Source organism: Lapillicoccus sp., assembly GCF_036559105.1.
In the GTDB taxonomy this organism is placed as follows: Bacteria; Actinomycetota; Actinomycetes; order Actinomycetales; family Dermatophilaceae; genus Lapillicoccus.
In genome coordinates this window covers 1-41,311 of the sequence record NZ_DATBTV010000084.1, presented here as the reverse complement: position 1 = coordinate 41,311, position 41,311 = coordinate 1, and the positions used below count along the sequence as shown (strand labels likewise).

Here is a 41,311-nt window from a genome sequence, read left to right as displayed (position 1 = left end):
GCGACGAACCCATAGATGACGAACACGGAGTAGAAGGCGTACAGGACCGCCGTGGGGATGTAGCCGGAGTGGACCAGCAGCGGCACGCCGACGATGTCCACAGCGATCCAGGCCAGCCAGAACTCGTTCCAGCCGCGGGCCATCGCGTAGGTCGCGACCATGGAGCCGACGAAGATCCATGCGTCGCACCAGAAGTACCAGCGAGGCGCGGGCCAGCTGGCGCCGATCGTCGCGAACACCTGCTGGACCACGAGGACGCCGACCAGCCAGAACACGCCGATGCTGACCCGCTCGCGCGTGGTGGCCCAGCGCGGCGTGATGGCCGGCTGGTCCGCACCGTGCTGGTTCAGCTTGCGGACCTCGTTCCAGCGCCACCAGCCGTAGATGCTGGTGATGATGAAGAAGATCTGGCGGCCGGACTGGCCGAACAGCGGGGCGCGTCCGTCGGCCTGGTCGAACGTCACCGTGATGTAGACGAAGAACAGCAGGACGTTCCCGATGATGCCGACCGGCCAGGCCCAGACCCGGCGACGGAGCCCACCGATCGCGGAACCGAGACCGAACAGGACCCCGATCAGCTCCAGCCAGTGCAGCTCGTAGCCGGCGATGGGGATGCTGGCCTCATACAGCCAACGCAACAGGTCCATGGTGGGTGACTCCTTGTCGTCGTCCGAGGTGGTCCCTCGTGCTCAAACCCTGTGGGCGGAGCTCCGGGACGACCTACGGCGCGACGTACCGCCGTCGAGACCGACGACGCCTCCAGCGCACCTGGCTGGGCGGGTCACCGATCTCGTACGTGCTGCCTACCATCCGGACTTTCACCGTCGGTCCCGGAGTTCCACCAGGTCCACCGGCCGCTGGCTGCGGTCGGGTCGCGGACTGTCACCGCCGGTTCGGAGTTACACCGACCCCGGAGCACGTCTGCTCGAAGTATGGCACGCGGCCCGCGACGTGGCGCGCGTGATCTACGGCACTCGGGTATGCCGGCTGTTGGCCGAGCCGGTGGTCACGACCGGCTGGTCACCGTCGACCGGGCGATCTTGAGGACCCCCCCGTCGTTGACCAGGCCGAACGTCGTGCGCTCGCGGATCACCGCACCGGCCTTGGTCGTGTAGGTGATGAGCGCGGTCGCCGTCGAGGGCGGCGACCCCGCCACCTCGGTCACGGTCACCTTCGAGAAGCCGTCCCAGAACCCTTGGTACGCCTGGCGTCCCCCGGCGACCCGGGTCTGGTAGTCGGTCGTCAACAGCCCGTACGCCTCGTCCAGGTTGCCGGGGATCAGGCCGTAGTAGTGCGAGATCGCGCCGGCCAGCTGGGCAGCGGTCGGGGTACCGGCGACGGCGGGCGATGCGCCCCCGCCGGCCGTGGGCGGCGCAGTGCCGCTGCCGGCCGCGGGTGCGGTCGGCGCCACGGACGCCGGCGGCGCCGCCGTCGATGGCGCCGCCGTCGGTGACGGCGCAGCGGCCGACGGGGAGGCGGCGGGGGTCTGCGCCGGGGCGGAGGCCGTCGCCGTCCCCGTGACCTCGGACGTGGTGGACGACGCGCTCGGACTGTCCTGCACCCCGGGCGGAGCCGCAGAGTCGTTTCCGGCACCGGGCCGCAGCAGCACGAACCCGGCGACGACCAGCGCCGCCAGGAGGAGGAGAGCGACGAGGCCGAGGACCCGGCGGCGGCGGCGCGACGTCGAGGAGGAGATGGGCGGACCGACGCGGACACCACCGGAGCTCCCGGTCGCGGAGTCGTCGACGACGACGCCATCCACGGCGGTCGTCTGCACCCCGGCCAGCAGCGGCGCCTCCGGGTCCGTGGACAACCGGTGGAGCCGGTCGGCCACCTCGGCCATGGTGGGCCGGGCCCCGATGTCGGTCGAGAGCATCTGCCTCAGCAGCGGCGTGAGCGCACCGGCGTGCTGAGGGGGCTCGACGTGTCCCTCGGCGACGCGGTGAAGCAGGCCGATCTGGTTCGCCGCCTGGCCGAACGGGGGCCGGCCCTCGAGCGTCGCATACAGCGTCGAGCCGAGGGAGAAGACGTCGGAGGCATACCCGGACTCCGCGCCCCGGGCCACTTCCGGCGCGAGGTAGGCCGGCGTGCCGGTCAGCATGCCGGTGGACGTCACCGTGCTGTCCCCGATGGCGTGGGCGATGCCGAAGTCGCTGATCCGCGCGGTGCCGTCGTCGGCCACGAGGATGTTGGCCGGCTTGACGTCGCGGTGGACGATGCCGGCCGCGTGGGCGGCGGCCAGCGCCGAGGCCACCTGCGCGCCGAGCGTGGCCGTCTCCTGCTCGTGCAGGGTGGTGAGCTCGCTGAGGATCTCCGACAGGGGCTGCGAGGGGACCAGCTCCAGGACGAGGCACGGCTGACCCTCGTGCTCGACGACGTCGTAGATCGTCACCGCGTGACGGTGGTGCAGCCGAGCAGCGAGCCGCGCCTCCCGCATGGCCCGTCGGGCCACCAGCTCGGGCGGTTCGGTGCCCGCACCCTGCGGGGCGTGGAGGATCTTCAGGGCGACCGGCCGTCGGAGCCGCTCGTCCCACCCCTCCCACACCGCGCCCATGCCGCCTCGTCCGATGAGTCGGACGAGCCGGTACCGGCCCGCAACGAGGCCGTTCGGCGCCTCCACTGGGCCCCCCTTCGTGTACGACGTTCCCCAAGGCTGGGGGACCCATGCCCCAGCGACGCCGGCCCCACACTCCCCGCGACCGGTTCGTGACCACCGGCCCCCGTCTCAGGGGTGGGCGTGGGCCGCCACGAGAGCGCGCAGCTCGGCGATCGCGGCGGGCACGTCGTCCTTGCCGTAGACCGCCGACCCCGCGACGAACACGTCGGCGCCCGCCTCGGCGCACTGCTCGACCGTCGCGGCGCTGACCCCACCGTCGACCTGGATCCACACCTCGCCGCCGAACCGTCGCACCGACTCGCGGACCGCCCGCACCTTCGGCATCTGGTCGGCCATGAACGACTGCCCACCGAAGCCTGGCTCGACGGTCATCACCAGCACCATGTCGAGGTCGGGCAGCAGGTCCTCGTAGGGCGCCCAGGGGGTGTTGGGCTTGATCGCCATACCCGCTCGCGCGCCGAGGCCACGCAGCGTCCGGGCCACGCCGCGCGGGTCCGCGGCCGCCTCGACGTGGAACGTCACCGACTCGGCGCCGGCCTCGACGTAGCCGGGGGCCCATCGGTCCGGGTCGTCGATCATGAGGTGGCAGTCGAGGGGTACCGGGCTGACCTTGGCGAGCGACTCGACGACGGGCAGCCCGAGGGTCAGGTTCGGCACGAAGTGATTGTCCATGACGTCGACGTGCGCCCAGTCGGCGCTGCGGATCGCGTCCAGCTCGGCCTGCAGGTTCGCGAAGTCGGCGGACAGGATGCTCGGCGAGATCTGCACGGACCCACCCTAGGAGCAGCGCTCGGGCGGCACTGGGTACGGTCGTCCGGTGCAGGCCCGGTATGCGACGACGTGCGGCGCGTGCGCCCGTCCGGTCCGTGTGGGAGACGTCATCGTCTCCACCGGCGGCAAGAGCGGTCCTTGGGTGCACGAGGCGTGCGCCCAGCCGGTCCAGGCCGGGCTGTTCGAGGGGGCGACGCCCGCGGCGGCACCGGTCGCGAAGCGGGCGGTCACCGTGTCGACGAGTGCGGCGAAGCCGCGTCGTGTGGATCCCCCGCTGCCGGAGGGCGCAACCGCCGTCTATACCGACGGTGCGTGCTCCGGGAACCCGGGACCGGGCGGCTGGGCGTGGGCCGTGGCCGACGGGCGCCAGGCCTCCGGCGGCCACCCGGCGACGACCAACCAGCGGATGGAGATCCAGGCGGCGCTCGAGGCGGTACGCGCCCTCGAGGACAGCCCGCTCGTCGTCGTCAGCGACTCGACCTACGTCGTCAACTGCTTCCGCGACGCTTGGTGGCGTGGTTGGCAGTCGCGCGGCTGGATGACGTCGCAGAAGAAGCCGGTCGTGAGCCGGGACCTCTGGGAGCCGCTGGTCGAGCTGGTCAACGACCGCGGCGACGTGACCTTCCGGTGGGTCAAGGGCCACTCCGGCGACACGATGAACGACATCGTCGACGGCCTGGCCGTGGCCCAGTCCCAGCTCTTCCGTGCCGGGTGACGGCCGCGGGGGTCAGCGGGTGGCGGCGACGAAGCCGGCGGTCAGGGTGGTCGGGTGCGTGATGGCGGTGCCGACGACGACGGCGTATGCGCCGAGGTCCAGGGCCGCTCGCACCTGGTCCGGCGTGGCGTAACGTCCCTCCGCCACGATGGGCACGTCGGGGAGGAGGGCGCACAGCTGCCCCACGAGCTCCAGGTCGGGGCCGTCGCCGTGGGACCGCTCACCGGTGTAGCCCGCCAGGGTCGTCCCGACCACGTCGACGCCGGCGTCCCGAGCGGCCAGCGCGTCGTCGGCCGAGCCGCAGTCCGCCATCACCAGCACCGGGCCCGACGCCGTGAGCCGGGCGACCGTCTCGGCGAGCGTGAGCCCGTCCGGACGCGTCCGACGGGTGCCGTCGAGCGCCACGACGTCGGCACCGGCATCCCTGACCGCCTGGGCATGACCCAACGTCGGGGTGATGAAGACGTCCGCATGGCCGTCCTTCCAGAGCCCGATGACGGGGGCGTCGACCCTCGCTCGGGTCGCGGCCACGTCGTCGAGGCCCTGGACCCGGATCCCGACCGCGCCACCGAGGACGCACGCCTCGGCGATGCGGGCCATCGTGTCAGGGTGTCGCATCGGCTCTTCCGAGTAGGCCTGGCACGAGACGACCAGGCCGCCACGGAGTCGCTCCAGTACCGAGGTCACGAGAGCACCGTGGTCATCGCGTCGAGAGACGGGGCGCCGCGGCCGAGGACCAGCGTGGCCACTCCGACCAGGGCCGCTTCCCGCCCGAGCACCGCCGGGACGACCGGGCAGCCACGGGTGGCCGCAACCAGCTCGCCGTCCACGGCGGCCCGCACCCGCTCCCACCACCGGGGTCCTGCCTCCGAGAGTCCTCCGGTGACGACGACCACCTCGGGGTCCAACGTGTTGACCCATCCCCCGATCGCGGCGCCGAGGGCGTCGGCCGAGAGGTCCAGCACCTCACGAGCCGTCGAGCTCCCCTGCTCCGCGAGTCGAACAACCGACCTCGCATCGGCGACGTCGCACCCTCGGGCCCGCGCCATGGCGACGACGCCGCCTCCCGATGCGACGCACTCGAGGTGGCCGGTAGCACCGCACGCGCAGCGGAGACCCGCCGCCTCGGCGCACGGGACGTGGCCGAGGTGACCGGACGCCCCTCGCGCCCCGGTCACGACCCGGCCGTCGAGGACGAACGCGCCGCCGAGCCCGGTGCCGGCCGCGACGAGCAGCACGCTCTCGCATCCGCGGCCCGCCCCGCCGACCAACTCGCCCACCGCGTGGGCGTGGACGTCGTTGACGACCGTGGTGGGCAGCCCCGTGGCTTCGGCGACCAGCGGGCCGAGAGGCGTACCGGCCCACTGGGCGATGTGGTCGGTGGCGGCGACGACCGAACCGCTGACCGTGTCGACGACGCCGGCGGAGCCGATGCCGATGCCGACCGGCCGCCGGCCGGAGCGGGCCGCCTCCTCGGCGGCCAGTGACCTCACCAGGCTGACGACCGCGGCGACGACCGCCGCCGAGCCCGCCGCGGCCGGTGTCGCCACGGTCGACGTCGACGCGACCCGGCCGCCCTCGTCGACGAGGGCGGCGCTGGTCTTGGTCCCCCCGATGTCGACCGCGACTGCGCTGGCGCCGCTCACGACGTCGGACCGACCTCCGCCAGGATCGCCTTGACCGCGTCGACGTCCGCGGCGGCCAGGCCCTCGAACGGCTGCGGAAGCTGGTTGCTGGCGATGACGCCGAGGAGCATCAGGGCGGTCTTGAACGCCCCGACCCCGGAGCCCCAGCCGGTCGTCTCGCGCGGGGCCAGGCAGATCTCCATGAGGCGGGCCAACCGGTCCTGCTCCGCCCGGACCGTCGCGACGTCGCCACCCAGGTGGGCGCGGTGCAGGCGCACGTAGCCCTCGGGGTCGACGTTGGCCAGCCCGGAGACCGCCCCGTGCGCGCCGGACAGGTAGGCGCCGTCGACGACGAACTCGTGGCCGGTGAACAGGACCAGCGGCTCGCCGGCGTCGGCGTTCTTCAGCGCCAGTCGACGGAAGCCGATGTCGTCGTTCGACGAGTCCTTGACCCCGGCGATCGCGCCGGACCGGCCCAGCGCAACCAGCATGTCGGCGTCGAGCTTGGTGTGGACGCACACCGGGATGTCGTAGGCGAAGACGGGGACCTCGGACTGCGCGCCGAGGATCTCGAAGTGCCGCGTCACCTGGGGGGTGTGGGTCACCGCGTAGAACGGCGCGGTCGCGACCACGGCGTCGGCGCCGGCGTCCTGGGCTCGCCGCACCTGGTCGAGGACGCGATCGGTCTGGGTGTCGATGACGCCGGCCAGCAGCGGGGCGCGGTCGCCGACGATGCGACGTGCCTCGCTGACCACCTGGCTCCGTAGCTCGTCGGTCGCGAAGGCGACCTCGCCGGTGGACCCGAGGACGAAGATCCCGTCCACGCCCGCGGCGAGCATCCGCTCGATGACGTTCTCGAACGATGCAACATCGAACCGGCGGTCCTCGGTGAGTGGGGTGACGACCGGCGGGACGACCCCGCCGCGGATGGTACGCATACTCGAGTCTCTTTCGGTAGGAAGGATATTCACGCGCTGACCCGCTGAGGGATGCGGTCGTGGGCGTCGGACTCCCAGAGGGCGTCCGGACGGAGCACCTTCTGCGCCAGCCGCGGCGCGTTGACCGCGAGGAGCACGATGACGACGGCCGTGAGGCCGAAGGACAGCACGGCCAGCGAGGTTCCGAGGGTCATCGATGCGGCCAGGCTGGCGCCGAGGATCGGGGCCACCGCCCCGCCGAGCGCGCCGACGTTGTAGGTGAAGCCGAGACCGGCGGCCCGCTTGTCGACGGCGAAGTAGCCGCCGATCCACTTCGGCAGCAGGCCGGAGATGCCCTGCCCGAAGATCTGCTGGAGGAACAACAGCAGGCCGAGGAGGAACAGGTTGCCGCCCCCGACGATGAAGACCGGGAAGATCAGGGCCTCGGAGACGAGCAGGCTCACCCAGTAGGCGCGCCGCGTACCGAACCGGTCGCCAGTGAACCCCGCGACGACGCAGCCCACCGCGGCACCGAAGCCCGCGAAGAACAGGACGTCGGCGACGGCGCCCGGGTCCAGGTGCAGGTCGGTCTTGAGGTAGGTCGGCAGCAGCGACTGGATCGGCCAGGAGTAGAGGAAGGCCGTGAAGACGGTGATCATCAGCATGATCCCGGTGGGCCAGCGCCGACGCTCGAACTGGACCATGAAGGCGGCGAAGACCGCGGCGCAGACGATGGCGAGCAGGGCGACCAGGGCTCCGTCCGAGACGGTCTTGGTGAAGATGAGCAGCAGGGCGGCGAAGGTGACGACCGAGAGGACGATGTTGAGGGCGGCGCGAGGGCCCTTGTAGAGGGTGGTGAACATGTCCACGCCGTGGGCCGCGCCTGCGGCCTTCTTGGCCGCGCGCTGCTCGTTCGCCTGGGTCCAGTCCTCGGACTCCGGCAGGGAGCGACGCAGCCACAGGGCGACGACGATGGGGACCAGCCCGACGGCGAACAGCGCCCGCCAGCCGAACGCCGGGACGACGAACCGGTAGGCCTGGGCCGACAGCACCGACCCGATCGAGAAGCCGCTGATGAGGAAGCCGGACGCCTTGTTGCGCAGGTGCTGGGGCCATGACTCGATGACGTAGGTCGAGCTCGAGCTGTACTCACCCGCCATGCCCAGCCCGATGATGATCCGGGCGGCGAAGAGCACCCAGTATGCGGGGGCCAGCGCACACAGCACGGACCCCGCCGAGAACAGCACGATGGACACGACCATCGCGTTGCGGCGCCCGAACCGGTCGGCGCAGGCCCCCAGGGCGAGACCGCCGAACCAGCGCGAGACGAAAGCGGCGGAGATCAGCGCGGCACCGGCGACCGCGCTGAGGTTGAACTCCTTGATGATCTCGGTGAGGACCAGCGTGATGATGACGAAGTCGAAGCCGTCGAGCAGGTAGCCCAGCCAGGCGGCGACGAACGCCTTCCACTGACGGGGCGAGATCTCGCGGTACCACGGCAGCCCGCTGGTCGGTCGGAGGGTCGAATCAGTCATGGTGGGTCCTCGTTGACTCTTGTCGGATGTCTGATGTCCTATGTCCGACGATCACGATAGACTGCCATCGGTCGAGGCGCAAGGCCTCGGCTGACGAGACGAGAGAGGCGGGCCTGATGACCACGTCCCCGGTCCCCCTGGTTCCCGGGTCCGACTCGGGGCCGTGGCGCGAGGCGTCGGTCGGCGACCGCATCAAGGAGTACATCGTCGCGAACCACCTCAGGCCCGGCGACCCGCTGCCCACGGAGCACGAGCTGAGCGACCGCCTGAAGGTGAGCCGATCACGGGTCCGCGAGGCGGTCAAGACGCTGTCGGCGCTCGACATCGTCGAGGTCCGCCACGGCTACGGCACCTACGTCGGACGGATGAGCCTCGACGCCCTGGTCCAGTCCCTCGCCTTCCGCAGCATGCTCCAGCCCGACGACGGCCAGCACGTCCTCGCCGACCTCATCGACATCCGCGAGCTGATCGAGACCAGCCTCTCTTCCCTGATCGTCGCGCGGCTCACGCCGGACGCGGCCGCCGCGATGCGGGACATCACCTCGGCGATGCGCGCGAAGGCGGTGCGCGGCGAGGAGTTCCAGCAGGAGGACCGCGACTTCCACCGGCTCCTCGTCGAGACCACCGGCAACGCCCTGGCGGTACAGCTGACGGGGGCGTTCTGGGACGTCCACTCGATGGCCGGTGAGCTGCTCGGCCCGCCGGTCGACCTCGTCGAGACGGCCGACGCCCACGTGGCGATTCTCGACGCCGTCGACGGCGGTGACCCGGCCCGGGTGGCCGAGGCGATCCGGGAGCACTACATCCCGGTGCGCCGGCGGATGCGCCACATGCTCGACGCGCACGCCCAGGCCGGCTGATCCCCGGGGCTTCCCGCTTCCAGACGCCCGCTGTTGCCAGTTTCGGAAGTCCGGCCGGCCCTAAACTGGGAACAGCGGGCGTCTGGAAGCGGTCAGCGACGGCAGAGCATGGCCACGAACATCCCGTCGGTGTCGTGCCGATGGGGCCAGAGCTGGACGAACGGCGCGTCCCCGGTGCCCTTGATCGGCTCGCCCTCCCGGTCGACGAACAGCTCGGCAGCGTCGACCAGCTCCACGTCGGGGCGGCGCTTGACGACGTCCGAGACGACGAACCGAGTCTCCCCGAGGTGCGGGCTGCAGGTCGCGTAGGCGACGACGCCGCCCGGCCGGGTCGCGTCGAGGGCGCTGGTGAGCAGCTCGCGCTGCAGGGTCGCGAGACCGGGCACGTCCGAGGGCTGGCGACGCCACCGCGCCTCGGGCCGGCGCCGCAGCGCCCCCAGACCGGTGCAGGGCGCGTCGACGAGCACCCGGTCGTACGCGTCGGGCTCGGCCGCACCCACGACCCGGCCGTCGCCGGTGCGGACGGTGACCTGACCCGGGCGGCCCCGGGCCATCACGGCGGCCAGCGTCCGGCGGACCAGGTCGGTTCGGTTCGGGTTCACCTCGTTGGCGACCAGGTCGGCGTCGCGCTCCAGGGCCAGGCCAGCCAGCAGTCCGGCCTTGCCGCCCGGGCCGGCACACAGGTCGAGCCAGCGCTCCCGGCCGGAGCCGCCCTCGACCGGCGCCGCGGCGAGGGCCAGGGCGACCAGCTGCGACCCCTCGTCCTGCACGGCGGCTCGTCCCTCGCGTACGGCCGGGATCGACCCCGGGTCGCCGTGGTCGAGGACCACCGCGGTCCGGGCCAGGGGGCCGAGCGTCGCGCCCTCCCCGAGCAGTTCGGCCACGTCGGCCAGGCCCGGGCGAGCCACCAGCGTCACCCGCGGCGGCGCGTTGTCCGCTGCGAGCAGCGCGTCGAGCTGCGCGTCCACGTCGTCGGCAGTGGCGCTGCCGTGTCCCAGCAGGGCCTGTCGCAGCGCTCGGACCACCCACTCGGGGTGGCTGGTCCGCACGGCCATCGCCGCCAGGGGCTCCGTCCCCGGTGGGGCCACCTCGTCCAGCCACGACTCCATGTCCCGCTCGGACACCCGACGCATCACCGCGTTGACGAACCCGGACGCGCCGATCCCGTTGACCTGTCGGGCCAGGGCCACGGTCTCGTCGACCGCGGCGTGGGTCGCGACCCGCATACCGAGCAGCTGGTGGACCCCCAGCCGGAGCGTGTCCAGGACCGCACTGTCGATCTCCGCGGCCGGTCGCTTCGCGGCGACCTCGACCACCCGGTCGTAGAACCCGCGCATCCGCGTGGCGCCGTAGACCAGCTCGGTCGCGAACGCCGCGTCGCGACCGTCGATCCGCCTCTCCCGCAACACCTTCGGCAGCTCGAGGTTCGCGTAGGCGCCGTCGTCGACCGCCCGCATCACCGTGTAGGCGGCGAGCCGCACCGGGTCGGACCGCCGGCCCCGCTCGGCCGGCCGTTGCGCCGACCGACGCCGCGGCGGTCGCCGGTCAGGCATCTCCGAACCGCTCACCGGGTTCGATCCTCAGGCCGCGCGCCCAGTCCGACGCCGGCATCGGCTTCTTTCCGTGACCCTGGACGACGCCGAGCCGGACGCTCCCGGACCCCGTCGTGATGTGAACGTCCCGCTTGGTCACCACCACGGTCCCCGCAGGGCCGTTCGCCGGGTTGTCGGCCGGCGTCACCGGCTCGACCTTGACCCGCTCGCCGCGGAACGTCGTCCACGCACCGGGGTTCGGCGTGCAGCCTCGGACCAGACGGTCGACGACGAAGCCCGGCCGGGACCAGTCGATGCGCGCGTCCTCGACGGTGATCTTCGGCGCGAGCGAAACCCCTTCCGCCGGCTGCGGTCTCGCGGACAAGGAGCCGTCCTCGAGACCGTCCATCGTGGCCACGAGGAGCCCGGCGCCCGCGACCGCGAGCCGGCCCAGCAGGTCGCCCGCCGTGTCCGTGGGCCGTACCGTCTCGGTCATCGTGCCGAGGACCGGACCGGTGTCGAGGCCTTCCTCGATGAGGAACGTCGACGCGCCGGTCACGTCGTCCCCGGCCATGACCGCACGCTGCACCGGCGCCGCACCGCGCCAGGCGGGCAGCAGCGAGAAGTGCAGGTTGACCCAGCCGTGGCGGGGGATGTCGAGGGCCGCGCGCGGGAGGAGGGCGCCGTACGCGACCACCGGGCAGGCGTCGGGAGTTAGGGCGCGCAGGTCGTCGTGGAACGCCGGGTCCTTGGCCGTCGACGGAGTGAGCACCCGCATACCGAGGGCCTCCGCGCGGACGCGAACCGGTGACGGGACGAGCGAACGTCCCCGTCCCGCAGGCGCATCCGGCCGCGTCACCACGGCGACGACGTCGTGTGTCGACCTCGCGAGCGCGTCGAGGCTGGGCACCGCCGCGTCAGGAGTACCGGCGAAGACCAGCCGCACTACATGCCCCGACCGAAGGTCGCGTGTGGGCTGAGCCGGACCGTGGGTACCGTCCCGCCGGCCCACTCCGCCTCCCGCACGGCCTTCATCGCGAGCTTGCGCGTGGCGGGGTCCATCCGGTCGACGAAGAGGATTCCGTCGAGGTGGTCGGTCTCGTGCTGGAGGCAGCGAGCGAGGATCTCGGTGCCCTCGACGGTCACCGGCTCGCCGTACATGTCGAACCCCGTGGCGACCGCGCGGGCGGCCCGGCGGACGTCCTGCTTCAACCCGGGAAAGGACAGGCAGCCCTCGGGGCCGTCCTGGCAGTCCTCGGACAGCTGCAGCACCGGGTTGACCAGGTGGCCGAGCTCGCCGTCGACGTGCCAGGTGAACACCCGCAGGCCGACACCGAGCTGGGGCGCCGCGAGTCCGGCACCCGGCGCGTCGACCATGGTGTCGGTCAGGTCGGCGACGAGCTGACGCAGCTCCCGGTCGAAGGTGACGACCTCGATCGCGGGAGTGGTCAGGACGGGGTCACCGAAGAGGCGGATGTCCTTGATCGACACGGCGGGTGTGGGTTCCTCACGGGTATGCGCTGGGCGGGGGCGACGCGGCGACCAAGTCTAGGCACGGTCGCGGACCACCTCGTTCTCCAGGTTCCGGACGGAGGCCGATAGCAACGTGCCGAGGGCCAGGACGGCGTACACGATGCCGCTGACGACGAGCACCGGCTCGGGGTCGAACCGGTCGGCGAGGAGGCCGAACAGCAATGATCCCAACGGCATCGCGACGAACGACCCGAGGGCGTCGTAGCTGGAGACCCGCGACAGGACCGCTTCCGGGATGTGCTCCTGCATCGCGGTCGCCCAGCCGACGCCGAACAGCTCCGTGCCCGACCCCGCGACGAACATGGCGAACACCAGGGGCCACGTGGACGGGGACAGGCCCAGCATGACGATCGGCACGGCGATCGCGGCGATGGCGATCATGCCGACCCGCAGCGGGTACCGCACCGAGATCCTCAGCATGAGCACGGTGGCGACGACGGTGCCGACCGCCTCGGCGCTGAGCGCGAGCCCCCACCCGCCGGCGCCCAGCGTGGGTGCCCGGCTCGAGACCAACGGGCCCAGCACCCCGAGGGCCCCGAACTGGATGGCGTTGAGCAGCCCGAAGACGACCACCACGACCCAGAGCCAGGTCCGGGACGAGAACTCCGACCAGCCGTCGCGCAGCTCGCCGAACATGGACGTGCGTTCGGGAGCCAGCGCCGGGTCACGTGGAGGCAGCCGGACCGGCCAGAGGCAGAGGATCGCCACCAGGTAGGTTCCCGCGTCGAAGGCCAGCGCCCACCCCGGTCCGACGGTGACGACCAGCAGACCCGCCACGGCCGGGCCGATCACGGTGAGGCCGCTGCGCGAGAACGCGAGCAGTGCGTTAGCGGGCTGGAGCCGGGTCCGGTCGACGATGAGCGGGACGATCCCGGCCATCGCCGGGAAGGTGAAGGCCGAGGCGGCGCCGTTGACCGCCTCGATGCCGGTGATCATCCAGAGGTCGGCGTGGCCACTGATGACCAGGGCGGCGGCCGTTCCCTGGGTTACCGCAGTCAGCGCGTGGGCCAGCTGCAGGACCGTGGTCCGCGACATCCGGTCGGAGACGACGCCGCCGACGAGGAGGAAGAGGACCATCGCGGCGGTCCGCGCCGTGAGCACCTGCGCCAGTGCGCCGGCCGAGTCGGTGAGGTGCAGCACCGCGAAGGCCAGGGCCACCGGCGCCATCGCGGTACCGGCCGTGGAGACGGTCCGGGCGGCGAAGTACCACGCGAACCGCCGCTCCCGCAGGACGCTGACAGCCTCGCCCCAGGTCACCGGTCCTCCTCGAGCCAGAACGCGAAGACCGAGAGGTTCGCGCGCAGCGTGCCCTCCGTCCGCGACGGGCGCGCCGACTCGTGCATCAACCGGGAGGCCTCGGTCAGCCGCTCGAGGACCTGGTCCCACACCTCAGGCTCCACCCAGAGCGCCGCGTCGGTGTAGTGGCCCGGCGTGCCCCGGCGGCGCTGGCCCAGCCGGGACGCGCCCACGTCGAACATGGCCCGTATCTCGGCCTCGGCGTCGGCGTCCGCGTGGTCCGGGTCGCGCGGCTGCTGCCGGTCCCAGAGCGCGCGGTACCGCTTGGCCGTGCCGCCGTTGACCTTCTCCTGGCCCGCCTCCTCGAGCAGGCCGGCGGTGCGCAGCAGGCGCAAGTGGTACGACGCGTTCGCCTGGGTGATGCCGAGCTCCCGGGCCACCTCGGCGGCGCTCAGCTCCGCACCGGTGAGCAGGGACAGCATCTCGAGCCGGACGGGATGCGCCGTCGCGCGCAGCCTGCGGACTCCGGATCGTTCATCCGCCAAAGACATGTTGGGGAGTATGCCGCGGCTCACCCGATCCGTCAAACATCTCTTGGGGAGGTGCCTTCACGTCCGCGGTCCGGCCACCTCCTCCTCCGCCGGCGCCCCAAACCGCGACAGCCCGAGCGCGCCGGCCAGGGCGAGCGCGAAGCCGGCGACCGCATACGCCTCGTCGCCGGGCATCGGCCGGTCGCCGCAGACCACCAGACCGAGGATGGCCGCCGCCACCGCCTCCGTGGCGACGGTCGCGGCGGTGGCCGTGACGACCGAGGCCCGCTGCAGCGCGGTGGCCGAGACGAGCAGGCCGAGGAGGCCGGCGAAGCCCATCGCCCACGCCGCGGGGTCGGCCAGCAGGGTGAGCGGCCCGTAGCCGCGCAGGATCCGCGCCCCGAGAACGAGGATGGCCAGGCTCAGGCCGGCGATCACCCCGAGGGCCACGCCGGACCGCATCCCCGGTGGCTGCCGCGCCACCAGGACCGCGACGAGACCGAGCACGGCCACCGCCGCCAGCATCCCGAACCGGACCGCGTTGCCGACCTCGGCGGCCTCCTGCGGCCCGGAGGTCAGGCCGAGCAGGACGATCCCCACGCCCACCGCGACGACCGCGGCGAGCTCCGACCAGAGCAGTCGCTGCTTGAGGACGAGGACCGACAGCAGCGCGGTCACCCCGAGGCTGGACGACCGCACGGCCTGCACCAGGTAGAGCGGCAGGCTGCGCAGCGAGAACATCGCCAACAGCAGGCCGACGACGAGCAGCCCGAGCGCGGCCAGGTAGGCCGAACGTCGCAGCAGGCGGAGCAGCAGCCCCGCGTCCAAGTGGTCGGCGGTCGGCAGCCGCCGGACGACACCGGCCTGGAGGATCGTCGCCGTGCCGGAGCACACCGCCGACAGCAGCACCGCTCCGAAGGCGAGCATCTGACCCTCCTGGTCGAGGTCCGTCGGGGTCCGTCGGGGTCATTGTCCAGGCCGGCGGGCGACGAGGGCGGGTTAGGTTGGCGTATGCCCGCCGCCTACGTGAAGGACCCCCGCGTCGACGCGTACATCGACGCGCTGCCGCCATGGCAGCAGGCGATCTGTCACGAGGTGCGAGACCTGGTGCACGAGGCGGACCCGGAGGTCGAGGAGACGGTCAAGCGCACGGTACAGCCGTACTTCGTGCTGCGGGGCAACATCTGCGCGCTGCTCGCGGCGAAGGACCACGTCAACGTGTTCCTCTATGACGGCGGGATCGTGCCCGACCCCGAGGGCATCATCACGGCCGGTCACGACAACCAGACGGCGCGGACGGTCGGGGTTCGCGAGGGTGAGGCCATCAACCGGGCCGCCCTGCTCGCGATGTTCCGGCAGATCGTCGCCGACAACCGGGCGGGCGGCTGGCGGAGGCTCAAGGCTCAGCCCTGACCGTCGGCCAGGTCCATCCGTACCGAGACCGACTCCGGCTCCTTGCGGGCCGAGCGTTCGGCGCGCATCGCGGCCAGGTGGTGCGCGAGGTCGAGGTGCTGGTCGCGGGGAACCCGGAGGAGCACCTGGACCAGGGCCGGGCCGGTCGTCGCCGCAGCCGCGGCTCGGAACGGGAGCGGACCGAGGCGCTCGACCGACTCGGGGAGCCCGGCCGCGTCGACCGCCGCCACGAGGGGCGTTCGTGGGCCGACGACCTGGGCCATCGTCACGGCAGGGGGCAGAGCCAGCTCGACGCGTTCGGCCAGCTCGCGCGAGGCGAGCCAGGCAGGGTCCCAGCGGACCAGGGCCTCGACCGCCGGGATCGTCGTATGCGTCGGGGTGCCGGCCAGGACGACGACCCCGCCACCCGGTGCAGGTCGGGTGAGAGCTGCCGCTCCGACCCACCGGCGGAGCGCCTCCACGGCAGCGTCGAGCCCGGAACGGTCGAGCAGGGCCCAGCCGTCGAGGAGGAGGGTCGCGGCATACCCGCCCTCGGCCACCGGCTCCGCACCTGGGGTGGCGATGACGAGGGCCGGTTCGGGACCCACCGAGGCGAGCACCTCGCCCGACCCCGAGGTCCGCACCGGGACGCCGGGGAACGCCCGGCCGAGCTCCTCGGCGGTGCGACGGGCGCCGACCACGGTCGAGCGCAGCTCGCGACCGTCGCACTCGGGGCACACGAAGCCCTGCGGCCCGTAGGTCGCCCCGCACCAGCGGCAGGTGGGCACCGAGCCGCCGGCCGACATCCCCATCGGCCCGTGGCACGTGGCACAGCGGGCCGGTTCGCGGCAGTGCTGGCAGGCGAGCGAGGGCAGGTAGCCGCGCCGTGGCACCTGCACGAGGACGGGACCCCGGTCGAGCGCCGCCTTGGCCGTCCGCCATGCGAGCGGAGGAAGCCGGGCCAGCGCGGCGGGACCGGCGCGGTCGAGGTCGTCGCCGGCCACGAGGACGCGAGGGGCCGCGGACCGCACCGCGTCGGGCGTCGGCTGCACCGCGACGAGCGCGCCCTCCTCGATCCGCTGCTGGACCGGGACGCTGCGGGCGAACCCACCGGCGACCAGGGCGGCCCCGGACTGCTCGGCGCGCAGCGTGAGGATGTCGCGGACGTGGGGGTACGGCGCGCGGGGCTCCTCGAGGAGGTCGTCCCCGTCGTCCCACCACGCGACCAGGCCGAGGTCGTGCAGCGGGGCGAAGGCGGCGGCGCGGGTCCCGACGACGCAGCGCACGTGTCCGCGCCGGACCTTGAGCCACGCGGTGTATCGGGCCTGCGGACCCTGGTCGGCGGTGAGCCTGACGTGCTGCCCCGGGCCCAGCCGCGCCGTGAGCTCGCGATCGACGCGGTCGACGTCGCGGTGGTCCGGGACGACGACCAGGGCTCCCCGGCCCGCGGCCACGGCGCTCACCGCGGCGACCGCCAGCGCGGCCGGCCAGTCCTCCTCGGCGGACCGGCCGGGCAGGGCCATCCAGGCGGCCGCCGGCGCCTCGCCCGCACCGATTCGGCGCAGCAGGGCCTCCCCGGCCGGGTAGCCGGACCAGGGTCCGGGCTCCGGCGCGGGAACCAGTGGACTCATGGCCCGGCCGGCCTTGTCGAGCGCGCGCTCGGCGGCGGCGTGGCGCTTGGGGACCGCCAGGCGCAGCACGTCACCGAGCACACCGGCGTTCCGGTCGGCGACGGCGCGGGCCAGGGTCAGGATCTCGGGCGTGAGCACCGGTTCGGGGCTGACCACGCGACGGATCTCGGCCAGTCGGCCGGGGTGGTCGGCGCGGGCCCGGCGCTCGATGACGAACCCGTCCAGGTCACGCCCGGCGAACCGGACCCGGACCCGGCTCCCCGGCTGGGCGTCTTCCGACAGCTCGGCCGGGACGCCGTACTCGAAGACCCGGTCCAGATGGGGCAGCCCGGTGTCGACGACGACCCCGGCGACCGGCAGCGCGACCGCGTGGACGTCGCCGCGGTCGTCGACATCATCGACACCGTCGCTCAGCTGGTCCGCGGTCACGCGCGCAGGTCTAGCAGACGTGGGCGACGCGGCCGGGACCCCTCCTCCCGCCCCTCACCCGGATGGAGAGGTAGGCGAGCGCTAGGGCGCTCGGCTATACCTCCACCGGGACGTGGACCTGGATGGGTCAGCCGCGGACGGCCGCCTGCAGGGCTTCGACCTTCGTGGTCTGCTCCCACGTGAACGGGTTCTCGATGCCGTCGGCCGACGTGCGCCCGAAATGACCGTAAGCGGCGGTCGGCTTGTAGATCGGGCGCAGCAGGTCGAGCTGGTCGACGATCGCCGCCGGGCGCAGGTCGAACACCGTGGTGATCGCGTCCTGGATCCGGTCGACCGGCGCGGTCTCGGTGCCGAACGTCTCGACGTAGAGCCCGACCGGCTTGGCCGTGCCGATGGCGTACGCGACCTGGATCTCGCACCGCTTGGCCAGACCGGCCGCTACGACGTTCTTGGCCACCCAGCGCATCGCGTAGGCCGCGGACCGGTCCACCTTCGACGGGTCCTTGCCGGAGAACGCGCCGCCGCCGTGCCGGGCCATGCCGCCGTACGTGTCGACGATGATCTTGCGTCCGGTGAGGCCGGCGTCGCCCATCGGGCCACCGATCTCGAACCGGCCGGTCGGGTTGATGAGGGACCGGTAGTCGGACGTGTCGAGCTCGGTTCCGGTCTCGGCCAGCTCGGCCAGCACCGGCGCGATGACGTGCTCCCGGATGTCGGGCTGGAGCAGCGCCTCGAGCGAGACGTCAGCCGCGTGCTGGGTCGACAGCACGACGGTGTCAAGCTTGACCGCCTTGTCGCCGTCGTACGCGATGGTGACCTGGGTCTTGCCGTCGGGCCGCAGGTAGGCGAGGTCGCCGCTCTTGCGGACGGCGGTGAGCCGCTCGGCCAGCCGGTGGGCCAGGTAGATCGGCAGCGGCATGTACTCCGCGGTGTCCTGGCAGGCATACCCGAACATGAGGCCCTGGTCGCCGGCGCCCTGCTTGTCCAGCGGGTCGACGGTGCCGGTCCGGCTCTCGTAGGCGGTGTCGACGCCCTGCGCGATGTCCGGTGACTGCTGCCCGATCGAGACCTCGACGCCGCACGACGCGCCGTCGAAGCCCTTGGTGGACGAGTCGTACCCGATGCCCAGCACCGTCTCGCGGACGATGGACGGGATCTCGACGTAGGCCTCGGTCGTCACCTCACCGGCGACGTGGACCAGCCCGGTGGTGACCATGGTCTCGACGGCGACGCGCGCGCCAGGGTCCTGCGACAGCATCGCGTCGAGGATCGCGTCGCTGACCTGGTCACAGATCTTGTCCGGGTGTCCCTCGGTGACGGACTCGGACGTGAAGAGGCGTGCGGACACTCAGATCTCCTGGCTGACGTTGCGAAAGGGGTGGGGATCCCCGAACCGCGGGCGAGTCTAACGGGGATCGAGCAGGGCCTGTACGCCGTCCCACACCACGGCCGCGATCTCCGCCTTGGGGGCCGGGCCGGCCGTGTGGTCGCGTGGTGACCCGGGCAGGCCGTCGCGGAACAGCAGGTGGACGGTGTTGGCGTCGGTCCCGAAGGCCTTGTCGACGCCGACCTCGTTGGCGACGAGCAGGTCGCAGCCCTTGCGGGCCAGCTTGGCCCGGGCCAGGTCGAGCACCGAGCCGGTCTCGTCGCCGGTCTCGGCGGCGAACCCGACGATCAGCGGCCGCTCTGCCGCACCGCGGTGCTCGACCAGCCCGGCGAGGATGTCGGGGTTGCGGACCAGCTCGATGGTCGGCGCGGACTCGTCCGGTCCGCCGTCGACCGTGGCGGCGTGGGTCTTCTTGATCTTGGCCGCCGCGTAGGCCTTGGGCCGGAAGTCGGCCACCGCCGCCGCCATGACGACAACGTCGGCGTCCTTGGCGGCCTGTGCGACGGCGTCCTGGAGCTCCAGCGCCGTGCCCACCGGGACGACGTCGACGCCGGTCGGCGCCGGTAGCGAGGTGTTGGCCGCGACCAGCGTCACGGTCGCGCCGCGGGCCGCGGCGACCTGTGCCAACGCATACCCCTGCTTGCCCGAGGACCGGTTGCCGAGGTAGCGCACCGGGTCGAGCGGCTCACGCGTACCGCCGGCGCTGACGACGACCCGCCGCCCCGCCAGCGGTCCTCCCGCCTCCGAACCCGACAGCAGACGTTGGCAGACGGCGAAGATCTCCTCGGCGTCGGGCAGCCGCCCGGGCCCGGTGTCCGCGCCGGTGAGCCGTCCGGAGGCCGGCGGGACGATGTGCGCACCGCGCGCGGTGAGCGTCGCGATGTTGGCCTGCGTGGCGGCGTGCTCCCACATCTCGGTGTGCATCGCCGGCGCGAACACGACCGGGCAGTGGGCCGTGAGCAGGGTGGTGGTCAGCAGGTCGTCGGCCAGCCCGGCGGCCGCGCGGGCCAGCAGGTCGGCGGTGGCCGGCGCCACGACGACGAGGTCGGCGTTCTTGCCGATCTGCACGTGCGGCACCCGCGACACGTCGGACCAGACCTCGGACGACACCGGCTTGCCGGACAGGGCCTCCCACGTGGGCGCGCCGACGAACCGCAGCGCCGCCGCAGTGGGGACGACGGTGACGTCGTGGCCCGACTCGGTCAGCAGCCGCAGCAGCAGGGCGGCCTTGTAGGCCGCGATCCCGCCGCCGACGCCGAGCACGACGTGGGGGATGACGTGGAGTGGCTCTCCGGACGGCCGGCCGATCCACCCCTGCGTCGTCACCGGGTCACTCCTCGGGAGCGGCCTCGGCGGTCACGAGACCCTGGTTGATCTCGCGCAGCGCGATCGACAGGGGCTTCTCGCTGATCTCGGTCTCCACGAGCGGGCCTACGTAGTCGAGCAGGCCCTCCTGGAGCTGGCTGTAGTACGCGTTGATCTGGCGGGCCCGCTTGGCTGAGTAGATGACCAGGGCGTACTTGCTGTCGGCGGCCTGGAGCAGGTCGTCGATGGGCGGGTTGGTGATCCCGATGGGGTTGGCCACGGTTCCGGACATGCGGTGTTCTCCTCGCAGAGGGGGTCGTCTCGACGTGCATCGCGCGCGGCTGCCGGTGGGCAGCGTCAGACGGCGCGCTGACGCGCTCGCATCCATGATACGAGTTCTTCGCTCGCTCGCCGAACATCGTCGTTGACGATGACCACGTCGAACTCCGACGCGGCGGCCAGCTCGTCCCTCGCGGTCTGCAGGCGCCGCTCCCGTTCCTCCTGGGTCTCGGTGCCCCGGCCGACCAGCCGACGGACCAGCTCCTCCCACGACGGGGGCATGAGGAAGGCGAACAGCGTCTCCGGGAGGCTCTCGCGGACCTGGCGAGCGCCCTGGAGGTCGATCTCGAGCATCGCCAGCTGCCCTTCGCTGAGGGCGCGCTCCACCGGGCCGCGCGGGGTGCCGTACTTGGCCCGTCCGTGCACGACCGCGTACTCGAGAAACTCCCCCGCCTCGACCAGCCGGTCGAACTCGGCGTCGTCGACGAAGTGGTAGTGCACGCCGTCGACCTCACCGGGTCGCGGGCGCCGCGTGGTCATCGAGACGGACAGCCAGACCTGCGGGAAGTGCGCGCGGACGTAGGCGGCCACGGTCCCCTTCCCGACCGCGGTCGGCCCGGCGAGGACGACGAGACGGGACGGCGGCGCCTCGGGGTCGGCCGGGGTCACACCCGGTCGAAGCGGGCGATGAGCGCGGCGGCCTGGTTCGAGCCGAGCCCGCGCACCCGCCGGGACTCCGAGATGCCCACCTCGTCCATGATCTGCCGGGCCCGCACGCGTCCGACGCCGGGCAGCGACTCCAACAGCGCCGACACCTTCATCTTGCCGATGATCTCGTTGTCCTTGCCCTCCTGGATCACGTCGGCCAGGGAGCCCTGCGAGTACTTGAGCCGGTTCTTGGCGGCAGCCCGCTCCCGACGGGCGACGCCGGCCTTCGCCAGAGCGGCCGCTCGTTGCTCCGGGGTCAGCGGCGGGAGGGCCACGGGGTGCTCCTTCGGCTCTGCGGACGGTCGGCTGCGCTCCCAGCGAACCTACCCATGGCCCGACTCCCCCCGCAACGACAGCGGCTGGGCGGACGGCAGACTGCTCGCATGAGCCACGCGACCGAGTCCGGGGCGGCCGGCGTCGAGGTCACCGACGACCGGTCCCGGGTCGACCTCGACGTCGTCTGGGGATTCCTCTCCACGGCCGCCTACTGGGGCCGGTGGCGCTCCCGGGACGACGTCGCGGAACAGGTCCGCGGTGCCTGGCGCGTGGTCGGCGCGTACGCGTCGGACGGCAGCATGGTCGGGTTCGCCCGGGCGTTCTCGGACGGCGTGTCCGGCGCCTACCTCGCGGACGTCTTCGTCCTGCCGGCGTGGCGGGGCGTTGGCGTGGCCCACCGGCTGGTCGAGGAGATGGTGGAGCGCGGGCCGGGACGCGAGTTCCGGTGGATGCTGCACACCGCGGACGCGCACGCGCTGTACGCCGACTTCGGGTTCGCACCGCCGAACGCCAGCTACCTGGAACGGCCCGCCCCGCCGGAGCGCGCCCGCCTCGTGTGGGGGACGTCATGACGGAGCGCCTCACCGCGCGGGTATGCGTCGCCGGCGGCGGTCCCGCCGGGGTGATGCTCGGACTGCTGTTGGCCCGGGCGGGGATCGATGTCGTCGTGCTCGAGAAGCACACCGACTTCTTCCGCGACTTCCGCGGCGACACGGTCCACCCGTCGACCCTCGACCTGGTCGACCAGCTCGGGTTCCGCGACGCGTTCGAAGCCGTGCCGCACACGCGGTTACGCACCCTCGACGTCGTCGTGGGCTCGATGCGGCTGCACCCGATCGACTTCGGTCGGCTGCGGGGCCGGAATCACGAGATCGCCCTGATGCCGCAGTGGGACCTGCTCACCCTCCTGGCGTCCGAGGGCCGCCGGTATCCGGGCTTCCGGCTGGTGATGGGGGCCGAGGTGACCGACGTGGTCCGGGCCGCGGGCCGCGTGACGGGTGTGCTCGCGCAGACCGCGGACGGTGAGCTGCGCGTCGACGCCACCTTCACGGTCGCCGCCGACGGCCGGAGCTCGACGGTGCGCGACCGGCTCCGGCTCACCGCCGAGGAGACCGGGGTGCCCATCGATGTGCTCTGGCTGCGGTTGCCGCGACCGACCGTCCCGCTCCCCGACACGCTCGCCTACGTCGGTGCGTCGACGATGGTCGTCACCATCCCGCGTCCGGACTACCTCCAGTGCGGCGTGCTGATCCCGAAGGGCACCGTCGAGGACATCAAGACCGCCGGGCTGCCGGCGTTTCGAGAGCGGATCGTCCGCTCCGCCCCACCGCTGACGGAGGTCATCGACGACCTGGACGACTGGGACGCGGTGAAGCTGTTGAGCGTCCAGATCGACCTGCTGCGGCGGTGGTCCGTGCCCGGAGCGCTGTGCATCGGCGACGCGGCCCACGCCATGTCGCCGGCGTTCGGCGTGGGGATCAACTACGCGGTGCAGGACGCCGTGGCGACGGCGAACCTGCTCGGGCCGGTCCTGCGAGCCACACCGTCCGACGGCGCGGCCATCGACGCGGCGGCCCGGCGCGTGCAGCGGCGTCGGCGCCCCCCGACCGCGATGATGCAGCGCCTTCAGGTGGCCGCACACCGCGCGATCGGCAGCGGTCGCGAGCTGGTCCACGACCCGCCGAACCGGTTCGCGCGCACCGTTCCGGGCGCCGTGCTCACCGCACTGAGGCCCATCACCGCCCGCGTGATCGGCTACGGGTTCCGACCCGAGCGCCTCAGCGACGAGGTGCTAAACGGGAAGGGGTGAAACCGGTCGGAGTTCCGACCGTTCTCACGCCTTCTCGCGGTCTACGCCAGCGCGGCGTAGAGGCGAGCGGCCGTGACTGTCGCGGCGGTCCCGATTTGACGAAGGTGCCTGCGGCGGGACCGGGTCGGAACGGTTGGTATTCCGACCGATCTCGCCCGGACCCGCGACGCGATGCCATACGGAACTCAGATGTTTGCCGCCATCTCGGCCGAAGGCCGGGTCACAACAAGCGTTTGAGTTCACTCAGGATCGCGACGCGTCCTGGAGGCGCGCGGCGGCTCAACGACGGTGAAGGTGCCTGCTTACGAGACTGGGTCAGAACGGTTGGTATTCCGACCGATCTCGCCCGGACCCGCGACGATGTGCTGAACGGAAAGGGGTGAAACCGGTCGGAATTCCGACCGCTCCCGCCCCGTCCCGCCAATTTGGTCAGGAATGCAAAGCGTCCTGGAGGCGGCCGGCGGTGCCCGCGGCGGCGGCTCGGAGGGCGGCCACGTCCGGGCCGGCCCCCAGCACCTCACGGCTGGAGCTGGCCAGCACCTGAGCCAGCGCGCCGGCAAAGGTGCGCCGGAGCGCCTCGACCGTCCCACCCTGGGCGCCGAACCCCGGCGCCAGGATCGGCGTGTCGGCCGCCACCAGGTCGATCCCCAGGTCGTGGACCGCGTCGCCGACGGTGGCGCCGATGACCAGCCCGACACTGCCGAGCTCGCCCCGGGCCGCGGCGCCCACGTTGTCGGTCGCGGCGCCCGCGACGACGGACGCCGCCACCGACCGTTCGTCCCGGACCGCGTGCTGCACCTCGAACCCCTCGGGGTTGGAGGTCAGGGCCAGCACGAACACCCCGCGACCGGTCTCCTCGGCCAGGTCCAACGTCGGCCGCAGCGAGCCGTACCCGAGGAACGGGCTGACCGTCACCGCGTCGGCGCGCAGCTCACTGTCCTTGCCGAGGTAGGCCTCCGCGTACGCCTGCATCGTCGAGCCGATGTCGCCGCGCTTCACGTCGAGCAGCGTGAGGGTGCCCGCGTCGCGCAGGTCGCCGAGGACCCGCTCCAGAACGCGGATCCCACCGGACCCGAACACCTCGAAGAACGCCGACTGCGGCTTCACCACGGCCACGGTCCCGGCGTAGGCCTCGACGCAGGTCAGCGCGAACCGCTCCAGCCCGGCGAGGGAGTACTCCAGCCCCCACTGCTCGACCAGCCCGCGGTGCGGGTCCAGACCGGCACAGAACGGCCCGTATGCGTCCATCGCAGCCCGGAGCCGCGCGCCGAACGGTGTGGTCACCGGTAGACCTCCTGACGTCGGTGGGCGGCCCCCACCGCCTGCGTGAACGTGTCGAAACCCTTGTCCGCCAACAGGTTCTCCAGCTCCCGGAGGACGCGCACCGGTGCGGTGGGGTCGTTGAAGGTGGCGGTGCCGACCTGGATGGCGCTGGCCCCCGCGGCGACCAGCTCGAGCGCGTCGCGGCCGGTGCGGACTCCCCCGACCCCGATGATCGGCACCGTCCGGAACCGGCCCTCGGCCATCGCCGCGCGGACCTGCCAGATCGCCCGCACCGCAACCGGCCGGATCCCCGGACCGCTGAGCCCACCGGTCAGGCCGCCGAGCTGGGGCCGCATCCGGTCGGTGTCGATGACCATGCCCAGCAGCGTGTTGATCATGGTCAGCCCGGACGCGCCGGCCTTGACGCAGGCCGAGGCGATCGACGCGATGTCGGTGACGTCAGGGCTGAGCTTGGCGAACACCGGGATGTCGCGGGGCAGCTGCTCGCGGACGAGGGCGACGACCTTGGCCGAGGCCAGCGGGTCGATGGCGAAGACCAGCCCGCGGTTGGCGACGTTGGGGCAGGAGATGTTGACCTCGACGCCGACGACGCAGTCGAAGGCCGGGCTCTGGCGCAGTACGGCGGCGACGTCGGCGAACTCGCCGCTCGACCCCCCGGCGATCGACACGAGCACGCGGGCGCCGACCGACTTCAGCCACGCGAGGTCGTTCTCGACGAAGGCGTGGATCCCCGGACCCTGCAACCCGATCGAGTTGAGCATCCCGCTCGGGGTCTCCGCCATCCGCGGTGTGCCGCGCCCCGACCGCGGAGCGGCCATCACCGACTTCGTGACGAAGGCGCCCAGGCTCGAGACGTCGAAGAACCGGTGCAGCTCCTTGCCGTTCGCGGCACATCCGGACGCCGTCATCAGGGGGTTCGGCAGCTCGACGTCGGCGAGCGTGACGCTCATGTCCACGGGCGCGTCGGCCATCAGTGCCCGGCCTCCGTCGGGGCGCCCACGGCGTCGGCCGGCACGAGTCCGTAGCCGTTCTCGAAAGCGTCCCACCGCACCCGGTCGCCGCGGAACACCGGCCCCTCGACGCACGACCGCGCCATCCGGGTCCTCCCGTCCGGTCCGGTCACCGGCATCACGCACGTCATGCAGACCCCGATACCGCAGGCCATCGACTCCTCGACCGCGACCTGCGCCACGACGCCCTGCGCGGCGGCGACCTCGGTGATCGAGCGGAGCATGCCCATCGGGCCGCAACCGTAGACGACGCCGGCCTGGCTCAGCCGGATCACCTGTGGCAGCACGTCGCTCACCCAGCCTCGGGTGCCGGCCGACCCGTCGTCGGTGGTCACCGTGAGCCCGTCGGCCGCGCGGCGCGCCTCGACGACGCCGAACAGCCGGTCCTCGCTCGCCGCGCCGAGCACCATCTCGACGTGGCACCCCTTGGCGGCGAGCTGCTCGGCCAGCCAGAACAGCGGGGCACTCCCGTAGCCGCCCCCGACCAGCACGCACGGCACCGGCTCGTTCGGCAGCGGGAACGGCTTGCCGAGCGGGCCGACGAGGTCGACCTCGTCGTGCAGCGCGAGCCGGGTGATCCACGTCGTGCCGGGCCCGTGGGCCGCGACGACGATGTCGACGGTGCCGCCGTAGGTCCCCGACGGGCTGACCTTGTGGATCGAGAAGCAGCGGCGCAGGAGGTTCGCTGAGGTGTCGCCGCCGACGACGAGCGCGACGAACTGGCCCGGTCGGGCCAGCTCGGCGACGCCGGGAGCGACGAAGGTCAGGTGCTGGTACGCGCCGACCCGCCGGGTCGCGATGAGCTCACCGGTGACCTGGACGACGCCGCCGCGCGGGCCGGGCGGGGCCGAGCCGTTGACGGTCGCTCGCTCGGTCACGAGACCTCCTCACCGGCGACGGCGTGCCGGCGGAAGAGGTCGAGGTCGCGGGCGTGGTCCTGCAGCGACTTGACCCGGATTTCTCCGCTGCGCCGGGCCTCGATGCCCTGTACCGCGGCGGCGAGCTCCTGCACCGTCGTGATGATCGGTTTGTCGGCACCGGTCGTGGCGGCACGGATCTCGTACCCGTCGGCCCGCGCGGACTTCCCGGTCGGCGTGTTGACCACCATCGCCACCTCGCCGTCGTTGATGAGGTCGACGATCGTCGGCTCGCCCGACTCCGAGGGCTCGCGCTCCCGGATCTTGCGGACCACCTTCGACTGGATCCCGTTGCGCCGCAGTACCTCCGCGGTACCGCTGGTCGCGATGATGGTGAAGCCGAGGTCGGCCAGCCGCTTGACCGGGAAGATCATCGCCCGCTTGTCGCGGTTGGCGATCGACACGAACACCGACCCGCTGTCCGGCAGGCCACCGCTGCTCATCTGGCTCTTGGCGAACGCCGACCCGAAGTCGACGTCGATGCCCATGACCTCACCGGTCGAGCGCATCTCCGGGCCGAGCAACGAGTCGACGACCTTGCCCTCGCGGGTGCGGAACCGCTTGAACGGCAGGATCGCCTCCTTGACCGCCATCGGCGCGTGGTCCGGCAGCCGGCCGCCGTCGCCCTGCGGCGGGAGAATCCCCTCCTCGCGCAGCTCCTTGATCGTCGCGCCGAGCATGACGCGGGCCGCTGCCTTCGAGATCTGGACCCCGGTGGCCTTGGCCACGAACGGGACCGTGCGAGACGCCCGCGGGTTGGCCTCGAGGACGTAGAGGATGTCCTGGGCCAGTGCGTACTGCACGTTCATCAGCCCGCGGACGCCGATCCCCTCGGCCAGCTTGAGCGTCGACTCGCGGACCCGTTCCAGCTCGGTCCGGCCGAGCGTCACCGGCGGCAGCGTGCACGAGCTGTCGCCGGAGTGGATGCCGGCCTCCTCGATGTGCTCCATGATCCCGCCGAGGTACATCTCCTCGCCGTCGTAGAGCGCGTCCACGTCGATCTCGATGGCGTCGTCGAGGAACCGGTCGACGAGGACCGGGTGCTCGGGACTGGCGATGGTCGCGCGGGTGACGTAGGTGGCCAGCGTCTCGTCGTCGTAGACGATCTCCATGCCGCGGCCGCCGAGCACGTAGGACGGGCGGACGAGGACCGGGTAGCCGATCTCCTTGGCGACCTCGACGGCCTCCTCGGCGCTGTAGGCCGTGCCGTGCTTCGGGGCGGGCAGGTCCGCCTCCGCGAGGACGCGGCCAAACGCGCCGCGGTCCTCGGCGAGGTTGATGGCCTCAGGACTGGTGCCGACGATGGGGACGCCCTCGTTCTTGAGCGCCTGCGCGAGGCCGAGCGGGGTCTGCCCGCCGAGCTGCACGATGACGCCGGCGATCGGCCCGGCCTGCCGCTCGACGTGGACCACCTCGAGGACGTCCTCGAGGGTGAGGGGTTCGAAGTAGAGCCGGCTGCTGGTGTCGTAGTCGGTGGACACAGTCTCGGGGTTGCAGTTGATCATCACCGTGTCGAAACCCTTGTCGCGCAACGCGAACGACGCGTGGACGCAGGAGTAGTCGAACTCGACACCCTGGCCGATCCGATTGGGCCCGGAGCCGAGGATGATCACCGCGGGCCGCTCCCTCGGGGCGACCTCGTTCTCCTCGTCGTAGGTCGAGTAGTGGTACGGCGTGAGCGCCGCGAACTCGGCCGCGCAGGTGTCGACGGTCTTGTAGACCGGACGGACCCCGAGCGCGTGACGGACCCCGCGGACCACCGCCTCCGGCATACCGGTCAGCGAGGCGATCTGGGCGTCGGAGAACCCGTGCCGCTTGGCCAGCCGCAGAAGCGCCGGGCTGAGCTGCTGCGCGCCCGCGACACGGTCGGCCACCGCATTGATGAGCGCGATCTGGTCGAGGAACCACGGGTCGATGCCCGTGGTGGTGTGCACCTGCTCGACCGACGCGCCGGCGCGCAGCGCCTGCTGCACGGTGACGATCCGGCCGTCGGTCGGGATCGCTGCCTGCTCGAGGAGCTCGGCCAGCCGCGCGGGTTCGTCCGGCGTCGGGCCGTCCCAGTGGAACGACGAACCGGAGCGTTCCAGCGACCTCAGCGCCTTCTGCAGCGCCTCGGTGAAGTTGCGGCCGATCGACATCGCCTCGCCGACCGACTTCATGGTCGTCGTCAGCGTCGGGTCGGCGGCAGGGAACTTCTCGAACGCGAACCGCGGCACCTTGACGACGACGTAGTCGAGGGTCGGCTCGAACGACGCCGGCGTCTTGCGGGTGATGTCGTTGGGCACCTCGTCGAGGGTGTAGCCAATGGCCATCTTCGCGGCGATCTTGGCGATCGGGAACCCGGTCGCCTTGGAGGCCAGCGCGCTCGACCGGGACACGCGAGGGTTCATCTCGATGACGATGACCCGGCCGTCCTCGGGGTTGACGGCGAACTGGATGTTGCAGCCGCCGGTGTCCACCCCGACCTCGCGGATGATGGCGATGCCGATGTCGCGCAGCCGCTGGTACTCGCGGTCGGTGAGCGTCAGGGCCGGCGCCACGGTGATCGAGTCGCCGGTGTGGACGCCCATCGGGTCGAGGTTCTCGATGGAGCAGACGACGACGACGTTGTCGGCGTGGTCGCGCATGACCTCGAGCTCGTACTCCTTCCAGCCGGTGATCGACTCCTCGAGGAGCACCTCGGTGATCGGGCTGTCCTTGAGGCCCTGCCCGGCCATCCGGCGCAGCTCGGTCTCGTCGTGGGCGAAGCCCGACCCGAGCCCGCCCATGGTGAAGGACGGTCGGACGACGAGCGGGTAGCCGAGCTCGTCGGCAGCGACCAGCACCTCGTCGATCGAGTGGGCGATGAACGACCGGGCCGACTCGGCACCGCACCGGGCCACGACCCCCTTGAACTTCTCGCGGTCCTCGCCGAGCTGGATGGCCTCGACGTTCGCCCCGATGAGCGGGCAGTCGTACTTCTCGAGAACTCCGTTCTCGTGCAACGCGATCGCCGTGTTGAGCGCCGTCTGACCACCCAGGGTCGCGAGCACCGCGTCAGGGCGCTCCTTGGCAATGATCGCCTCCACCACCTCGGGCGTGATCGGTTCGACGTAGGTCGCGTCGGCGAACTCCGGGTCGGTCATGATCGTCGCCGGGTTGCTGTTGACGAGGATCACCCGGATGCCCTCGTCGCGCAGCACGCGGCAGGCCTGGGTGCCGGAGTAGTCGAACTCGCAGGCCTGGCCGATCACGATCGGCCCTGACCCGATGACCAGCACACTGCTGATGTCGTCGCGCTTCGGCATCAGTTCACCCCACGAAGTTCTTCGCTCGTGCCGCCCACGCAGAGCGTGGGACCCTGCTGCGATACGTCGCGGGGACCCCGAGCCGTGGCTGGCTTCACTTCTGCGCTCCTTGCATGAGCTCGACGAACCGGTCGAACAGGTATGCGGCGTCATGCGGTCCAGCCGCGGCCTCCGGGTGGTACTGCACGGAGTACGCCGGGATGTCGAGGCACTCGATCCCCTCGACCACCTCGTCGTTGAGGCAGACGTGCGAGACGCGGGCCCGCCCGTAGGGGGTGTCGCTGTCGCGGTCGATGGGCGCGTCGACCGCGAACCCGTGGTTGTGGGCGGTCACCTCGACCTTGCCAGTCGTGCGGTCCATGACCGGCTGGTTGATCCCCCGGTGGCCGTACTTGAGCTTGTAGGTGCCGAACCCGAGCGCGCGGCCGAGCAGCTGGTTGCCGAAGCAGATGCCGAAGAACGGGATCCCGGCGTCGAGCACCTGTCGAAGCAGGGCGACCTCTGACTCCGCGGTCGCCGGGTCGCCCGGACCGTTGGAGAAGAACACCCCGTCCGGCTCCAGCGCGGCGACCTCGTCGAACGTCGCCCACTGCGGGAGGACGTGCACCTCGATGCCGTGCTGGGCCATCAGCTGCGGGGTCATCGCCTTGATCCCGAGGTCGATCGCCGCCACCCGGAACCGCCTCTCTCCCACTGCTTCCACCACGTAGGGCTCGGTGGTCGAGACCTCACTCGCCAGGGCGGCGCCGGCCATCGACGGTGCCGTGCGCACCCGGTCGGCGAGGACGGTCGGCGACGCGTCCGCATACTCGTCACCGCTGAAGATGCCGACCCGCATGGCGCCGCGCTCGCGCAGGTGGCGGGTCAGGGCGCGGGTGTCGATGCCGCTGATCCCCACAACGCCCTGGTCGCGCAGCTCGTCCTCCAGCGGCTTGGTCGACCTCCAGTTGGACGGGCGCAGCGCCGGGTCGCGGACGACGTAGCCGGAGACCCAGAACCGCGTCGACTCGGGGTCCTCGGTGTTGATGCCGGTGTTGCCGACGTGCGGCGCGGTCATGACGACGACCTGGCGGTGGTAGCTGGGGTCGGTCAGCGTCTCCTGGTAGCCGGTCATCCCGGTGGAGAACACCGCCTCGCCGACGGTCTCGCCGACCGCGCCATAGGCGTCACCGCGGAAGGTGCGGCCGTCCTCGAGGACGAGCACCGCGGGGTCGCGGTCGATGAGCAGCTGGGTCACAGAGGGCCTCCGACGAGCTCGGGGATGAGGGCGCGGCCGTCGCGCGCACTGCACGCCCCGCGGATGAAGGTCGCCACGACGCGGCCGGTGAGGGTCCGGCCGTGCCAGGGGTTGTTGCTCGACAGCGAGTGCGAGACGCTGCGGTCGACGGTCCAGGACGCCGTGGGGTCGACCAGCGTGAGGTTGGCGGGCGACCCAGCCGTCAACGGCTGGCCGTGGTCCTCGAGCCGCGCGATCCGGGCCGGGTTGAGCGACATGACGCGAGCGACGCCGGCCCAGTCGAGCAGCCCGCTGCGGACCATGACCTCGCTCACCACGGCGAGCGACGTCTCCAGCCCGAGCATCCCGGGGGACGCGTCGACGAAGGCGTGCTCCTTGTCGTGCCGGGCGTGCGGCGCGTGGTCGGTGGCGACCGCGTCGATCGTCCCGTCGGCGAGCCCCTCGCGCAGGGCGCGGACGTCCTCCTCGGGCCGCAGCGGCGGGTTGACCTTCCAGACCGGGTCGTAGGACGACAGCAGGTCGTGGGTCAGCAGCAGGTGGTGCGGCGTCACCTCGGCGGTGACATCGACCCCCTGCGCCTTGGCCCAGCGGAGCACCTCGACCGAGCCCGCGGTTGAGACGTGCGCGATGTGGACCCGGCTGCCGGTGTGCCGGGCGAGCATGACGTCACGCGCGACGATCGACTCCTCGGCGATGCCGGGCCAGCCGGGCAGCCCGAGCCGGCCGGAGAGCTCGCTCTCGTGGGCGCAGGCGTCGGGGCCGGCGAGGCGCGGGTCCTGGGCGTGCTGGCTGATGACGCCGCCGAACGCCTTGACGTACTCGAGCGCCCGGCGCATGACCCGGCCGTCGGCGACGCAGTGCCCGTCGTCGGAGAACACCCGGACCCGGGCCCGGGAGCGCGCCATGAGGCCCAGCTCGGCCAGCTCCTCGCCGGCGAGCCCCTTGGTGACGGCGCCGACCGGCTGGACGTCGACGAGGCGCGTGGCCCGGCCGAGGTCGTAGACGTGGTTCGCGGCCTCGGCGGTGTCGGTGACGGGGGTGGTGTTGGCCATCGCGAGGATCGCGGTGAAACCGCCGGCGGCGGCCGCCTCGGCTCCGGTGGCGACGGTCTCGGCGTCCTCACGGCCCGGTTCGCGCAGGTGGACGTGGAGGTCGACGAGACCGGGCAGCGCGACGAGTCCGTCGGCGTCGACGACGCCGGTGTCGCGGTCGGGCTTGAGCGACCCGACCTCGACGATCCGGTCGCCGTCGAGAAGGAGGTCGGCGGCCCGGTCGCCGAGGAGCCGCGCTCCCGTGACGAGCGTCTTCACGCGGCCTCCCCGTTCTCGCCGCTGAGCAGGTGGTAGAGCACGGCCATCCGCACCGCGACGCCGGCCGAGACCTGATCCAGAACAACGGCGTTCGGCGAGTCGGCGACGTCGGCGGCGATCTCCAGGCCGCGGTTCATCGGACCCGGGTGAAGGATCGCGACGTCCGGGTTGGCGGCGGTGAGCCGACGCATACGGTCGCGGGTGAGGCCGTAGGTGACGGTGTACTCGCGGGCCGTGGGGAAGTACCCCCCGCTCATCCGCTCGCGTTGAACCCGCAGCATCATCACCGCGTCGACCGGCCCGTGGGTGCCGCCGCCCTCGAGGACCTCGTCGAGGTCCCAGGACGCGGCGAACCCGTCGGTCTTCGACCAGTCCGCGATGCCGCTCGGCATGAGGGTCGGCGGCGCGACGACGGTGACGTGGGCGCCGAGCCGGCCGAGGGTGATGACGTTGGAGCGGAACACCCGCGAGTGGGTCAGGTCGCCGACGATGGCGACGTGGCGGCCGTCGAGGTCGCCGATCCGCTTGCGGAGGGCGTACGCGTCGAGCAGGGCCTGGGTCGGGTGCTCGTGGGTGCCGTCCCCGGCGTTGATGACGCTGGCGTCGACCCACTGCGCGACCTGGTGGCAGGCGCCGGACGCGTGGTGGCGGATGACCAGAGCGTCGACCGACATGGCGTCGATGGTCCGGACCGTGTCGCGCAGCGACTCGCCCTTGCTCGCGGACGAGCCCTTCCCGGTGATGTTGATGGTGTCGGCGGACATCCACTTGCCGGCGATCTCGAACGAGCTGCGGGTGCGGGTGGAGTCCTCGAAGAACAGGTTGATGATGGTCCGGCCGCGCAGGGTCGGGATCTTCTTGACGTCGCGCTTCTGCACGTCGTGCATCGACTCGGCGGTAGCGAGGATGGTCTCGACGTCGTCGCGGCTCAGGTCCGCGGACGACAGCAGGTGGCGGTTCATCGGTCCCCTCCCTCGATGGTGACCGAGTCTTCGCCGTCGAGCTCCGTCAGGTGCACGCGGACGCGTTCCGACGAGGACGTGGGCAGGTTCTTGCCGACGTGGTCCGCGCGGATGGGCAGCTCGCGGTGGCCACGGTCGACGAGCACCGCGAGCCGCACGGTCCGCGGCCGGCCGAGCTCGGCGAGCGCCTCCAGGGCGGCGCGGATGGTGCGGCCGTGGAAGAGGACGTCATCCACGAGCACGACGACCTTGTCGTCGATGCCGCCCGGCGGGATGTCGGTGCGCGCCAGCGGCCGGACCGGCTGGTGGCGCAGGTCGTCTCGGTGCATCGTCACGTCGAGGCTGCCGACGGGCACGTGCGCGCCCTCGACCTCCCTCATCGCGGCCCCGAGACGCTGGGCGAGCGGAACCCCGCGGGACGGGATGCCGAGCAGGACCAGGTCGTCGGCACCCTTGTTGCGCTCGAGGATCTCGTGCGCGATGCGGCGCAGGGCCCGGGAGACGTCGCCGGAGGTGAGCACCTCACGCGCGGTCGCGACGGTCACGTCGCGGTCGGGTTCTACGGGCTTTACTGGTTCTACGGTCTGAGCTGGCTGGACAGCGGCCACCACCGGACCTCCTTCCCCGCCTCACAGGACGGTGGTTAAAGGATGTCGTCGGGGCGTCACTCTACCCGGACGCCGGCCCCCCTTCGGACCCGGCCACGCCGACCCGAGCAGGTTCCGCTCAGCTTGACGCAGCGTCGTGCGACTCGACGCGGGGTGCACGGTGCGTCGAGTCCCATGACGCTGCGTCAAGCCGAGCGGGGGCCTGGACGTGTCGGTGGTTCACGAGAACGGCGCCTTGAGGTACCGCGTCAGGGCGCCCAGGTCCGCCGCGTCCCCGCGGTAGCCGACGTAGCCGTCCGGTCGCACCACGAAGACCTGGCCCTCCACCGCGTGGTAGGCCGCGGCGAACTGCCCGTCGCCGTCGTGCAGCAGCACCGGCACCGGGGTCCAGCCGGTGCCGACGCCGGGTGCGGCGATGAGGTAGGCGTCCATCTCGCCGTGCGCGCCCTCGACTGCTGCCGCCGCGGCGGCCGTGAGGTCCGCCACCGCGCTGACGCCTTGCCCGGCATACCCGATCATCGTGTGCCGGTCGCGGCCGAGCACGCTGAACAGCCGTCGACGTGGACGATCTGGCCGTCGAACTCGACCGCCTCGTCGAGCACCTGCCGCAGGACCCCCATGCCTTCGAAGATCTCCAGGGTCCGGGGCTGACTCCGACAGCTTTGGCGTACTGCGGCGGCTCGAGCAGCTGGTCGACGACGGGGCACGAGATCCCGCGGCGTCGCAGCCCGACGGCGGCGGTGAGCCCGACCGGACCTGCTCCCGCCACCAGGACTGCGGTGTCACCCATGAACGTTCCTCTCGCCGACGAAGGCGGACATTCTTGTGGGGGCGGTGGGGCGTTTGTGGCGGGTTGGCGAGGTGGGGCGGGCGGCTCGAGCGACGCCTAGGCTCGTCGCGTGCCGAACGAGGTGGACCGCCAGATCATCGTCGTCACCGGCGGCGCCGGCCGGATCGGCGGCTTCCTGCGCACCGGGCTCGCGCGGCCCGGCCGGATGCTGCGGCTCCTCGACACGGCGTCGCCGGCGGACCTCACCGGCGGCGAGGAGGCGTACGTCGGGCCGGTGGCGGACGGCGACCTCGTGCGGCGCGCCGTGGCCGGGGCCGACGCGGTGGTGCACCTGGCCGGCATACCGACCGAGGGTCCGTGGGCGGACATCCTCGACGTCAACGTGACCGGCTCGCAGACCGTCCTGCACGCGGCCGCGGAGGCGGGGGTTCGGACCGTCGTCGTCGCGTCGAGCAACCACGCGGCCGGGTTCTGGGAGCGGCCGGCGGACGGCTCGCTGCTGCCCGACGACGTCGCCCCCAGACCGGACTCGTACTACGGCTGGAGCAAGGCGGCGGTCGAGAGCCTCGGCCGGCTGTACCACGAGCGGTACGGCCTGACCGTGGTCAACCTGAGGATCGGCTGGTGCTCGCGGCACCCGTACGACCGGCGGGGCGCGGAGATCTGGCTCTCCCCCGACGACGCGGGACGGCTGGTCGAGGCAGCGCTCACGCCGACGGTGACCGGGTTCCACACCGTGTGGGGCGTGTCGGCCAACACCAGCTCGTGGTGGTCGCCGGTCGGTGGCGAGGCGATCGGCTACCGGCCACGGGACGACTCGGAGGCGTACGCGTCCGAGTTCGCCGACTCGGAGGACGTCCACCCCGCGGCATTGGGCGGCGAGTTCGTCAGCAACCCGTTGGGGCAGCCGCTCTGAAGATCGGTTCGTGGTGGATGAAGCCGGAGTTCCGTGCGGTTCAGAGCACGAACCGCATGTGGTGCGCGCAGTTTCCGGACCACACGCGCAGGGTGCAACGTGGGCGTGGCGTCACCAACCTGCGCGCGGGCACCCGACCGCTCCGGTCAGACCCGAACAGGCGTCCACGTCATCGACTCGTGGTGGCTCGAGCGGAGTTCGGTGCGGTTCAGAACACGAACCGGGATCAGACGAGGGTGGGCTTGACCTCGGCCAGCCTCGCGAGGAGGCCGTTGACGAACCCTGGGGAGTCGTCGGTCGAGAGGGACCGGGCCAGCTCGACGGCCTCGGAGATGGCCACGCCGTCGGGGACGTGGTCGTTCCAGACGACCTCCCACGCGCCGAGGCGCAGGATGGCGCGGTCGACGCCGGGCATCCGCGGCAGCGTCCAGCCATGGGAGTACGTCGTGAGCAGCTCGTCGATCTCGGCCCAGTGCGCGACAACGCCCTCGACGAGCTCGACCGCATACGGGTTCAGCGGCGGCTGGTCGCCGGGGTCCGCCTGCCGGTCGGCGAGCAGGGTCGTGACGTTGAGGCCGCGCTGGTCGGCCTCGAAGAGCAGGTCCAGCGCGCGCTTACGGGCTTTCGATCGAGCGGCCACCGGTCAGTTGACGCGACCCAGGTACGAGCCGTCGCGGGTGTCGACCTTCACCTTGGTCCCAGTCTCGAGGAACAGCGGGACCGCGATCTGCGCGCCGGTCTCCAGCGTCGCGGGCTTGGTGCCGCCGGTCGACCGGTCGCCCTGCAGGCCGGGCTCGGTATGCGTGATCTCGAGGACCACGGACGCCGGCAGCTCGACATAGAGCGGCGCGCCGTCGTGGGTCGCGACGATGGCGTTCTGGTTCTCCAGCATGTAGTCGGCGACCGAGCCGACGACGTTCGACCCGACGTAGACCTGGTCGTAGGTGTCGGTGTCCATGAAGACGTAGTCCGACCCGTCCTTGTAGAGGTACTGCATCGTCCGCTTGTCGACGTTGGCGGACTCGACCTTGGTGCCCGCGTTGAAGGTCTTGTCGACCACCTTGCCGGACAGCACGGCCTTGAGCTTCGTCCGCACGAAGGCCGGGCCCTTGCCGGGCTTGACGTGCTGGAACTCGACGACGGACCACAGCTGCCCGTCGATGTTGAGCACCATGCCGTTCTTGAGGTCGTTCGTGCTGGCCATGAGGAGTGAGGGTTCGCTTTCGGTCGTGATGCTGGTCGTACGCCAGCCGTCGAGTCTACCGGGGCAGATGAGTCCCGAAGAACGCGTCGATCCGCTGCCAGGCGTCGGCCGCGGACTCGGGCTCCGGACCGACGTGTGCGACCCGGAACACCGGCGCCAGCCACCACGGGCCGATGTCGTCGTCGTTGAGGAACGAGTGCCCGGCGTTCGGGTACTGCTTCACGTCGTGCTCCACCCCGAGCCGGGTGAGGTGGTACTCCAGCTTGGCCGGGACCTTCTCGTTGCCGCGGTCGCGGGCGCCGTAGCTCGCGACGATCGGGCAGGCGCCCTCGAGCACCTCGGGCGAACTGGGCAACATGCCGTAGTTGTCGGCGGCGACCCGGAAACCGTGCTTCGGCGCTGCGCACATCAGGGCGAACCCGCCGCCCATGCAGAAGCCGATGATCCCGATGTCCTCGCTGGTGTCGTCGCGGTCCAGGAGCCACTGACGGCCGGCCGCGATGTCCTGGTAGGCGCGCCCGTGCCCGCGCTGCAACGCCTGGAAGGTGGCCTTGAGGCACTTGCGGGGCCCACCCTCGCTGAACAGGTCCGGCATGACGACGGAGTAGCCGAGCGCGGCCATCCGGTCGGCCGACCGCTTGTTGACGTCGTCCGGCCCGAAGATCTCGTGGACGACGACGACCCCGGGGAGCTTCTCGTCACCCGGCGGTCGCACCGCATACCCCTGCAGGTGCGGCGAGCCACCGGTCGACGCGCTGAACGCGGTGAGGTCGACCATGGTCCCGATCGGTGCGTGCGTCATGAGGCGACCCAACCACAGGGACCCGGCGGTCACACCCCGACGGTCAGCGCCGAGGTGTACCCGGACGAGGTGTCGCCGGACATCGTCGCGATCTGGTGGATGCCCGCGTCGTTGCCGAAGACGTTGTCGCGCTGCAGCGATACCTGCGAGAGGTTGCCGACACTCGCCGAGTAGCCGTCCGTCGCGTAGACGGCGTCACAGGCCTCCTGGGGCAGCGCGATCTGGGAGGTCTTCACGATCGGCCCGGACGAGGTGGCGTCGGCGACGCTGGAGTAGACCTCGAAGTGGATGTGCGGCCAGCGTCCCGAGTAGCAGGCCGGGAAGATCGAGGTGAAGGTGACCGTCCCGTTCGCGTCCGTCTCCTGGACGCCGCGCAGGTAGTTCTCGGAGGTGATGGCGCTGGAGTAGAGCGAGTACTGGCCGTCGCGGTCGCAGTGCCAGAGGTAGACCGCGGCGCCGGTCTTGGCCGCGCCGGTCGAGGTGTCGCGGACGGTCAGCTTGATGGTCAGCGGGACGCCGGCCGCGGTCGTCGTCGACGAGCCGAAGCTCGACCGGATGTCGGCGCGGACGATGCCCGAGTCGTCCAGGACGTTGACGCCGTTGGACCCGTCGGCGGGGTACGGGCCGCTCGTCTCGTCCGGCACCTCCGTGAGGGTGCCGTCGGCGCTGGCAGAGGTGGTCGACGAGCCGCTCGAGCTGCCCGAGGCGCCCGTGGCCGCGGAGCCGGTGCCGGTGCCGCAGGCGGCCAGGGCCGCGAGCGCCCCGACCCCGCCGAGGACACCGAGCGCGCGGCGCCGGTTCATGGTCCCCAGGTCGTAGAGCAGGCCGCGGTCGTGGTCGTGGATCTCATGACCGTCGGCGTCGACCCAGTCGGACTCGCGTCGGGTGACGGCGTCGGTGAGTGCCGCGTGGCGGTCGTTACGTCTCGTCGTCATGCAAGGAGCCTCGGTGGGGCGCCCATAGGCCTCCTGGGCGGTTCCTGTGCGGCTCTGGTGAGACGGTCAGCCGCTGACGAGGTCGTACGCATCGCGCAGCATCGCGTCCGGTGGCCCCTCCAGCCGCACCGGCATCGCGATGTCGTCGAGGACGACGAACCGCAGGCGCGACCCGCGGGCCTTCTTGTCGCGACGCATGGCGGTGACGAGCTCGTCCCAGCGGTCCGGCGCGTAGGTCACCGGCAGGCCGAGGCTGGTGAGGATCGCCCGGTGCCGGTCGACCAGGGACGGCGCGAGGTGACCGGACAGCCGACCGAGCTCGGCCGCATACGTCATCCCGACGCTGACCGCCTCGCCGTGACGCCAGCGGTACCCCTCGACCTGCTCGACGGCGTGGCCGAAGGTGTGCCCGTAGTTGAGGATCTCCCGCAGGGCCGCTTCGCGCAGGTCGGCGGTGACCACCTCGGCCTTGACCCGGATGGCCCGCTCGACGAGCTGGCGCAGGAACGGTCCCTCGACGTCGACCGCGGCCACCGGGTCGGCCTCGACCAGCTCGAGAATGCGCGGGTCGGCGATGAACCCGCACTTGACGACCTCGGCCATCCCGGCCACGAGGTCGGGTCGCGGCAGGGTGGCGAGCGCGTCGAGGTCGCAGAGGACACCCGCCGCGGGGTGGAACGAGCCGACGAGGTTCTTGCCCTCGGGGGTGTTGATCCCCGTCTTCCCGCCGACGGCGGCGTCGACCATCGCGAGCAGCGTGGTCGGGACCTGGACGACCCGGACCCCGCGCAGCCACGTCGCCGCGACGAAGCCCGCGAGGTCGGTGACGGTGCCGCCTCCGACGCCGACGACCGCGTCGGTCCGGGTGAAGCCGGCCTGGCCGAGCGCGCCCCATAGCTCGGCGGCGACGGCAGCGCTCTTGGCCTCCTCCGCGTCCGGAACCACGGCGAGGTATGCGTCGAGGCCGGCCTCGCGGGCGGCGTCGGCGACCCGCTGGGCCCAGACCGCGAGCGTCGGCGGGTGGACGACGAGAACGCGCTCGACGGCGTCGCCCAGCAGCGGCACGACCGCGTCGACGACCCCGTGACCGACGACCACCTCGTACGCGTCGGCCCCGGTCCCGACCGGGATGCTGGTCTGCGGGCCGGTCACGGGGCGGCCCCCGGACCGGTTCCGCTGACGGCGAGGGTCCCCGCTACCTCCGCTGCGACGTCCTCCGGGGTCCGGCCGGCGGTGTCGGCCCGGAGGGTGGCCACCGCCTCGTAGGTCGCGCGACGCACGTTCATCATCGCCACCCAGGACGCGCGCGGGTTGATGGCGAGCAGCGGGCGCGACTGGTCGAAGCCGATCCGCCTCGACGCGTCCGCGATCCCCACGTCGAGGAAGACCACCGTGTGGCCCTGGAGCAGCTCGGCGGCTCCGGGCTGCACCGGCGCCCCGCCGCCGAGGGCGACGACGCCACGCTCCTCGGCGAGCGCCCGGGTCACCTCGACGCGCTCCAGCTCCCGGAACGCCGCCTCGCCGTCCTCGACGAACAGGTCCGCGATGCTCCGACCGACGGAGCGGACGATCGCCTCGTCGGTGTCGTGGAACGGAACGCCGAGCAGGTCGGCGAGCGCCCGCCCGGTCACCGTCTTGCCCGACCCGGGGGGCCCGACGATGACCGCGACCGGACGGTCTCCGGCGGTCACCACGACCGCAGTCGGTCGGGGATCGCGGCCAGGTAGCCGTCGTGGTTGCGGGCGGTCTCGGCGACGCTGTCGCCGCCGAACTTCTCCACGCAGGCCTGGGCCAGCACCAGCGCCACCATGGCCTCCGCGACCACGCCGGCAGCGGGGACGGCGCACACGTCGGAGCGCTGGTGGATCGCCTTGGCCGGCTCGTCGCCGGCGATGTCGACGGTGTCGAGCGAGCGCGGGACGGTCGAGATCGGCTTCATGGCGGCCCGCACGCGGAGCACCTCGCCGGTCGACATGCCGCCCTCGGTCCCGCCGGCCCTCCCAGAGCGGCGCCGTATGACACCTCGGTGATCCCTCCACATCTCGTCGTGGGCCTGCGAACCCCGACGGCGGGCGGTGGTGAACCCGTCGCCGACCTCGACGCCCTTGATCGCCTGGATCCCCATCAAGCCCGCCGCGAGCTGCGCGTCGAGCCGCCGGTCCCAGTGCACGTGCGAGCCGAGGCCCGGCGGGACGCCGTAGGCGACGACCTCGACGACGCCGCCCAGGGTGTCGCCGTCCTTCTTGGCAGCCTCGACCTCGGCCACCATGGCGGCCGACCCGGCGGCGTCGAGCGTCCGCACCGGGTCGGCGTCCAGCCGGTCGACGTCGTCGGGAGTCGGCAGCTCGGCGTCCTCACCGACCCCGGCGGTCCCGATCGCCACGGTGTGCGACACCAGGCGGATGCCGTAGGCCTGTTCGAGGAACGCCGCCGCCACCGCGCCGAGCGCCACCCGGGCGGCGGTCTCGCGAGCGGACGCGCGCTCGAGGATCGGGCGGGCGTCCTCGAACCCGTACTTCTGCATCCCGACCAGGTCCGCGTGGCCGGGCCGGGGCCGGGTGAGCGGCCGGTTCCGGGCGACCTCCTTCTCCGCGTTGACGTCGTCGGCGGCCGCCAGCGCCGCCTCGTCGACCGGGTCAGGGCTCATCACCGTCTCCCACTTCGGCCACTCGGTGTTGCCGATCCGGATCGCGAGCGGCGACCCGAGCGTGAGCCCGTGCCGCAGGCCGCCGAGGAACTCGACGGCGTCCTGCTCGAAGGCCATCCGCGCGCCCCGTCCGAACCCCAGCCGCCGACGCGCCAGCGCGGCGGCGACGTCCCGGGTGGTCACCTCGACCCCGGCGGGGAGGCCCTCGATCACGGCGACGAGCGCCGGGCCGTGGGACTCACCGGCGGTCAACCAACGCAGCATGCGGCGATCTTGCCACGCACCACACGCTCGCCTCGTCGCCCGTCCGCGAG

Annotated in this window: 41 protein-coding genes, 1 pseudogene and 1 riboswitch; of the genes and pseudogenes, 6 read left to right on the top strand and 36 right to left on the bottom strand. The window is 72.2% G+C overall.

The window, feature by feature from the left end:
- From pnuC to rpe, 3 genes are all read right to left on the bottom strand, one after another.
- The coding region (gene pnuC / locus VIG79_RS10955) for a nicotinamide riboside transporter PnuC (RefSeq protein ID WP_331885481.1) at positions 1-647 on the bottom strand (647 nt) is incomplete at its 3' end.
- 145 nt (positions 648-792) lie between these two features.
- Positions 793-923, bottom strand: a riboswitch (FMN riboswitch).
- A gap of 83 nt (positions 924-1,006) precedes the next feature.
- Entirely contained in the window at positions 1,007-2,620 is a 1,614-nt protein-coding gene (locus VIG79_RS10950) for a serine/threonine-protein kinase (RefSeq protein ID WP_331885480.1), read from the bottom strand.
- Positions 2,621-2,725: 105 nt separating this feature from the next.
- Positions 2,726-3,385: a ribulose-phosphate 3-epimerase gene (gene rpe / locus VIG79_RS10945; RefSeq protein ID WP_331885478.1), complete on the bottom strand. Its 660-nt coding sequence runs from the start codon at positions 3,383-3,385 to the stop codon at positions 2,726-2,728.
- 49 nt (positions 3,386-3,434) lie between these two features.
- Here rpe and VIG79_RS10940 point away from each other — a divergent pair, with 49 nt between their 5' ends.
- Entirely contained in the window at positions 3,435-4,103 is a 669-nt protein-coding gene (locus VIG79_RS10940; protein ID WP_331885476.1) for a ribonuclease H, read from the top strand.
- Positions 4,104-4,115: 12 nt separating this feature from the next.
- Here VIG79_RS10940 and VIG79_RS10935 read toward each other — a convergent pair whose 3' ends face one another.
- Genes VIG79_RS10935 through VIG79_RS10920 form a run of 4 tightly spaced genes read right to left on the bottom strand, consistent with a single transcriptional unit; the run spans position 4,116 to position 8,180 of the window.
- A complete protein-coding gene (locus VIG79_RS10935) occupies positions 4,116-4,790 on the bottom strand; it encodes an N-acetylmannosamine-6-phosphate 2-epimerase (RefSeq protein ID WP_331885474.1) in 675 nt (224 codons plus the stop codon).
- On the bottom strand, positions 4,787-5,749 hold the full coding sequence (locus tag VIG79_RS10930; protein WP_331885472.1) for an ROK family protein: 963 nt from the start codon (positions 5,747-5,749) through the stop codon (positions 4,787-4,789). The genes VIG79_RS10935 and VIG79_RS10930 overlap by 4 nt, the downstream gene beginning before the upstream one ends.
- Positions 5,746-6,666, bottom strand: coding sequence for a dihydrodipicolinate synthase family protein (locus VIG79_RS10925; protein WP_331885470.1), 921 nt, complete (start codon positions 6,664-6,666; stop codon positions 5,746-5,748). Before VIG79_RS10925 ends, VIG79_RS10930 begins: the two co-directional genes overlap by 4 nt.
- Before the next feature lie 29 nt (positions 6,667-6,695).
- On the bottom strand, positions 6,696-8,180 hold the full coding sequence (locus VIG79_RS10920; RefSeq protein ID WP_331885468.1) for an MFS transporter: 1,485 nt from the start codon (positions 8,178-8,180) through the stop codon (positions 6,696-6,698).
- A 116-nt stretch (positions 8,181-8,296) separates the two neighbouring features.
- On the opposite strand from VIG79_RS10920, the gene VIG79_RS10915 reads away from it, so the two are divergent.
- On the top strand, positions 8,297-9,040 hold the full coding sequence (locus VIG79_RS10915; protein ID WP_331885466.1) for a FadR/GntR family transcriptional regulator: 744 nt from the start codon (positions 8,297-8,299) through the stop codon (positions 9,038-9,040).
- 92 nt (positions 9,041-9,132) lie between these two features.
- Here the strand turns inward: VIG79_RS10915 and VIG79_RS10910 are convergent, their stop codons facing one another.
- From VIG79_RS10910 to VIG79_RS10885, 6 genes are read right to left on the bottom strand one after another with little or no spacing between them, the layout of a single operon-like run.
- Positions 9,133-10,593, bottom strand: coding sequence for an RsmB/NOP family class I SAM-dependent RNA methyltransferase (locus VIG79_RS10910; RefSeq protein ID WP_331885484.1), 1,461 nt, complete (start codon positions 10,591-10,593; stop codon positions 9,133-9,135).
- Positions 10,586-11,518 (bottom strand): methionyl-tRNA formyltransferase, encoded by a 933-nt coding sequence (fmt, locus tag VIG79_RS10905; RefSeq protein ID WP_331885464.1) that lies wholly within the window; start codon positions 11,516-11,518, stop codon positions 10,586-10,588. The genes VIG79_RS10910 and fmt overlap by 8 nt, the downstream gene beginning before the upstream one ends.
- Positions 11,518-12,063 carry a peptide deformylase gene (gene def, locus VIG79_RS10900; RefSeq protein WP_331885462.1) on the bottom strand — a complete coding sequence of 182 codons (546 nt, stop codon included), beginning with the start codon at positions 12,061-12,063 and terminating at the stop codon, positions 11,518-11,520. Before def ends, fmt begins: the two co-directional genes overlap by 1 nt.
- Positions 12,064-12,120: 57 nt before the next feature.
- Entirely contained in the window at positions 12,121-13,362 is a 1,242-nt protein-coding gene (locus VIG79_RS10895) for an MFS transporter (RefSeq protein WP_331885460.1), read from the bottom strand.
- On the bottom strand, positions 13,359-13,892 hold the full coding sequence (locus VIG79_RS10890; RefSeq protein WP_331885458.1) for a metalloregulator ArsR/SmtB family transcription factor: 534 nt from the start codon (positions 13,890-13,892) through the stop codon (positions 13,359-13,361). The genes VIG79_RS10895 and VIG79_RS10890 overlap by 4 nt, the downstream gene beginning before the upstream one ends.
- Positions 13,893-13,949: 57 nt before the next feature.
- The gene (locus VIG79_RS10885) at positions 13,950-14,798 is read right to left on the bottom strand and encodes a hypothetical protein (RefSeq protein ID WP_331885456.1); all 849 of its coding nucleotides are present in this window, start codon (positions 14,796-14,798) and stop codon (positions 13,950-13,952) included.
- An 84-nt stretch (positions 14,799-14,882) separates the two neighbouring features.
- Between VIG79_RS10885 and VIG79_RS10880 the strand changes: the two genes are divergently transcribed.
- On the top strand, positions 14,883-15,284 hold the full coding sequence (locus tag VIG79_RS10880; protein WP_331885454.1) for a DUF1801 domain-containing protein: 402 nt from the start codon (positions 14,883-14,885) through the stop codon (positions 15,282-15,284).
- On the opposite strand, the gene VIG79_RS10875 is transcribed toward VIG79_RS10880, so the two are convergent.
- From VIG79_RS10875 to mihF, 6 genes are all read right to left on the bottom strand, one after another.
- A complete protein-coding gene (locus tag VIG79_RS10875) occupies positions 15,275-17,323 on the bottom strand; it encodes a primosomal protein N' (RefSeq protein WP_331885451.1) in 2,049 nt (682 codons plus the stop codon). The genes VIG79_RS10880 and VIG79_RS10875 overlap by 10 nt on opposite strands.
- Positions 17,324-17,450: 127 nt before the next feature.
- Entirely contained in the window at positions 17,451-18,671 is a 1,221-nt protein-coding gene (gene metK, locus VIG79_RS10870) for a methionine adenosyltransferase (protein ID WP_331885449.1), read from the bottom strand.
- Between the two features lie 57 nt (positions 18,672-18,728).
- On the bottom strand, positions 18,729-20,036 hold the full coding sequence (gene coaBC / locus VIG79_RS10865) for a bifunctional phosphopantothenoylcysteine decarboxylase/phosphopantothenate--cysteine ligase CoaBC (protein ID WP_331885447.1): 1,308 nt from the start codon (positions 20,034-20,036) through the stop codon (positions 18,729-18,731).
- Between the two features lie 4 nt (positions 20,037-20,040).
- Positions 20,041-20,307, bottom strand: coding sequence for a DNA-directed RNA polymerase subunit omega (rpoZ, locus tag VIG79_RS10860; protein ID WP_331885445.1), 267 nt, complete (start codon positions 20,305-20,307; stop codon positions 20,041-20,043).
- Between the two features lie 65 nt (positions 20,308-20,372).
- Entirely contained in the window at positions 20,373-20,963 is a 591-nt protein-coding gene (gmk, locus tag VIG79_RS10855) for a guanylate kinase (protein ID WP_331885443.1), read from the bottom strand.
- On the bottom strand, positions 20,960-21,277 hold the full coding sequence (mihF, locus tag VIG79_RS10850) for an integration host factor, actinobacterial type (RefSeq protein ID WP_331885441.1): 318 nt from the start codon (positions 21,275-21,277) through the stop codon (positions 20,960-20,962). The genes gmk and mihF overlap by 4 nt, the downstream gene beginning before the upstream one ends.
- A gap of 108 nt (positions 21,278-21,385) precedes the next feature.
- Here mihF and VIG79_RS10845 point away from each other — a divergent pair, with 108 nt between their 5' ends.
- Both VIG79_RS10845 and VIG79_RS10840 read left to right on the top strand, forming a co-directional pair.
- The gene (locus tag VIG79_RS10845) at positions 21,386-21,850 is read left to right on the top strand and encodes a GNAT family N-acetyltransferase (protein WP_331885439.1); all 465 of its coding nucleotides are present in this window, start codon (positions 21,386-21,388) and stop codon (positions 21,848-21,850) included.
- Positions 21,847-23,088 carry an FAD-dependent oxidoreductase gene (locus tag VIG79_RS10840; RefSeq protein ID WP_331885437.1) on the top strand — a complete coding sequence of 414 codons (1,242 nt, stop codon included), beginning with the start codon at positions 21,847-21,849 and terminating at the stop codon, positions 23,086-23,088. Before VIG79_RS10845 ends, VIG79_RS10840 begins: the two co-directional genes overlap by 4 nt.
- A gap of 429 nt (positions 23,089-23,517) precedes the next feature.
- Here VIG79_RS10840 and pyrF read toward each other — a convergent pair whose 3' ends face one another.
- The 10 genes and pseudogenes from pyrF to VIG79_RS19815 form a co-directional block, all read right to left on the bottom strand.
- The gene (gene pyrF / locus VIG79_RS10835; RefSeq protein ID WP_331885435.1) at positions 23,518-24,372 is read right to left on the bottom strand and encodes an orotidine-5'-phosphate decarboxylase; all 855 of its coding nucleotides are present in this window, start codon (positions 24,370-24,372) and stop codon (positions 23,518-23,520) included.
- Positions 24,369-25,343, bottom strand: a complete 975-nt coding sequence (locus VIG79_RS10830) for a dihydroorotate dehydrogenase (protein ID WP_331885433.1) — start codon at positions 25,341-25,343, stop codon at positions 24,369-24,371. The genes pyrF and VIG79_RS10830 overlap by 4 nt, the downstream gene beginning before the upstream one ends.
- Complete coding sequence (locus tag VIG79_RS10825) at positions 25,343-26,260, bottom strand: dihydroorotate dehydrogenase electron transfer subunit (RefSeq protein ID WP_331885431.1); 918 nt, start codon at positions 26,258-26,260, stop codon at positions 25,343-25,345. Before VIG79_RS10825 ends, VIG79_RS10830 begins: the two co-directional genes overlap by 1 nt.
- Positions 26,257-29,586, bottom strand: a complete 3,330-nt coding sequence (carB, locus tag VIG79_RS10820) for a carbamoyl-phosphate synthase large subunit (protein WP_331885429.1) — start codon at positions 29,584-29,586, stop codon at positions 26,257-26,259. The genes VIG79_RS10825 and carB overlap by 4 nt, the downstream gene beginning before the upstream one ends.
- 94 nt (positions 29,587-29,680) lie before the next feature.
- Positions 29,681-30,814, bottom strand: a complete 1,134-nt coding sequence (gene carA / locus VIG79_RS10815; protein WP_331885482.1) for a glutamine-hydrolyzing carbamoyl-phosphate synthase small subunit — start codon at positions 30,812-30,814, stop codon at positions 29,681-29,683.
- A gap of 5 nt (positions 30,815-30,819) precedes the next feature.
- Positions 30,820-32,133: a dihydroorotase gene (locus tag VIG79_RS10810; RefSeq protein ID WP_331885427.1), complete on the bottom strand. Its 1,314-nt coding sequence runs from the start codon at positions 32,131-32,133 to the stop codon at positions 30,820-30,822.
- Positions 32,130-33,095, bottom strand: a complete 966-nt coding sequence (locus VIG79_RS10805) for an aspartate carbamoyltransferase catalytic subunit (protein ID WP_331885425.1) — start codon at positions 33,093-33,095, stop codon at positions 32,130-32,132. Before VIG79_RS10805 ends, VIG79_RS10810 begins: the two co-directional genes overlap by 4 nt.
- Positions 33,092-33,640 (bottom strand): bifunctional pyr operon transcriptional regulator/uracil phosphoribosyltransferase PyrR, encoded by a 549-nt coding sequence (pyrR, locus tag VIG79_RS10800; protein WP_331885423.1) that lies wholly within the window; start codon positions 33,638-33,640, stop codon positions 33,092-33,094. The genes VIG79_RS10805 and pyrR overlap by 4 nt, the downstream gene beginning before the upstream one ends.
- Before the next feature lie 282 nt (positions 33,641-33,922).
- Positions 33,923-34,189 carry a hypothetical protein gene (locus tag VIG79_RS10795; RefSeq protein ID WP_331885421.1) on the bottom strand — a complete coding sequence of 89 codons (267 nt, stop codon included), beginning with the start codon at positions 34,187-34,189 and terminating at the stop codon, positions 33,923-33,925.
- Between the two features lie 184 nt (positions 34,190-34,373).
- Positions 34,374-34,493: pseudogene (locus VIG79_RS19815) on the bottom strand (FAD-dependent monooxygenase); the annotation flags it as partial.
- A 109-nt stretch (positions 34,494-34,602) separates the two neighbouring features.
- On the opposite strand from VIG79_RS19815, the gene VIG79_RS10790 reads away from it, so the two are divergent.
- The gene (locus VIG79_RS10790; protein ID WP_331885419.1) at positions 34,603-35,409 is read left to right on the top strand and encodes an NAD(P)-dependent oxidoreductase; all 807 of its coding nucleotides are present in this window, start codon (positions 34,603-34,605) and stop codon (positions 35,407-35,409) included.
- Between the two features lie 226 nt (positions 35,410-35,635).
- On the opposite strand, the gene nusB is transcribed toward VIG79_RS10790, so the two are convergent.
- From nusB to aroC, 7 genes are all read right to left on the bottom strand, one after another.
- Positions 35,636-36,049 (bottom strand): transcription antitermination factor NusB, encoded by a 414-nt coding sequence (nusB, locus tag VIG79_RS10785; RefSeq protein ID WP_331885417.1) that lies wholly within the window; start codon positions 36,047-36,049, stop codon positions 35,636-35,638.
- 3 nt (positions 36,050-36,052) lie between these two features.
- Positions 36,053-36,613, bottom strand: a complete 561-nt coding sequence (efp, locus tag VIG79_RS10780) for an elongation factor P (protein ID WP_331885415.1) — start codon at positions 36,611-36,613, stop codon at positions 36,053-36,055.
- 55 nt (positions 36,614-36,668) lie between these two features.
- Positions 36,669-37,415, bottom strand: a complete 747-nt coding sequence (locus tag VIG79_RS10775; protein WP_331885413.1) for a dienelactone hydrolase family protein — start codon at positions 37,413-37,415, stop codon at positions 36,669-36,671.
- A 29-nt stretch (positions 37,416-37,444) separates the two neighbouring features.
- Positions 37,445-38,350, bottom strand: a complete 906-nt coding sequence (locus tag VIG79_RS10770) for an intradiol ring-cleavage dioxygenase (protein ID WP_331885411.1) — start codon at positions 38,348-38,350, stop codon at positions 37,445-37,447.
- A gap of 66 nt (positions 38,351-38,416) precedes the next feature.
- The gene (gene aroB / locus VIG79_RS10765; protein WP_331885409.1) at positions 38,417-39,502 is read right to left on the bottom strand and encodes a 3-dehydroquinate synthase; all 1,086 of its coding nucleotides are present in this window, start codon (positions 39,500-39,502) and stop codon (positions 38,417-38,419) included.
- Positions 39,499-40,041: a shikimate kinase gene (locus tag VIG79_RS10760; RefSeq protein ID WP_414672618.1), complete on the bottom strand. Its 543-nt coding sequence runs from the start codon at positions 40,039-40,041 to the stop codon at positions 39,499-39,501. Before VIG79_RS10760 ends, aroB begins: the two co-directional genes overlap by 4 nt.
- Positions 40,038-41,261 (bottom strand): chorismate synthase, encoded by a 1,224-nt coding sequence (aroC, locus tag VIG79_RS10755; protein ID WP_331885405.1) that lies wholly within the window; start codon positions 41,259-41,261, stop codon positions 40,038-40,040. Before aroC ends, VIG79_RS10760 begins: the two co-directional genes overlap by 4 nt.
- Positions 41,262-41,311 lie beyond the last annotated feature (50 nt).

Coding starts and splice junctions, on each gene's coding strand:
- VIG79_RS10925 (WP_331885470.1), bottom strand. CDS start 6,666: ATGCGTACCATCCGCGGCGGGGTCGTCCCGCCGGTCGTCACCCCACTC.
- VIG79_RS10920 (WP_331885468.1), bottom strand. CDS start 8,180: ATGACTGATTCGACCCTCCGACCGACCAGCGGGCTGCCGTGGTACCGC.
- VIG79_RS10915 (WP_331885466.1), top strand. CDS start 8,297: ATGACCACGTCCCCGGTCCCCCTGGTTCCCGGGTCCGACTCGGGGCCG.
- VIG79_RS10910 (WP_331885484.1), bottom strand. CDS start 10,593: ATGCCTGACCGGCGACCGCCGCGGCGTCGGTCGGCGCAACGGCCGGCC.
- VIG79_RS10890 (WP_331885458.1), bottom strand. CDS start 13,892: ATGTCTTTGGCGGATGAACGATCCGGAGTCCGCAGGCTGCGCGCGACG.
- VIG79_RS10885 (WP_331885456.1), bottom strand. CDS start 14,798: ATGCTCGCCTTCGGAGCGGTGCTGCTGTCGGCGGTGTGCTCCGGCACG.
- VIG79_RS10880 (WP_331885454.1), top strand. CDS start 14,883: ATGCCCGCCGCCTACGTGAAGGACCCCCGCGTCGACGCGTACATCGAC.
- rpoZ (WP_331885445.1), bottom strand. CDS start 20,307: ATGTCCGGAACCGTGGCCAACCCCATCGGGATCACCAACCCGCCCATC.
- VIG79_RS10845 (WP_331885439.1), top strand. CDS start 21,386: ATGAGCCACGCGACCGAGTCCGGGGCGGCCGGCGTCGAGGTCACCGAC.
- VIG79_RS10840 (WP_331885437.1), top strand. CDS start 21,847: ATGACGGAGCGCCTCACCGCGCGGGTATGCGTCGCCGGCGGCGGTCCC.
- VIG79_RS10830 (WP_331885433.1), bottom strand. CDS start 25,343: ATGGCCGACGCGCCCGTGGACATGAGCGTCACGCTCGCCGACGTCGAG.
- carB (WP_331885429.1), bottom strand. CDS start 29,586: ATGCCGAAGCGCGACGACATCAGCAGTGTGCTGGTCATCGGGTCAGGG.
- VIG79_RS10805 (WP_331885425.1), bottom strand. CDS start 33,095: ATGAACCGCCACCTGCTGTCGTCCGCGGACCTGAGCCGCGACGACGTC.
- efp (WP_331885415.1), bottom strand. CDS start 36,613: ATGGCCAGCACGAACGACCTCAAGAACGGCATGGTGCTCAACATCGAC.
- VIG79_RS10775 (WP_331885413.1), bottom strand. CDS start 37,415: ATGACGCACGCACCGATCGGGACCATGGTCGACCTCACCGCGTTCAGC.
- VIG79_RS10770 (WP_331885411.1), bottom strand. CDS start 38,350: ATGACGACGAGACGTAACGACCGCCACGCGGCACTCACCGACGCCGTC.
- aroC (WP_331885405.1), bottom strand. CDS start 41,261: ATGCTGCGTTGGTTGACCGCCGGTGAGTCCCACGGCCCGGCGCTCGTC.